General features: G+C 66.7%; 53 protein-coding genes (1 of these 53 cut by a window edge). 16 read left to right on the plus strand and 37 right to left on the minus strand.

Features of this window, described 5'->3' with window-relative positions; genetic code table 11:
- Positions 1 to 67 precede the first annotated feature (67 nt).
- From EV665_RS10045 to EV665_RS10065, 5 genes are all read left to right on the plus strand, one after another.
- Complete coding sequence (locus EV665_RS10045) at positions 68 to 460, plus strand: RidA family protein (protein ID WP_245507678.1); 393 nt, start codon at positions 68 to 70, stop codon at positions 458 to 460.
- Between the two features lie 453 nt (positions 461 to 913).
- Entirely contained in the window at positions 914 to 1,927 is a 1,014-nt protein-coding gene (locus EV665_RS10050) for an ABC transporter substrate-binding protein (RefSeq protein WP_245507679.1), read from the plus strand.
- Position 1,928: 1 nt separating this feature from the next.
- The gene (locus EV665_RS10055) at positions 1,929 to 2,978 is read left to right on the plus strand and encodes a FecCD family ABC transporter permease (protein ID WP_133033998.1); all 1,050 of its coding nucleotides are present in this window, start codon (positions 1,929 to 1,931) and stop codon (positions 2,976 to 2,978) included.
- Positions 2,971 to 3,732 carry an ABC transporter ATP-binding protein gene (locus tag EV665_RS10060; RefSeq protein ID WP_133033999.1) on the plus strand — a complete coding sequence of 254 codons (762 nt, stop codon included), beginning with the start codon at positions 2,971 to 2,973 and terminating at the stop codon, positions 3,730 to 3,732. The genes EV665_RS10055 and EV665_RS10060 overlap by 8 nt, the downstream gene beginning before the upstream one ends.
- On the plus strand, positions 3,722 to 5,020 hold the full coding sequence (locus EV665_RS10065) for a hypothetical protein (RefSeq protein WP_133034000.1): 1,299 nt from the start codon (positions 3,722 to 3,724) through the stop codon (positions 5,018 to 5,020). Before EV665_RS10060 ends, EV665_RS10065 begins: the two co-directional genes overlap by 11 nt.
- Positions 5,021 to 5,178: 158 nt before the next feature.
- Here the strand turns inward: EV665_RS10065 and EV665_RS10070 are convergent, their stop codons facing one another.
- Together EV665_RS10070 and EV665_RS10075 are read right to left on the minus strand one after the other, a co-directional pair.
- Positions 5,179 to 5,430, minus strand: coding sequence for a hypothetical protein (locus EV665_RS10070; protein WP_084438418.1), 252 nt, complete (start codon positions 5,428 to 5,430; stop codon positions 5,179 to 5,181).
- A gap of 358 nt (positions 5,431 to 5,788) precedes the next feature.
- Complete coding sequence (locus EV665_RS10075; protein ID WP_133034001.1) at positions 5,789 to 6,583, minus strand: helix-turn-helix domain-containing protein; 795 nt, start codon at positions 6,581 to 6,583, stop codon at positions 5,789 to 5,791.
- 141 nt (positions 6,584 to 6,724) lie between these two features.
- Here EV665_RS10075 and EV665_RS10080 point away from each other — a divergent pair, with 141 nt between their 5' ends.
- Both EV665_RS10080 and EV665_RS10085 read left to right on the plus strand, forming a co-directional pair.
- A complete protein-coding gene (locus tag EV665_RS10080; RefSeq protein ID WP_133034002.1) occupies positions 6,725 to 8,308 on the plus strand; it encodes an ABC transporter substrate-binding protein in 1,584 nt (527 codons plus the stop codon).
- A gap of 92 nt (positions 8,309 to 8,400) precedes the next feature.
- Positions 8,401 to 10,398, plus strand: a complete 1,998-nt coding sequence (locus EV665_RS10085; protein ID WP_133034003.1) for a CocE/NonD family hydrolase — start codon at positions 8,401 to 8,403, stop codon at positions 10,396 to 10,398.
- A 109-nt stretch (positions 10,399 to 10,507) separates the two neighbouring features.
- Here EV665_RS10085 and EV665_RS10090 read toward each other — a convergent pair whose 3' ends face one another.
- From EV665_RS10090 to EV665_RS10100, 3 genes are read right to left on the minus strand one after another with little or no spacing between them, the layout of a single operon-like run.
- Complete coding sequence (locus EV665_RS10090; RefSeq protein WP_133034004.1) at positions 10,508 to 13,696, minus strand: error-prone DNA polymerase; 3,189 nt, start codon at positions 13,694 to 13,696, stop codon at positions 10,508 to 10,510.
- A complete protein-coding gene (locus EV665_RS10095) occupies positions 13,693 to 15,216 on the minus strand; it encodes a DUF6504 family protein (protein WP_133034005.1) in 1,524 nt (507 codons plus the stop codon). The genes EV665_RS10090 and EV665_RS10095 overlap by 4 nt, the downstream gene beginning before the upstream one ends.
- Positions 15,128 to 15,889, minus strand: coding sequence for an ImuA family protein (locus EV665_RS10100; RefSeq protein WP_133034006.1), 762 nt, complete (start codon positions 15,887 to 15,889; stop codon positions 15,128 to 15,130). The genes EV665_RS10095 and EV665_RS10100 overlap by 89 nt, the downstream gene beginning before the upstream one ends.
- A 174-nt stretch (positions 15,890 to 16,063) precedes the next feature.
- On the opposite strand from EV665_RS10100, the gene EV665_RS10105 reads away from it, so the two are divergent.
- Complete coding sequence (locus tag EV665_RS10105; RefSeq protein ID WP_064333054.1) at positions 16,064 to 16,369, plus strand: hypothetical protein; 306 nt, start codon at positions 16,064 to 16,066, stop codon at positions 16,367 to 16,369.
- 113 nt (positions 16,370 to 16,482) lie between these two features.
- Here EV665_RS10105 and EV665_RS10110 read toward each other — a convergent pair whose 3' ends face one another.
- From EV665_RS10110 to EV665_RS10120, 3 genes are all read right to left on the minus strand, one after another.
- Positions 16,483 to 16,806, minus strand: a complete 324-nt coding sequence (locus EV665_RS10110; RefSeq protein WP_064333053.1) for a hypothetical protein — start codon at positions 16,804 to 16,806, stop codon at positions 16,483 to 16,485.
- A gap of 75 nt (positions 16,807 to 16,881) precedes the next feature.
- On the minus strand, positions 16,882 to 17,901 hold the full coding sequence (locus tag EV665_RS10115; protein WP_064333285.1) for a GlxA family transcriptional regulator: 1,020 nt from the start codon (positions 17,899 to 17,901) through the stop codon (positions 16,882 to 16,884).
- Between the two features lie 189 nt (positions 17,902 to 18,090).
- A complete protein-coding gene (locus tag EV665_RS10120) occupies positions 18,091 to 18,954 on the minus strand; it encodes a DMT family transporter (RefSeq protein ID WP_133034007.1) in 864 nt (287 codons plus the stop codon).
- 339 nt (positions 18,955 to 19,293) lie between these two features.
- Between EV665_RS10120 and EV665_RS10130 the strand changes: the two genes are divergently transcribed.
- On the plus strand, positions 19,294 to 20,688 hold the full coding sequence (locus EV665_RS10130; RefSeq protein WP_245507680.1) for an aminotransferase-like domain-containing protein: 1,395 nt from the start codon (positions 19,294 to 19,296) through the stop codon (positions 20,686 to 20,688).
- On the opposite strand, the gene EV665_RS10135 is transcribed toward EV665_RS10130, so the two are convergent.
- The 6 genes from EV665_RS10135 to EV665_RS10160 all read right to left on the minus strand — a co-directional run bounded on the left by EV665_RS10135 (position 20,685) and on the right by EV665_RS10160 (position 26,696).
- Positions 20,685 to 21,467 carry an ABC transporter permease gene (locus tag EV665_RS10135; RefSeq protein WP_133034008.1) on the minus strand — a complete coding sequence of 261 codons (783 nt, stop codon included), beginning with the start codon at positions 21,465 to 21,467 and terminating at the stop codon, positions 20,685 to 20,687. The two genes, EV665_RS10130 and EV665_RS10135, sit on opposite strands and share 4 nt — an antisense overlap.
- A gap of 3 nt (positions 21,468 to 21,470) precedes the next feature.
- Positions 21,471 to 22,649 carry an ABC transporter permease gene (locus EV665_RS10140; protein ID WP_064333050.1) on the minus strand — a complete coding sequence of 393 codons (1,179 nt, stop codon included), beginning with the start codon at positions 22,647 to 22,649 and terminating at the stop codon, positions 21,471 to 21,473.
- Positions 22,646 to 23,719 carry an ABC transporter ATP-binding protein gene (locus tag EV665_RS10145; protein ID WP_133034009.1) on the minus strand — a complete coding sequence of 358 codons (1,074 nt, stop codon included), beginning with the start codon at positions 23,717 to 23,719 and terminating at the stop codon, positions 22,646 to 22,648. The genes EV665_RS10140 and EV665_RS10145 overlap by 4 nt, the downstream gene beginning before the upstream one ends.
- Positions 23,720 to 23,938: 219 nt before the next feature.
- Positions 23,939 to 24,967 carry an ABC transporter substrate-binding protein gene (locus EV665_RS10150; protein WP_064333048.1) on the minus strand — a complete coding sequence of 343 codons (1,029 nt, stop codon included), beginning with the start codon at positions 24,965 to 24,967 and terminating at the stop codon, positions 23,939 to 23,941.
- A 235-nt stretch (positions 24,968 to 25,202) separates the two neighbouring features.
- Positions 25,203 to 25,943 (minus strand): SDR family NAD(P)-dependent oxidoreductase, encoded by a 741-nt coding sequence (locus EV665_RS10155; RefSeq protein WP_064333047.1) that lies wholly within the window; start codon positions 25,941 to 25,943, stop codon positions 25,203 to 25,205.
- Positions 25,944 to 26,015: 72 nt separating this feature from the next.
- Positions 26,016 to 26,696 carry a GntR family transcriptional regulator gene (locus tag EV665_RS10160; protein ID WP_064333046.1) on the minus strand — a complete coding sequence of 227 codons (681 nt, stop codon included), beginning with the start codon at positions 26,694 to 26,696 and terminating at the stop codon, positions 26,016 to 26,018.
- 282 nt (positions 26,697 to 26,978) lie between these two features.
- Between EV665_RS10160 and EV665_RS10165 the strand changes: the two genes are divergently transcribed.
- Positions 26,979 to 28,028 carry a phosphotransferase gene (locus EV665_RS10165; RefSeq protein ID WP_133034010.1) on the plus strand — a complete coding sequence of 350 codons (1,050 nt, stop codon included), beginning with the start codon at positions 26,979 to 26,981 and terminating at the stop codon, positions 28,026 to 28,028.
- Positions 28,029 to 28,030: 2 nt separating this feature from the next.
- Positions 28,031 to 29,347, plus strand: coding sequence for an aspartate aminotransferase family protein (locus EV665_RS10170; protein WP_133034011.1), 1,317 nt, complete (start codon positions 28,031 to 28,033; stop codon positions 29,345 to 29,347).
- A 54-nt stretch (positions 29,348 to 29,401) separates the two neighbouring features.
- On the opposite strand, the gene EV665_RS10175 is transcribed toward EV665_RS10170, so the two are convergent.
- From EV665_RS10175 to EV665_RS10200, 6 genes are all read right to left on the minus strand, one after another.
- The gene (locus EV665_RS10175; RefSeq protein ID WP_133034012.1) at positions 29,402 to 29,740 is read right to left on the minus strand and encodes a RidA family protein; all 339 of its coding nucleotides are present in this window, start codon (positions 29,738 to 29,740) and stop codon (positions 29,402 to 29,404) included.
- Between the two features lie 197 nt (positions 29,741 to 29,937).
- Positions 29,938 to 30,867: a phosphatidate cytidylyltransferase gene (locus EV665_RS10180; protein WP_133034013.1), complete on the minus strand. Its 930-nt coding sequence runs from the start codon at positions 30,865 to 30,867 to the stop codon at positions 29,938 to 29,940.
- Positions 30,867 to 31,520 (minus strand): lysophospholipid acyltransferase family protein, encoded by a 654-nt coding sequence (locus EV665_RS10185; RefSeq protein WP_133034014.1) that lies wholly within the window; start codon positions 31,518 to 31,520, stop codon positions 30,867 to 30,869. The genes EV665_RS10180 and EV665_RS10185 overlap by 1 nt, the downstream gene beginning before the upstream one ends.
- Entirely contained in the window at positions 31,517 to 31,954 is a 438-nt protein-coding gene (locus EV665_RS10190) for a hypothetical protein (protein WP_133034015.1), read from the minus strand. The genes EV665_RS10185 and EV665_RS10190 overlap by 4 nt, the downstream gene beginning before the upstream one ends.
- Positions 31,951 to 33,285 carry a phosphatase PAP2/dual specificity phosphatase family protein gene (locus tag EV665_RS10195; protein ID WP_133034016.1) on the minus strand — a complete coding sequence of 445 codons (1,335 nt, stop codon included), beginning with the start codon at positions 33,283 to 33,285 and terminating at the stop codon, positions 31,951 to 31,953. The genes EV665_RS10190 and EV665_RS10195 overlap by 4 nt, the downstream gene beginning before the upstream one ends.
- 7 nt (positions 33,286 to 33,292) lie before the next feature.
- On the minus strand, positions 33,293 to 35,029 hold the full coding sequence (locus EV665_RS10200) for a bifunctional alpha/beta hydrolase/class I SAM-dependent methyltransferase (protein ID WP_133034017.1): 1,737 nt from the start codon (positions 35,027 to 35,029) through the stop codon (positions 33,293 to 33,295).
- A gap of 119 nt (positions 35,030 to 35,148) precedes the next feature.
- Between EV665_RS10200 and EV665_RS10205 the strand changes: the two genes are divergently transcribed.
- Positions 35,149 to 35,745: a CDP-alcohol phosphatidyltransferase family protein gene (locus EV665_RS10205; protein WP_133034018.1), complete on the plus strand. Its 597-nt coding sequence runs from the start codon at positions 35,149 to 35,151 to the stop codon at positions 35,743 to 35,745.
- Positions 35,746 to 35,748: 3 nt separating this feature from the next.
- Here EV665_RS10205 and EV665_RS10210 read toward each other — a convergent pair whose 3' ends face one another.
- The 15 genes from EV665_RS10210 to EV665_RS10280 form a co-directional block, all read right to left on the minus strand.
- Positions 35,749 to 37,065: a replication-associated recombination protein A gene (locus EV665_RS10210; protein WP_064333037.1), complete on the minus strand. Its 1,317-nt coding sequence runs from the start codon at positions 37,063 to 37,065 to the stop codon at positions 35,749 to 35,751.
- 129 nt (positions 37,066 to 37,194) lie between these two features.
- Positions 37,195 to 37,965 carry an ABC transporter ATP-binding protein gene (locus EV665_RS10215; protein WP_064333036.1) on the minus strand — a complete coding sequence of 257 codons (771 nt, stop codon included), beginning with the start codon at positions 37,963 to 37,965 and terminating at the stop codon, positions 37,195 to 37,197.
- 8 nt (positions 37,966 to 37,973) lie between these two features.
- Positions 37,974 to 38,948 carry an ABC transporter substrate-binding protein gene (locus EV665_RS10220; RefSeq protein WP_064333035.1) on the minus strand — a complete coding sequence of 325 codons (975 nt, stop codon included), beginning with the start codon at positions 38,946 to 38,948 and terminating at the stop codon, positions 37,974 to 37,976.
- A gap of 32 nt (positions 38,949 to 38,980) precedes the next feature.
- Positions 38,981 to 39,832, minus strand: coding sequence for an ABC transporter permease (locus tag EV665_RS10225; RefSeq protein ID WP_133034019.1), 852 nt, complete (start codon positions 39,830 to 39,832; stop codon positions 38,981 to 38,983).
- Positions 39,833 to 39,841: 9 nt separating this feature from the next.
- Positions 39,842 to 41,194, minus strand: a complete 1,353-nt coding sequence (locus EV665_RS10230; protein WP_133034020.1) for an LLM class flavin-dependent oxidoreductase — start codon at positions 41,192 to 41,194, stop codon at positions 39,842 to 39,844.
- 124 nt (positions 41,195 to 41,318) lie between these two features.
- Positions 41,319 to 41,858, minus strand: a complete 540-nt coding sequence (locus tag EV665_RS10235) for a flavin reductase family protein (RefSeq protein WP_064333032.1) — start codon at positions 41,856 to 41,858, stop codon at positions 41,319 to 41,321.
- 199 nt (positions 41,859 to 42,057) lie between these two features.
- A complete protein-coding gene (locus EV665_RS10240) occupies positions 42,058 to 42,450 on the minus strand; it encodes a RidA family protein (RefSeq protein WP_064333031.1) in 393 nt (130 codons plus the stop codon).
- 74 nt (positions 42,451 to 42,524) lie between these two features.
- Positions 42,525 to 43,613, minus strand: a complete 1,089-nt coding sequence (locus EV665_RS10245) for a D-TA family PLP-dependent enzyme (RefSeq protein WP_133034021.1) — start codon at positions 43,611 to 43,613, stop codon at positions 42,525 to 42,527.
- 109 nt (positions 43,614 to 43,722) lie between these two features.
- On the minus strand, positions 43,723 to 44,472 hold the full coding sequence (locus EV665_RS10250; RefSeq protein ID WP_064333029.1) for an SDR family NAD(P)-dependent oxidoreductase: 750 nt from the start codon (positions 44,470 to 44,472) through the stop codon (positions 43,723 to 43,725).
- Between the two features lie 10 nt (positions 44,473 to 44,482).
- On the minus strand, positions 44,483 to 45,256 hold the full coding sequence (locus tag EV665_RS10255) for an SDR family NAD(P)-dependent oxidoreductase (protein ID WP_133034022.1): 774 nt from the start codon (positions 45,254 to 45,256) through the stop codon (positions 44,483 to 44,485).
- 178 nt (positions 45,257 to 45,434) lie between these two features.
- A complete protein-coding gene (locus EV665_RS10260; RefSeq protein WP_133034023.1) occupies positions 45,435 to 46,193 on the minus strand; it encodes an iron ABC transporter ATP-binding protein in 759 nt (252 codons plus the stop codon).
- Entirely contained in the window at positions 46,190 to 47,131 is a 942-nt protein-coding gene (locus EV665_RS10265; RefSeq protein ID WP_133034024.1) for an iron chelate uptake ABC transporter family permease subunit, read from the minus strand. The genes EV665_RS10260 and EV665_RS10265 overlap by 4 nt, the downstream gene beginning before the upstream one ends.
- On the minus strand, positions 47,124 to 48,101 hold the full coding sequence (locus EV665_RS10270; RefSeq protein WP_133034025.1) for an ABC transporter permease: 978 nt from the start codon (positions 48,099 to 48,101) through the stop codon (positions 47,124 to 47,126). The genes EV665_RS10265 and EV665_RS10270 overlap by 8 nt, the downstream gene beginning before the upstream one ends.
- On the minus strand, positions 48,098 to 49,000 hold the full coding sequence (locus EV665_RS10275) for a siderophore ABC transporter substrate-binding protein (protein WP_133034026.1): 903 nt from the start codon (positions 48,998 to 49,000) through the stop codon (positions 48,098 to 48,100). The genes EV665_RS10270 and EV665_RS10275 overlap by 4 nt, the downstream gene beginning before the upstream one ends.
- Before the next feature lie 33 nt (positions 49,001 to 49,033).
- The gene (locus tag EV665_RS10280) at positions 49,034 to 49,333 is read right to left on the minus strand and encodes a DUF2218 domain-containing protein (RefSeq protein ID WP_064333024.1); all 300 of its coding nucleotides are present in this window, start codon (positions 49,331 to 49,333) and stop codon (positions 49,034 to 49,036) included.
- Positions 49,334 to 49,647: 314 nt separating this feature from the next.
- On the opposite strand from EV665_RS10280, the gene EV665_RS33085 reads away from it, so the two are divergent.
- The 4 genes from EV665_RS33085 (at position 49,648) to EV665_RS10295 (ending at position 53,798) form a co-directional block, all read left to right on the plus strand.
- A complete protein-coding gene (locus EV665_RS33085; protein ID WP_281048231.1) occupies positions 49,648 to 49,773 on the plus strand; it encodes a hypothetical protein in 126 nt (41 codons plus the stop codon).
- Positions 49,770 to 50,282: an RNA polymerase sigma factor gene (locus EV665_RS10285; RefSeq protein ID WP_064333281.1), complete on the plus strand. Its 513-nt coding sequence runs from the start codon at positions 49,770 to 49,772 to the stop codon at positions 50,280 to 50,282. The genes EV665_RS33085 and EV665_RS10285 overlap by 4 nt, the downstream gene beginning before the upstream one ends.
- Positions 50,283 to 50,375: 93 nt before the next feature.
- The gene (locus EV665_RS10290) at positions 50,376 to 51,356 is read left to right on the plus strand and encodes a FecR family protein (RefSeq protein WP_162853022.1); all 981 of its coding nucleotides are present in this window, start codon (positions 50,376 to 50,378) and stop codon (positions 51,354 to 51,356) included.
- Between the two features lie 132 nt (positions 51,357 to 51,488).
- Entirely contained in the window at positions 51,489 to 53,798 is a 2,310-nt protein-coding gene (locus EV665_RS10295; RefSeq protein ID WP_245507681.1) for a TonB-dependent receptor, read from the plus strand.
- 59 nt (positions 53,799 to 53,857) lie between these two features.
- Here the strand turns inward: EV665_RS10295 and EV665_RS10300 are convergent, their stop codons facing one another.
- Positions 53,858 to 54,922 carry an ABC transporter ATP-binding protein gene (locus tag EV665_RS10300; RefSeq protein ID WP_133034029.1) on the minus strand — a complete coding sequence of 355 codons (1,065 nt, stop codon included), beginning with the start codon at positions 54,920 to 54,922 and terminating at the stop codon, positions 53,858 to 53,860.
- Positions 54,919 to 55,834: the 3' portion of a PfkB family carbohydrate kinase gene (locus EV665_RS10305; RefSeq protein ID WP_133034030.1), read on the minus strand. It continues 8 nt past the right edge of the window; 916 of the gene's 924 nt are visible here — the last part of the coding sequence; the start codon falls outside the window, past its right edge; its stop codon occupies positions 54,919 to 54,921. Before EV665_RS10305 ends, EV665_RS10300 begins: the two co-directional genes overlap by 4 nt.

Below are 55,834 nucleotides of genomic sequence, written 5' to 3' on the forward strand. Positions count from 1 at the left end.
CGCTCGGGCTTAAGCCCTCCCGGCGGTCTCAGGCCGGCGCCGCAGTGGCCGACTTTTGCTCCGCCCCGTGGCCGGTTTTTACTCCGCCGTTGACAGCGATCCGACGCCGAACGGCTACAGCACGGCGGTCATCGTGCCTGCCGGTGCCAAAATTGCCTATATTTCGGGACAGGGCGGCCAGGACAGCATGGGAGCATTGTCACCCGACTTCGCGGCCCAGGTGAAACAAGCCTATGTAAATTTGCGCGCCGCCCTCGAAGCGCTCGGCGCCAAGCCGGACCAGGTCGCCAAACTCACCGTTTTCGTGGTCGATCACGATATGTCAAAGCTTGGGGTACTGACCCGGAACGTCACGGAAATGTTCGGTGACAGGCTGCCCGCGCAGACCTTGGTTCCAGTTCCCAAGCTGGCAATAGACCCCATGCTTTTCGAGGTGGAAGCCGTGGTCGTTCTGAACTAGCGGTCCCGCCACAGGGCCGCGCGAGCGGCCCGAACAGCCGCGCTTGCCGTCGCGAAACTTCCAAGACCGCGACGGCTTTCTTCATCGTACAACAGGAATTTTCGCGACGGCTGCATGCGGTAGATGCCGGGCATGTCACCCAAAAGGAAGTCCCTGGGCCGTAGGCACATCTCGTAAACCGCCTCCCGGCCGGGGCGTGACACGATCCCAAAACGACTTGGGCCCTCTACGTGCCAGGGTCCCTTTTTTCAGGGGAGGAACGATACATCGGCGATCCAGGCGTCCAACGCGTCATCGGATGCTGGACATGCATCGATAACTTGAATACGAAGCTCATAATATCGGTTCCAAGGCATGTCGCAACATCTGTCAGCCCTCCGAAGCGCAAGGAAGCAAACCATGTTTAGCCGCCTGATAATCTCATCCGTATTGGCCGGGTCCGCTCTCATCTCAATGCCGGCCGCCTCTCAGGCGGAAAACGCCTTCGTCGATCATCGCGGCAAGACGATCACTTTCGCCAAGCCGCCGGAACGCGTCGTCACGATCGTTCGTTCGGCGCCGATCATCTATCGCGCCATCGATGAGAAGGCGGATCACATCATCGGCATGAACAAGGATTCTCTGGTGCGCTATTTCACCAAGGGGATCTACGCCGAGCTGCTTCCGGAAATGGCGAAGATCGACACCAGCGCCGCCCAGGATGGCTTCGTGCCGAATGTCGAGGCCATTCTTGCGCAGAAGCCCGACGCCGTTATCCAGTGGGCGCATGACGAAAAGATCATCGAGCCGCTGGAGCGTGTCGGCCTCACCGTCGTGGCCTGGAAGTGCTGCACGGAGCAGGATCGTCTCGACTATCTCACCCTGACCGGCCAGATGACCGGTCGCGATGACCGCGCGCAGGCCATTTTGAAGGCCCAGTCCGACACGCTGGCATCGCTCGATGCCAAGGTTGCGCAGCTCGATGCCGCCAAGCTCCCGACGGTGCTGCACATCGACAAGGTGGCCGACCAGATCCAGGTCATCGCGAATGGCTCGCAGAACCTGGCCCTTAGCGGCGTGACCAATCCCGCGGCCGACAATACCGGGGAATGGTGGCGGACGGTGGATTTCGAACAACTGCTCGTCTGGAACCCCGACATCATCGTCATCCCGGCCTATGCAGATGATCTCAACCCGAAGGATTTCTTCGACAATCCGGTTCTGGCCAGCCTCAAGGCGGTCAAGGAAAAGCGCGTCTACAAGCAGCCGGTCTTCGCCCGCACGCCCGACGCGCCGGAAATCTTCCTGACCTCCGAATGGCTCGCCGCCATCGCCCATGGCACCGATTTCGCGCCCGACTTCAAGACGCAGATCGCAAGCGTCTATGAACTGCTCTACGGGGCGAAGTTGACGGACGATCAGGTCAAGGCGATCCTCGAATCCGAACGCAACGCGCCCGCGGACAAGTATGTCGACATATTCGGCTAGAATGCCCCAGCCAGCAACGAAAGGACGGAATCTCGGCGCGGTTTCCGTTCTCTCGATCCTCACCTGTCTGCTCGTCGCGGCGATCCTCTACTCGGTGACGATCGGGCGCTACGACCTCTCCGTGCGCGATGTCGCCTATATCCTGATCGACAACGTTCATCCCCTGGTCGTTCCCTACTGGGATCCGGTGCACGAAGTCGTGGTCGAGCAGGTACGCCTGCCGCGCATCATGGCCGCCGTCATCATCGGCTTCGGCCTTTCCGTGTCAGGCGCCGCCCTGCAGGGCCTCTTCCGCAATCCGCTCGTCGATCCCGGCGTCATCGGCGTGACGTCGGGCGCGGGTTTCGGCGGCACGCTCGCAATTCTCATGGGATTGCAGGGCTACATCCTGCTGGCGATGGCCTTTCTCTTCGGCATCGGCAGCGTGCTTCTGGTCAAGCTGCTCTCGACCGTCCGCGGCCGGACAAGCATGCTGACACTCGTCCTTGCCGGCGTGGTCATCTCGGCCTTCTTCTCGGCGGCGATCTCCATCGCCAAGCTCCTTGCCGATCCTTTCCAGAAACTGCCCGCCATCACCTACTGGCTGATGGGCAGCATCGCCTCGAGCAACTATCTCGACGTTCTGCTTCTGGTCGCGGCAGTCGGGCCATCCGCGGCCGCGATCTACCTCTTGCGCTTCCAGATCAACATCCTTTCGCTCGGCGAGGAGAAGGCCCGGGCGCTCGGAACGAAGGTCGTGCTGGTACAGTGGATCATCCTTGTCGCCTCGGCCCTGATTTCGGCCGGTGTCGTCGCAACATCCGGCATCATCGGCTGGGTGGGCCTGGTCATTCCGCATGTCGGCCGTGCGCTTGTCGGCGCCTCCCACCAGCGCCTGCTGCCGGTCTCCGGCGTTCTGGGCGCCATCTACCTTCTGCTTGTCGACGATCTCGCGCGCACCGTGACGACCGCGGAAATCCCGCTCGGCATCATTACCGCACTGATCGGCGTTCCCGTCTTCGCGGTGATCCTGCGCCGCCTCCATGCCAGGGGAGGCTGGTCCAGTGATTGAGGCAAGCAACCTCACCGTCGAACGTGGCGGCAGGACCATCCTGCAGGACTACAGTATCACGCTCGATCGCGGGCGAACCCTTGCCGTGCTCGGCGCCAACGGCGTCGGCAAGACGACCCTTATCAGCACCCTGATCGGCGTGTTGAAGCCGAGGTCCGGCAGGCTGCGGATCGGCGGGCAGGTCGGTTTCGTGCCGCAGCTCTTCGAGGCACCCTTCTCCTACTCCGCGCTCGACATCGCGCTGATGGGGCGGGCACGCCACCTTGGCCTTTTCGGTGCGCCGGGGCGGCGAGACTACGAGATCACACGTCATTATCTTGGCCTCCTCGGCATTCACCATCTGGAACCGCAGGCCTTCAATTCGCTGAGCGGCGGCCAGCGGCAACTCGTCATGATCGCCCAGGCGCTGGCGTCGGAGTGCGAATTGCTGGTGCTCGACGAGCCCTGCGCGGCGCTCGACTACAAGAACCAGGACAAGGTCCTTGGGCTCCTCGAACATCTCAGGCAAGCCCATGGAATGACGATCGTCTTCTCGACGCACATGCCCCAGCATGCGGTGGAAATCGCAAGCGACGTGCTGCTGATGACGAGCGGAAGCAGCTATATCTGTGGGCCGGCGGCTAACGCGCTCAGCGCCGAGAACCTCACCGTGCTCTACGATCTGCCGATCGCGCGGGCGGATTTTGCCGGCGTCGGCAAACACACCTATGCACCTCTGTTCCGTCATGATGGAGCACACCACGATGCTGGATAAAACCACGACCGGCAAGGGCATTGCCTATGTTCACTGGGGCAATAGCTGGCAGTTGAGAAGCTTCCAGGACTTCAATCACTATATCGACGACCTCGTCTACATCCACGACCTGCCGTCCGTCGACCTTTCGGCCTATGCGGCTGTCATCATGCCGGATGCGATGGACGCGGAGGCGCCGCGGCCCTACGCGCGGCAATTGAACGCCTATCTGCAGGGCGGCGGCTTCCTCATCGTGTGCCTGCAAGGCCATGCCGACTGGCTCGACATTCCGGAACTGACCTGGCAGCCCGGAAACTGCCGCGACTGGCTGTGGTGGACGAAGGGCGAGAAGCTGGAGGTGACGCTTTCCGCCCCGCATCACCCGATCACCGAAAGCATGCCGCTCTCGCATATGAGCTGGCATTGGGGCGGCTCCTACAATGTACCGGACGGCGCAAGATCGATCGTCGAGATCGAGGGCGCCGGACGCAGCCTTTTTCTCGACTTCCCATCGCTTGCCGGCGGCGGTCGGCTGATGCTCGCGACGCTGGACCCGCACTCGCACAACGGCCAGCGCTTCATGCCCGCGACGACGCGCTTTCTGCAATCCTTCTACCCCTGGCTCAATCGCGAGCTTGGCATCGAGCGGCCGGCAAGAAACCGCTTCACCTACCTGCAGTGCTCGCATGTTCCGTCGGAATGGCGTCCGGACTGGATCGAGGACGGCCTAAGCCGCGCAGGCTTCGAACTCACCTTCGCGCCGCTCGACCGGCTCGGTCCGGACCTCTTGGAGACAACCGACACGCTCTATATTCCCAGCAGCCATGACGAGGTCTTCCTCAAGCGCCGATCAGCCGATCTCCTGGCGTTTCTGGCAGGCGGCGGCAACCTCATCATCTGCGCGGAGCCCTGCCAGCCCTGGCTCGACTTCATGGCGCCGTTCCACGCCGTTTCGCCGCGGCCGTTCACCAACATCAAGGTCCGCGTGCGCAACGACCGGTTTGGCATCTTCGGTGATCTCGGGGAGGATTTCGACGGTTGGCAGGGCGTCTTCGGCCAGTATGCCCGCGGTTGGACCGACCCGCCTCCCGGGGCGATCTGGCTGACGGACGTAGGCCCGCCAAACGACCCAAAACCGGCGGACTGGATCTGGCGCTATCCGACGACGGCGGGACGCGGTGGGTTCGTCTTCATGCACAATGGCGACAACATGACCCGCTATCCGGACCACGGACCCAAAAAGGAGGCGCTTGTGGCAAACATCGCTGTCGCGCTTCGGCGGCTTTCACTGGGTGAGTTGCTGTTTTAGAGCATTCCGCGGATGGAATAAGCTGCCGGCCGAACGGAACCGCATCGATCCGGGCTTGGACAAGAGCCAACCGCTTTGATCATCGTCGGATCACGAGGATGGCACAAGGTCGAATGCCGAAGGAAGGTTGCGGCGCCAATCGACGCAGGTCTTAAAGGTCAGCCTCTGACAGGAAACATGTCTTCGCCATAGTGGTGAAGCCTCGTGTGATGCCGACGGCATAACCACCGAACCTTCAAAGGCTCATCATATCGATCGTGATGAGCATCGACCGCTTCCGCCCCGCAAACCTCGCAGGTTTGCTTTGCCAGCTCGCCTGACTTCACCGCTCGCTGCACGGCGAGGTGCGCGTCGTATTTGCCGGGATTGGCACGACGCCAATTTGCTTGGCGGGTATCGGTTTTCAGCATCGCTGCGCTTTCACTCAAGGTTGGCCTGCCGTTCCAGGGTAGCCGATACCATGGCGGCGAGGATGTTGCCTCTCTCCCCACAATAGAGTTGGTCGTCGCGACGTCAACGCTTTGCGTCGTCAAGAGGCAGGCGACAGCACCAAGAGAGGTAAATGCTGCCCTCCTCCTCGTGGATTCGTCGATTCGTGACGTTCGCGCCATCGCGCCGGAACGAGACCGAAGGGATCACCCCTCGGCAGTCTGGCTCAAGTGCAAGGCGCTCTGCTGCGGCACTACTGTCGTGATCAAGCCTGCGGCCACAAGCCGCAGCATTACAAGCGTGTTCCGCCACAGGAAGCGCGCACCCTGCTCAAGCAGTTCATGCCTCATTGAACGGAATGGAAATGGCGGGGTTTTCGCTTGCGTCGAGGAATTCGCGCACCGTCGGGGGAAGCTGCCGCGAGCCCGGCTGCAGCACGCCGCAGCGGGACAGCAATTGGCGCCGGTCGGTATCCGTGCCGAGGTGGCGCCAGATGACGCGCGAGGCATAGGGAAGGTTCTGCTTCCGCCAGGAAACACCCATCGTCATGCCCTTCAGATAGATGCGCTGGTGCGTTTCGAAGGGCGTCAGGATCGTCTGCGCGATCATCGGCTCAGGCCCGGTGCTGCGCTCGACGACGAAGATGCGGTTGCGGAGAAACGAGGCGAGGCCGACATATTTCGAGAACTGGCGGATTTCATGCGGCCGGTCCTGGATGCGTTCGATGGATTTCACGCGCACCGCACCTTCGTGCTCGTCCAGCCGGGCACAGGAGCAGACGATCATGCCCGGCCACGAGAGCGAGACGTGATAGGTCTGGTAGTAGCCGAGATGCCGGCGAAGCGACGGCAGGTTGCCGGGAAAGCAGGTATGCAGCACGTCGGTGCCGAAGGCCCCGCCGGCCGCGCTCACGAGGCGCAGCTCGAACTGGGCCGGGTCGAGCGAAAAGTCGGCCGGCCTGACGCCGAAGAAGGCCGCGATCCGCGCCAGATTGTGCGGCGAGGGAACCGCCTCGCCGTTCACATAGCGGTTGAACTGCTGGCGGTTGACGCCGAGTTGGCGGCAGATTTCCGACACCGACTTGCGGGTGCTGCAGGCATGCCGGAGATTGATCGGGAAAGACGTCGGCTGCATGGTTCACTCCAGGAAACAAGAGCGTAAAGCAGCGTAAAATCGCGTCAAGTCGTGAAATTCTCACCAGCCCCCATCTTCGCTACGATTTCCTCGAAAGCTCCGGTGGATGTCCGGGGCCGCACAAAATGGGGAACCCACGACATGACGCGCATCTGGAAGCCTGATGTAAATTCCACCGGCGGCCTCAAGCGCCGCGAGTTCCTCGGCGGTGCAGCCGCCCTCGGCGTGCTCGCCGCAACAGCGGCGACCCTTGCATCGGGGCGCGCGCTCGCGCAGGAGCCGAAGCGCGGCGGGCATCTGAAGCTCGGCCTGAAGGGCGGCGCTGCGACGGATACGCTTGATCCGGCAGGCTACAGCGCCGGTGTCGCCTTCGTGACGGGCCGTTGCTGGGGAGATACGCTGGTCGAATCCCATCCTGATACCGGCGTCGCCGTCCCGGCCCTTGCCGAATCCTGGGAAGCCTCCGCCGATGCCGCGACCTGGACCTTCAAGATCCGCAAGGGCGTCACGTTCCACGACGGCAGCCCGATGACCATCGCCGACGTGCTCGCCACGCTGAAGCGGCACTCCGATGCCGGCTCCAAGTCGGGCGCGCTCGGGCTTCTCGGCTCGATCAGGTCCTTCGAGGACAAGGCGGGCGACCTGGTGATCACGCTCGCCGAAGGCAATGCCGACCTGCCGCTGATCCTCTCGGACTACCACCTGATCATCCAGCCGGGCGGAGGCGTGGAAAACCCCAATGCGGCGATCGGCACCGGCCCCTACAAGCTGGCCTCCTTCGAGGCGGGCGTGCGTACGACCTTCGAGAAGAACGCGAACGACTGGCGTTCTGACCGCGGCTTCGTCGACAGCGTCGAGATCATCGTCATGAACGACACGACCGCGCGCATCGCGGCGCTGTCGTCCGGTCAGGTCCACTTCATCAGCGCGGTGGAGCCCAAGACCGTCGAACTCCTGAAGCGCGCGCCGATCGTCGAAATCCTCCAGACCGGCGGCAAGGGCTTCTACAGTTTCCTGATGCATTGCGACACGGCACCGTTCGACAACAACGATCTGCGCCTCGCGCTGAAATACGCCATCGACCGCCAGGAGATCCTCGACCGGGCGCTCAGCGGCTACGGCACGCTCGGCAACGATTATCCGGTCAATGCGGCCTATGCCCTCGCCCCTGACGGTATCGAGCAGCGCACCTTCGACCCGGACAAGGCCGCCTTCCACTACAAGAAATCCGGCCATTCCGGCCCGATCCTCCTGCGCACCGCCGAAGCCGCCTTTCCCGGCGCGGTCGATGCCGCCGTGCTCTTCCAGGAGAGCGCCAAGAAGGCCGGCATCGCCATCGACGTCAAGCGCGAGCCGGATGACGGCTACTGGACGAACGTCTGGAACGTCCAGCCCTTCTCCGCGTCCTACTGGGGCGGGCGCCCGACACAGGATTCACGCTATTCCACCTCCTATGTCTCCAATGCCGAATGGAACGACACGCGCTTCAAGCGGCCGGATTTCGACAAGCTGGTCCTCCAGGCAAGGGCCGAGCTCGACGAAACCAAGCGCCGCGCGCTCTACAAGACCATGGCGCTCATCGTGCGCGACGAGGGCGGCCTGATCCTGCCGGTCTTCAACGACTACCTCAACGCCTGCTCCAAACAGGTGAAGGGCTATGTCCACGACATCGGCAACGACGTCTCCAACGGCTATGTCGCAAGCCGGGTCTGGCTCGACGCCTGACCTTATGCCTCTATGTCCATGACCGGGGGATGCAGCGCCCCGCGCTGCATCCCCCGATGAAACCCGCCTCTCCCGCCAAACGGACGCCCGCCATGCCTCGCCCCTTCACCGTCATCGAAAACCAGTGGATCACGCTTGCCGACGGCACGCGGCTTGCCGCCCGCATCTGGATGCCGGACGGGGCCGACGCGGATCCCGTGCCCGCCGTCTTCGAATTTCTGCCCTACCGCAAGCGCGACGGCACGTGCACGCGCGATGAATCGACCTATCCCGTCTTCGCCGCCGCCGGCATTGCCGGCGTGCGCGTCGATATCCGCGGCTCGGGCGAATCCGACGGCGTCATCGACGGCGAATACACGCCGCTGGAGCTGGCGAATGCCTGCGAGCTCATCGGCTGGATCGCGGCACAGCCCTGGTCGAACGGGTCGGTCGGCATGATGGGCATCTCCTGGGGTGGCTTCAACTGCCTGCAGGTCGCCGCGCTGAAGCCACCGGCGCTGAAGGCAGTCATCTCCATCGCCTCAACCGTCGACCGCTACAACGACGACATCCACTACAAGAACGGCACCCACCTTTCCGCCCAGCTCTCCTGGGCCGCCACCATGCTCGCCTACCAGTCCCGCTCGCCCGACCCCGATATCGTCGGCGAACGCTGGAAGGCCATGTGGCTGGAGCGGCTGGAGAGCGAACCCTTCTTCATGGAAGAATGGCTGCAGCACCAGCGCCGCGACGCCTTCTGGAAACACGGTTCCATCTGCGAGGATTTCGCCGGCTTCCCCGTCCCCGCCCTCGTCATCGCCGGCTGGGCGGACGGCTATCGCAGCACGCCGCTCAAGGCCGTCGAGGGTCTTGGCGACAAGGCCAAGGCGCTGATCGGCCCCTGGGTCCACAAATACCCACACTTCGCCTGGCCGAAGCCGCGCATGGATTTCCATGCCGAGGCCATCGCCTGGTGGAACCGCTGGCTGCGCGGCGAAGAGAACGGCGCGGAGGCAACGCCGCAGGTGCGCGCCTATATCCAGGACGCCGCCCGCCCGGCGCTGCGCCGCGAGGCCGATCCCGGCTTCTGGATCGCCAAGGATCGCTGGGAGACGCCCGACATGGCGACCTTCTATGTCGAGCAATATGGCGCGCTGGCGCCCGGCATGCCGATCGCCGGCGCCAGCGGCCACGACCGCTATCTCAAATCGCCGCTCGACACCGGCATCATGGCCGGCGAATGGTTCACGCTGAAGCCGGACGCGGAAATGGCGCTCGACCAGCGCCTCGACGATGCCGGCTCGCTGGTGATCGAGACCGCGCCGCTCGTGGAAGCCCAGGACTTCCTCGGCCAGCCGGTGCTGGAGCTCGACATCGCGACGGACGCCGAGATTGCCAATCTCTGCGCCCGCCTCGTCGATATCCACCCGGACGGCACGGCGACGCGCGTCACCTTCGGCGTGCTCAACCTCGCCCACCGCGGCGGCAACGCCGAACCGAAGGCGATGCCCAGGGGACAGAAGATCCGCATCCGCCTCGTGCTCGACGCCATGGGCTACCGCTTCCGCGCCGGCCACCGCATCCGCCTGTCGCTCTCGACATCCTATTGGCCGATGGTGCTGCCGCCGCCGACGGATGCCGGAGTGACGATCGATCTCGCCTCGCTCGGCCTCGCCTTGCCGAAACTCGGCGCACACCGCGTCATCGCGCTTCCAGAGCCGGCCAATCCCGACCCGCTGCCGAAATACACCGAGCTTGCCCCGGCCGAGACCGCCCGCGGCGTCGAGCGCGACCTCACCAACGGCCTCACCGAATACACGATCTACGAGGACACCGGCCTCACCGAGCATCCCGGCACGGGCCTTGCCACCCGGCAGGTGCGCGACGAACTCTGGTCGATCGCCGGGAACGATCCGCTCTCGATGACCGGCACCGCCGTCTGGACCTGCGATATGCAGCGCCCCGGCTGGTTCGTGCGCACCGTCTCGACCGCGACCATCGCCTGCACCGCGACGGACTGGCTGATCTCGGCCAGCATACGCGCCTTCGAGGACGAGGTGCAGATCTTCGAGAAGACGTTCGAGAAAGCGGTCCCGCGCGACTTCATGTAGAGGGAACGGCCTGTACGACGCGGAAAAATCCCGCGCAATCCAGGAATTTGCGCGACGGTCCTACAAACAGACAGAGCGTTTTCGCGATTCGACGAAAAGCGGAAATGCTCTAATGGAAGTCGCGGGATTTGACGCGGATGGTCTGCACGGCCTCGCGGGTTTCCGGCTGCGCGGCGTCGCCGCGCCGGCCGATGGTGGCGAAGTCGGCGGAGAGATCGGTGAGGTGCTGCACGACGATATGCACCACCTCGCCCTCCCGTTGGATATAGCCTTTGACGCCGATCATCGGCGCGCCCATCACGATGGGACGATAGGCGAGGAAGACCTTGCGCCAGACGACGAGGTTGGCGATGCCCGTCTCGTCCTCGATCGTCACGAAGATGACGCCCTTGGCCGAGCCCGGCTGCTGGCGGACGAGCACGATGCCGGCCGTCTCGACCTTCTGGCGATCGCGAAGCCGCGTCGCGTCGGCGCAGGAAAGCAGGCGGCGGCGGGCGAGGCCCTCCCGCAGGAAGCTCACCGGATGGGCCCGGAGCGTCAGGCCGACGCGGCCATAATCCTCCACCACCTCGCCGCCTGTCGCCATGGGCCGCAATGCCACCACCGGTTCCGTCAATTCCGGCAGGGCCGCTGCCTCCCGCTCGGCCGCCGCGGAAAACAGCGGCAGCGGCTCGTCCCGCAAGCCGCGGATCGCCCATAGCGCCTCGCGGCGGGAGAGCCCGAGCGATGGCCGGAAGGCATCCGCCTCGGCAAGGCGCACCAGCGTGTCGGATGCGAGTTTCGTGCGGCGCCAGAGGTCATCGACCGAGGCAAATGGCGCCTCGCCCCTTGCTGCAAGAAAATCGCCCATCTCCTTGTTGTCGAGGCCCTTGACCATCCGCAGCCCGAGCCGCACGGCAAGCCGTCCCTCCTCGTCCGTCGGCTCCAGCGTGCAATCCCAGCGGCTGGCATTGATGCAGACCGGCCGCACCTCCACCCCGTGCTCGCGCGCATCGCGCACGATCTGTGCCGGGGCGTAGAACCCCATCGGCTGGGAATTGAGCAGGGCGGCGCAGAAGACGTCCGGGTGATGGCATTTCATCCAGGCGGAGGCATAGGCGATGATCGCGAAACTGTAGGCGTGGCTTTCCGGAAAACCGTAGGAGCCGAACCCTTCGAGCTGGCGGCAGATGCGTTCGGCGAAATCGCGGGGGTAGTGATTCTTGACCATGCCTTCGATCAGTTCGTCGCGAAACTTGTCCACACCGCCGGTCTGCTTGAAGGTCGCCATCGCCCGGCGCAACTGGTCGGCTCGTCCTGGCTTGAAACTAGCACAGTCGATGGCGACCTGCATGGCCTGCTCCTGGAACAGCGGCACGCCAAGGGTGCGTTCGAGAACCTTTCGAAAGGCCGGGTTCGGATAATCGACATCCTCTAGTTTTTGCCGACGCTTCAGATAAGGATGCACCATGTCGCCCTGGATCGGCCCCGGCCGCACGATTGCCACCTGGATGACGATATCGTAGAACGTCTGCGGTTTCAGGCGTGGCAACATGGACATCTGCGCCCGGCTCTCGATCTGGAACGTACCGATCGTATCGGCCTTCGAGATCATCTCGAACGTCGCCTTGTCCTTGGCAGGGATGGTGGTGAGGTCGTAGTCGATCCCCTTGTGCTCTCGAAGGAAATCCAGCGCACGGCGCATGCACGACAGCATGCCGAGCGCCAGTACGTCGACCTTCATGAAGTGCAGATATTCGATATCGTCCTTGTCCCATTCGATCACCTGCCGCTTGTCCATCGCCGCCGGTTCGATCGGGACCAGATCGTCCAGCCGGTCACGCGTCAGCACGAAACCGCCCGGATGCTGCGAGAGGTGGCGCGGGGCGTTGATCAACTGACGCGCGAGATCGAACAGCAGCCGGATACGGCGGTCGTCCACATTGAGCCCGGCCGAAACCGCATGGCTCTGCGGCACATCGTTGGACCAGCCCCAGACCTGTGAGGACAACGCTTTCAGCACATCCTCCGGCATGCCGAGCGCCCGACCGACATCGCGCATCGCCGCCCGGGAGCGATAGCGGATGACCGTCGCGCAGAGCGCGGACCGATCCCATCCGTAGGTATCGTAGATCCAGCCGATCACCTCTTCCCGCCGCTCGTGCTCGAAATCCACATCGATATCAGGTGGCTCGTCGCGCTCCTCGGAAACGAAGCGCTCGAAGAGAAGATGGCTCCGCTCCGGATCGATCGCGGTGATCCCGAGAACGAAGCAGACGGCGCTGTTGGCAGCCGAACCACGCCCCTGACAGAGTATGCCGATGGAGCGTGCATGGCGCACGATCGCGTTGACCGTCAGGAAATAGGGCGCGTATTGCTTCTTTTCGATCAACGCCAATTCATGGTCGAGCCTTTCCCGCAACGTCTCCGGCAAACCGGCCGGATAGCGCTCGATAACGGCCTGGCGAACGAAGGCCTCCAAGGTTTCCTGCGAGCTCGTGTCAGGATGGGACGTTTCGTCCGGATACTGGTACATCAGCTTGTCCAGCGAGAACCGGCAGCGCTCGACGATCTCCAGCGTCCGCCGCAGCGCCTCCGGGTAACGCGCGAAGAGACGGTGCATTTCCTCCGGGGGCTTGAGGTAGCGGTCGGCGTGGCGTTCGCGCAGGAAGCCGGCATTGTCGATGGCGACGTTGTGACGGATGCAGGTGACGATGTCCTGCAGCATGCGCCGGGCGGGCGCATGGTAGAGCACGTCGTTGGTGACGACGGTGGGCACGCCATGGCGGGCGGCGAGATTGGAGAGGTCGAACAGCCGCAACTGGTCGTTTGGCCGGCGGCGGAGCGTGAGGGCGAGATAGCAGCGCTCCTTGAAATGCTCGCGCAGGCGGCGCAACTGGAAGGCGGCGGTCTCGTCCGCCTCGTCGGGCACCAGCACGGCGAGAAGGCCCTCGCTCCATTCAACGACGTCGGACCAGTCGAGATGGCACCTGCCCTTGCCGGCCCTCTTCTTGCCGATGGTGAGCAGGCGGCAGAGACGGCCATAGGCGGCGCGGTCGGTCGGATAGACGAGCAGCGACATGCCATCGACAAGGTCGAGCCGGCAGCCGACCACTAGCCGCACCGACGGGGCATCCTCCGGAAGCTCCCGCGACGCCTTGAAGGCCTGGACGACGCCGGCAAGGCTGTTGCGATCGACGACGGCAAGCGCCTCGATGCCAAGGGCGCTCGCCTGCGCGAACAGGTCCGCACAGCTGCTCGCCCCGCGCAGGAACGAGAAGTGGGACGTCACCTGAAGCTCGGCGTAGCGCGGTTTCATGCGAAAATCCCGTGCAGGAACCAGCGGCCGACCCCGCTTGCCGCCTGCTCTTCATTGCCGGAACGGAAGAGCCAGAAGCGTTCCCCCTCGGTGTCCTCGACCTGGAAATAATCCCGCACGGCCGCCAGCTCGGCATCGCGCTTCCACCATTCGCCGAAGATACGCTCCGGCCCATCGGCCCGCTTGACCAGCCGTCGCACGCCGCGCCAGGTGAAGGAGGCGGGCGGATGATCCGGCAGGAGGGCCATGACCTCCACCGGCTCCGGCCGGGCCAGGAGACGGGCGGGACGCGGCCAGCGGCTTGGCCAGGTCGTGCCCGTCTCGGGCGAAAGCGGCGGAATGCGGCGGAAGGAGCGCTCCGGCACGTCGCTTTCGACCGGGGCGATGCGATAGAGGCGCGCGGCACCGATGCGGTTGACGATCACGTCGACGAGACCGGCAAGGTCCGCCTCCTCCGCCTCGATCAGGGAGGAGGCGGCCTGCTGCAGGACGAGCGGTTCGGCCAGCGTCGCGGTCAGGTCCATGATCTCGATGCCGAAGCCGGGATCGATCGTCTCGATGCGGTCCGTCAGGAGCCGGATGAGCTGCCTTTCGTCGCGCGCAGGCCGCGCCGTGCCGATGCGAATCGCCTGCAGGGAATTGTCGACACGATGGAAGAGGAGATCGAGCCGGCGGGCGCCGAGGCCACGTTTTTCCAGCGCCGCGCAGAGATCGTGCACGAGGCCGGCCGTGTAGCGCGCGATGGTCTCTGGGGCCCCGATCGGCTCGCCGAAAACCTTGCGGACCGTGACGAGCTCCGGGTCGCGCAGCGGATCGACGGGTTCGGAAATCCTGCCCTGGAGCTGGTCGAGCCGGCGGCCGAGAAGCGGGCCGAAGCGCAGGACGAGCGGTGCGCGCGGCACGGCCAGCACATCGCCGATCGTGGAGAAGCCGAGCACATGAAGGCCCGTCACGGTTTCCGGCGGTATCCGCAATCCCGCGACCGGCAGGGGCGACACGGCCTCGCCGGCCTTGCCCGGCGGGAGGACGCATACGGGATCGGCGAGGAAGCGGGCGGCGGCATGGGCCGCGCCCCAGCTGTCGGCGACGGCGGCACGGGCAAAGATGCCGGAGGCGGAAAGACGGTTGACGAGGCCGGTCAGCATGCGCGCCTCGCCGCCGTGCAGGTGGTCGGCACCGGTCGTGTCGATGACGAGGCCATCGGGCGGGTCCGGGGCAACGATGGGCGCATAGTGCTGCAGGGCCCAGAGCGCGAGGCGGCCGAGGGCGGCGGCATCGGCCGCGGGGTCGGCGGGCATGGTGAGGACGCCCGGCAGCAGCGCATGGGCCTTGGTGAGCGGCATGCCGACGCGCAGGCCCGCCTGCTCGGCCGGCCGGCTCACCGCCGTCAGGATGCGGCGCGCCCCGTCGCGGCCGACGAGCACGAGCCGGCTATCCGGCGGCGGCGCCGAAACGCCGAGCGCCCGCCGCAGGCGATCGATCGGCCAGCCGGGAAGAAAAAGCGATACGACCCTCGGCATCGGTGGCCTCCACGTCAAAGTCCGCCGCCTCGCCGGCCCGGCAGCGGGCCAGTTCCAGCAGCCATTGCGCCCGGCCGACACCCGGCACGGGAAGGGGAGCGGAGGGCCGCACAGAGACCCGCCAGCGCGTCACCGCGGCAGAGGGCTGCGCAAGGGCATCCGCCTCCTTGCGGTGACGGAAACGGCGCAGGGCAAGGCCGAGCGTGCCGCCGGCCTCCGCGGCGAGCTGCAGGCGGCGCGAGGCGGTCATCGACAGGCGCGCCACCTCGGCAACGACGGCGCCGAGCCCACCATGGCGCAATCCCTCCTCGAAACAGAGCAGCAGGCTCTTCTCGTCGGCCGCCTCCACATAGAGGACGCGGCCGGGCGCAAGCCCCGCCTGCGCCAGCGCCGGCGCGAAAAGATCGGGCCGCGTGAGGCACCAGAGCACCTGTCCCTTCGTGCGCGCGGCGATGCCGGCGGCAAAGAGCATGGCGGCGCTGGCCTCGACGGCATCGTTGCCGCCGCCGCAGATCTCGTGCAGGCTGGCCAGCGCCAGCCCGCCGCCCGGCAGCCGCTCGTCGATCTCCGGCACGCCGAAGGGCAGCACCGCCCGGTCGCGCTGGGCGCGGCCGTCGAACTGCCGGATGCGGTCGCGCAGATCGGCGACAACGGCATGCACGGAGGCGGACATCGGCTTGGCGGGCTCCCCATTGAAAGACAATATGTTCTTTATTTGTTCTCAAATTCCGCAAGAGTCAATCGCCCGGTCGCGTCGGAAAGATCACAGTTTGAATCATCGGCGGGAACCAAGTGGCGCGGCAAAAGTTCTCCTTTCGCCATTCCATCAAATCCAGGAGACATGTCCATGGCTGACGAAAAGAGCACCGGCAAACGCACGCTCGGCGTCGTTGAAGGGCGCGACAGCATTTCGGAAGATGCCAGCGCTGCGGCGGCAGAAGCAACGGTGAGCGAACAGATCGAGGCGCTGAAGGCGGAAATCAGCCGGCTGAAGGAATCCGCGGGGCTGATCGCCGAAGGAACCGGCCAACTGGCGGTCGCCAAGGCGGAATCGCTGCGTGACGAGGTACGCCAGACGATCCAGGCCAACCCGCTCGCCGCGCTGGCCGGCGCCGCCTTCATCGGCTATCTGTTCGGCCTTCGCCACCGGTGACATGCGCATCCCCGGGCCAGGCCCGGGGATGCGGAGAAAATCAAGGAAACCCGCATCCTGCATCCGTTTCCTCACAGCATGAAAAAGCCCGGCAATGCCGGGCTTTCGTTTGCTCAGAACCAGCGCTGGCGGCGGGGCGGTTCGCTTTCGAGCGAGCCGAGCAGGTAGCCGATGACGACGCCGGCAAGGCCTGCGGTCAGGACGACCGTAGAAAGTGCCGCGGGATGCTCGCGCGCGGCCTGCGCGACGGCGGCGCCTTCGTTGCGCACATATTTCGTTGCCGAGCGGACGGCCGGCCCGGCAGCCTCCACGGCATTGCCGGCGCGATCGCGGATGGCCTCGTAGGCCTCGCTGCCGCGTTCGCCAAGATCCTTCTGGAGCTGGGCGATCTCTGCGCGCAGGGCGGAAATCTGGGATTGGACGTCGTTGCTTGCCATTGCGGTCTCCTTGTCAGCAATGGAGACCGAACGGTTTTCGCGCGGCTTGGTTCCCGGGGCCGGGCGATTTGCCCCTCAGCCGGCCTGGCGGCGGCCGTCGCGGCGGATCTGCGAGGGCGTATCGCCGAAAGCGGCACGGAAGCGGCGGGTGAAGTGCGACAGGCTCTCGAAACCGGTCTCCAGCGCGATCTCGATCAGCGGCTTGTTGGTGCGCATCACCATGGTGAGCGCCGCGGCCATGCGGATCTTCATGTAGATCGCGCTCGGCGAGGCGCCCATGTCGCCCTCGAACAGCCGCTCGAGCTGGCGGCGCGAGACGCCCGTCATGGTGGCGATGCTGTCGATCGACAGGAGGTCCTCGGTGTGCTGTTCCATCATCATGATGGCGAGGTGCACGCGACGGTCGCGGGCCTCGAGGCCGAGCGGGTTGCGCGGCTGCACGTCGGTCGCATCGCGCCGGTGGCGGATCTGCAGGATTTCCAGCGCGTTGCGCTCGGCCGCCTCGCCGACATGGTGGCGCACGAGCGTCGCGGCGAGATCGGCGACGCTGCTGCCGCCGGCACAGGTGGCGACCTTGCCGTCGAAGCGGAAGATCTGCTCCGACGTCGCCTCGATATCGGGAAAACGGCCGCGGAAATCGCGGTGGTGCAGCCAGCTGACGCAGGCCGTGTGTCCCTTCAGAAGGCCCGCCTCGGCCAGGATGAAGCTGCCCGTACAGAGGCCGATCAGGCCGACGCCGGCCTGGGCGGCCTTGCGCAGATAGGCCTGGGCATAGCTGTCGATGGGTTCCTCCACCGACAGGAGGCCGCCGACGACGGCGATGTAGTCGAAACAGGCGGGATCGGCAAAGGGAGCGGTCGGGGCGACCTGGATGCCGCTCGACGAGGTGATGAAGTTGCGCGTGCTGCTCAGCACGTCCCAGTCGCAGTGGACGCGGCGCGAACGGTCCTCGCTGTCGCTGGCCAGCCGCAGCGTATCGACGAACAGCGCGAAGGCCGACAGCGTGAAACTTTTCGACAGGATGAAGCCGACGCGCAGCGCCTTCGGCGCAAGGGCCCCGTTCATCTCCTTCGACGTGCGAACATCTGCCGCCATCCAGCTCTCCCAGGCCGTTCCGCCGGACACTATCGTCGAAGGCACGAACCGCTGGCAAGAGCCATAGCAGATTTCGCGCGCCGTCTCCATTCCCCGAACGCCGCCGGCTGCCGGTCCTGCGCAGGTCGGCCGGATTTGCCCTACGCAATTCCGAACGCAAAACCGCTTCACACTTTTGCTGGAATTGCTTTAGCGGGCAAATTTGCGGGCGCCGGCCACGCAAAGCACGATGGCGAGCGTCGTGGCCAGCATCAGCGGGCTCACGCGCTCATGCAGCAGGACGGCGGCGAGCAGGAGGCCGAAGAAGGGCTGGAGCAGTTGCAACTGGCCCACCGCCGCGATGCCGCCGAGCGCGAGGCCCCGATACCAGAAGACGAAGCCGATCAGCATGCTGAAGACCGAGACATAGGCGAGCCCCGCCCAGGCGCCGCCATCGATGCCGGCGAAGGTCTCGGGCAGCGAGACGAGCGCGATGATCGCCATCAGCGGCAGGGAGAGGATCAGCGCCCAGGAAATGACCTGCCAGCCGCCGAGCCTGCGCGAGAGCTTGGCGCCTTCCGCATAACCAAGGCCGCAGGCGACGATGGCCGCGACCATCAGGAGATCGCCGAAGAGCGAGACTTCGCCGCCCGAATTCAGCGCGAAGCCCACCACCGTTGCGCTGCCGATGCCGGAGAACAGCCAGAACAGCGGCTTCGGCCGCTCCCCGCCGCGCAGCACGCCGAAGATGGCGGTCGCCAGCGGCAACAGCCCGACGAAGACGATGGAATGGGCCGAGGTGATGTATTGCAGCGCCAGCGCCGTCAGCAGGGGGAAGCCGACGACGACGCCGAGCGCGACGATCGCCAGCGAAAGAAGCGTATCGCGCGATGGCCTCGGCTGGCGCAGGGCAAGGAGCAGCGCCGCGCCCAGCAGCGCGGCGATGACCGCGCGGGCCGACGTCAGGAAGAGCGGCGAGAAATCCGCCACCGCCACGCGGGTCGCCGGCAGCGAGCCGCTGAAAATGACGACGCCGGCAAGCCCGCTGCCCCAGGCTTCCATGGATGTTTTCATTGGCCCTCGCATTCATCCCCTTTTTACGCCAGGAGGGCTGGCGAAGACAGGGGAGGAGCGATACAATTGAAAAGAACTGTACTGGTTCAATATACAATACAGATTGGGCAATTCTCCATGGGCAAGGCGGCCGCCCCTCACCCTAACCCTCTCCCCGCAAGCGGGGAGAGGGGACGTGCCTCATGAACGGCCATTGTTTGAGGAAAACGGCACGGCATATCCCCTTCGCCCCGCTTGCGGGGAGAAGGTGGCCGGCAGGCCGGATGAGGGGGACAAGCGCTTCATCAGCCCGCCTACCGCCCCTTCCAGGGAAGAATGCCGGATACGAAGAGCGAGGACATGACCGAAAGCACGAGCCGGATTTCCGAGGTCATGGCGGCGATCAGCGGCCGCATCGCCGGCCGGGCTCTCGCGCCCGGCGACCGCCTGCCCTCCATCCGCCGCTTCGCCGCCGCCATGGGCGTTTCGCCCTCCACGGTGGTGGAGGCCTATGACCGGCTTGCGGCGGAGGGGCTGATCCGGGCGCAACGCGGCTCCGGCTTCTATGTCTCTCAAATCGCCCTGCCCCCGCTGAAGCTTACCGAGGCGGAGACGCCGAAGGCGCGGGCGGTCGATCCGTTCTGGGTGTCACGCCAGTCGCTCGACGCCGATGCCGCAATGCTGAAACCCGGCTGCGGCTGGCTGCCGGCGGACTGGATGCCGGACGCGGCGCTGCGCCGCGCGATGCGGAGCCTGGCGAAGAGCGACGGCGACCTCCTGTCCTATTACGGCAGCACGCGCGGCTCCTCGTTCCTGCGGCGGCTGCTGCTCGGGCGCCTCACGGAGGAAGGCATTTCGGCCGCGCCGGAGCACCTGATGCTGACGAGCACGGGCACGCAGGCGCTCGACCTGATCGGCCGCTTCCTGCTGCGCCCCGGCGACACGGTGCTGGTGGACGATCCCTGCTACTTCAATTTCCAGGCGCTGCTGAAGGCGCATCAGGTGACGGTCGTCGGCGTGCCCTATACGCCGTCAGGCCCCGACATCGCAGCCTTCAAGACCGTGCTCGCGGCAGAGCGTCCGAGGCTCTACGTGACCAATTCGGCCATCCACAACCCGACGGGCGCGACCCTGTCGCCGCAGGTGGCGCACCGCCTGCTCAACGCTGCCGCCGGCAACGAGACGATCATCGTCGAGGACGACATCTTTGCCGATTTCGAGCCGGAGCCCTCCACCCGGCTTGCCGCACTCGACGGGCTCGACCGCGTCATCCGCATCGGCAGTTTCTCCAAGACGCTCTCCGCCTCCGCGCGCTGCGGCTATATCGCCGCGCGGCCGGATTGGGTCGAGGGGCTGGTCGACCTGCAGATCGCCACCAATTTCGGCGGGCCGAGCCCGATCTCCAGCGAGATCATCGCCCATATGCTCGCCGGCGGCGGCTACCGCAAGCACATGGAGGAGCTGCGCCGCAAGCTGGTACGTGCCCGGCGCGAGGTGGCGGAGCGGCTTTTTCGGCTCGGCATCACGCCCTGGCTCCAGCCACGCGGCGGCTTCAATCTCTGGTGCCGGCTGCCGGAGGGGCTGGATTCCGGCGAGGTCGCGCAGGCCGCCCTTGCCGAAGGCCTCGTGCTCGCCCCCGGCAACGTCTTCAGCGTGTCGCAGAGTGCGACCGGCTTCATGCGGTTCAACGTGGCGCACATGCTGGAACCGCGCGTCTACCAGGTCCTCGCCGATGCGCTGAAGCGAACAGCCTAGCGCCGCTTCGCCAGCATGGAGCGCGACAGCACCACGATGAGGCCGATCACGACCGTCGCGGCGATGAAGAGGAAGGCGGCGGCGGCGATGGCGGGGCTGATGTTCTCCCGGATGCTGGAAAACATCTGCCGGGCCAGCGTGCGCTGGTTGGGGCCGGCGACGAAGAGCGTCAGCACCACCTCGTCGAGCGACGTGGCGAAGGCGAGCACAGCGCCCGAGAGCACGCCCGGCATGGCGAGCGGCAGCGTCACGCGCCGGAAGACCGTGGCAGGCGGTGCGCCGAGGCTTTGGGCCGCAAGCTCCACCCGCTCGTCGATGCCGGCGAGCGCCCCGGTGACGCTGACCACCACGAAGGGCACGGCGACGACCGTATGGGCGATGATCACGCCAGCATAGCTGTTCGTCAGGCCGAAGCCAGCGAGCAGCACCTGCATGCCGACGCCGAGCACGACCGCCGGCACCACCATCGGCAGCAGGAAGAGCGTGCGCATGGAGCCGCGGAAGAAGAGGAGCCGGTTGCGCAGACCCAGCGAGGCGGCCGTGCCGAGCACCGTGGCAAGCAGCGTCGTGCCGGTGCCGATGATTAGGCTGTTGACGATCGCCCGCCGCCAGGCATCGGCGGTGAACAGCTCCTCGAACCAGCGCAGCGACCAAGAGGGGACCGGATAGGTAAGGATGACGCTCGAGGTGAAGGCGAGCGGCAGGATGGCGATGAGCGGCGCGACGAGGAACAGGATCGTCAGCGCGGCGAAGGCGGTCCTGGCGAGCTTCATCGGCATGGCCTATCGCCTCCCCGGTTCATCGGCGGAGAGCCGCGCATAGACACTGTAGAGCAGCAGCGTCGCGACGAGCAGCACGACGCCGAGCGCGCCGGCCATGCCCCAGTTCGCCGAGCCCGTGGCGTAGAAGGCGATGATGGACGAGATCATCTGGTCGCCCGGCCCGCCGATCAGCGCCGGCGTGATGTAGTAGCCGATCGCCGAGATGAAGACGAGCAGGCTGCCGGAGGCAACGCCGCGCAGGCTGAGCGGCAGAAGCACGCGCAGGAACGCCCGCCAGGGCGGCGCGCCGAGCGAGGCGGCGGCCGGCATCAGGTTCTTCGGAATGGTGATCAGCACGGAGTAGATCGGCAGCACCATGAAGGGCAGCAGCACATGGGTCATGGCGATGATGACGCCGGTGCGGTTGAAGATCAGCGGCAGCGGCGCGTCGATGATGCGCAGCCAGCGCAGGAGATCGTTGATCAGCCCCTGTTCCTGCAGGAGGATGAACCAGGCGGCGGTGCGCACCAGGAGCGAGGTCCACAGCGGCAACAGCACGGCGCCGAGCATCAGGTCGCGCTTCCAGCCGGTCAGCGAGGCGGCGATGATCGCATAGGGAAAGCCGATGCAGGCGCAGGCGAAGGTGACGAGCGCAGCGATCCAGAAGGTCCGCACGAGGATCACCCGGTTGACGGACTGGTCGGCCGGCAGGTGCTCGATGCTGCCCGCGGCATTGCGGCCGAGATCGACGGCGGCGAGCAGGTTGCGGTCGGTATAGGGCGAGAGCGCATCGGCGATCGCCAGCCAGAATTCCGGCCGCTCCCAGCGCTGGTCGATGGAGACGAGGTCGGCGGGCGGATTGGCCGTGTCTGCAAGCGCGCTCGTCGTCTTCGCCATCAGCGTGCGGAAGCCGGAGCGGGCGCTGTTGAGGCGGCGCACCATGTCGCCGAGCGCCTGGTCGTCGTCGACGGCCTTGAGGTCTTCGATCAACGCGGCCTGCATGGGCATGGTCGGCGGCGAGGCGCGATCCCAGTCGGCCAGCACCGCGGCGCTGCGCGGCAGGAGGCGCAGCACGGCCGGATCCGACACGGCCTGCGACATCATGCTGATCAGCGGCCAGACGAAGAAGCCGACGAGGAAGAGAAGCAGCGGCGCCAGCAGGAGGAGCGACCGGCCGGTCCGGGAGGCGCCCGCACTCATGGCGCGATGACCCGGCAGTCGCCGGCCGAAAAGCCCGCATAGACCCGCGTGCCCGGCGGGAATTCACGCGACCGGCGGCCGAGCTTGGCGATCAGCGGATGGGCGGCGTTCTGCAACTGCACGCGCAGGTGGTCGCCCTGATAGACGCTGTCGGTGACCTGCGTCTCCAGGCAGTTGCGCGCATCGCCCCGCGTCTCGCTGAGGTCGACCCGCTCCGGCCGGATGGAAAGGAAGACGGGCTGGCCGGAGGAGACGCTGCCGGAAACCGCCGAGACGATCTGCGCCCCGGACGGCAGGCGCACGGTCGCCTCCTCCCCCTCGACCGCCTCGACCACGCCCTCGACCAGGTTGGTCTCGCCGATGAACTCGGCGACGAAGCGCGTCGCCGGCTCGTCATAGACCTGCCGGGGCGTGCCGATCTGCTCGATCTTGCCCTTGTTGAAGACGGCGACGCGGTCCGACATGGTCAGCGCCTCCGACTGGTCGTGCGTGACGAAGACGATCGTCAGGCCGAGGCGGCGGTGCAGGTCGCGGATATCGAGCTGCATCTGCTCGCGCAATTGTTTGTCGAGCGCGCCGAGCGGCTCGTCCATCAAGACGACGCGCGGCTCGAAGACCAGCGCGCGCGACAGCGCCACGCGCTGCTGCTGGCCGCCGGAAAGCTGCGAGGGGCGCCGGTCGGCGAAGGCCGAAAGCTGCACCATGTCCAGCGCCCGCTTGACGCGCCCCTCGATCTCCGCCCTGCCCATGCCGCGCATCTGCAGCGGAAAGGCGACGTTCTCGCCGACCGACATGTGCGGGAAGAGCGCGTAGCTCTGGAAGACGACGCCCATGTCCCGCCTGTGGGTCGGCACGTCGTTGATCGCGGTGCCGTCGAGCAGGATGTTGCCCGATGTCGGCTGCTCGAAACCGGCGAGCATCATCAGGAGCGTCGTCTTGCCGGAACCGGACGGGCCGAGCAGGCTGACGAACTCGCCCTTGTCGATGCCGAGATCGAGATTTTCGACCACGCAGAGCGGGCCGTAGAATTTGGTGATGCGGTCGAAACGGATGAATTCGGCCAAGGTCATGACTCCATCGGAACGGTCGCTGGCGGGCAAGCGCCCCTCATCCGCCTGCCGGCACCGTCTCCCCGCAGACGGGAAGAAGGGGGTGTTGCACCGTTTTCCTCAACATATGCCTGCAGGCCTGTTTGTGCCCGATCCTTGCCGGGATTGTCTTCTCCCCGCCTGCGGGGAGAAGGTCGCGGCAGCGGGATGAGGGGCCGTTCCGCCCCGCAAGCAGCAGCCTTACTGCGCCAGCCAGGCGTTGAAGCGCTGGGTCAGCGTTTCCGCATTGTCGATCCAGAAATCGACATCGAGGGCGATCGAGTCCGTCAGGTTGGCCGGATCGGTCGGCAGGTCCTTGGCGAACTCGGCCGGAACCTTGGCCGCCGCTTCCTTGACCGGCAGGCCGTAGGCCACGAATTCCGGCAGCTTCGCCTGGTTGTCGGGCTCGCTGGCAAAGGCGATGAAGTCCTGCGCGGCGTCCTTGTTCTCCGCGTCCTTCAGCACTACCCAACTGTCGACAGCGTAGATGCTGCCCGGGAAGACGACCTTGAAGTTCTTGCCTTCCGTGCGGTTGATGCCGGTGATGCGGCCGTTATAGGCCGACGTCATCGCCACTTCGCCGGAGGCGAGGAACTGCAGCGGCTGGGCGCCCGATTCCCACCAGACAATGTTCGCCTTCAATTCGTCGAGCTTCTTGAAGGCGCGTTCGACGCCCTCTTCCGTGCCGAGCACGTCATAGAGCTCGTCCTTGGAGACGCCGTCGGCGAGAAGCGCGAATTCGAGCGTGTATTTCGGCCCCTTGCGCAGCGAGCGCTTGCCCGGGAACTTTTCGACGTTCCAGAAGTCCGCCCAGGACGCCGGGCCTTCCGCCAGCTTGTCGCCGTCATAGGCGATCGCCGTGGACCAGACGATCGCGCCAACGCCACAGTCATTGACCGCGCTGTCGAGGAACCTGTCCTTGCCGCCCATCTTGTCCCAATCGATCTTCTCGTAGAGGCCGTCGGCGCAGCCGAGCGCCAGTTCCTCCGCCTCCACCTGCACGGCATCCCAGTTCGGCGCGCCGGCCTTGACCTTCGACTGGATGACGCCGATGCCGCCGTCCCAGGCTTCGTCGAGCACCGGCTTGCCGGACTTTTCCGCGAAGGGCTTGAAGTAGATGTCGCGCTGCGCGTCCTGGTAGTTGCCGCCCCAGGAGACGATGGTGAGGTCGCGCGCGAGCGACGGCGCGGCAAGGCCTGCCGACAGCACGATGGCCGCGGCCGTGAGCATTCCGGATTGAAAGACAGTCTTCATTGCACTCCCCTTTTCTTCGTTTGTGAAGGAGCCGGATGGCCCGGTCCCCGATGACGATCCTTTGTCGGACTGCCGGCCCGCCCCGGCCTTTGGCCTGTCGGCGCTGCTTGCAGCCTCTCCGGTCGTCGCACCCTTTCCCCTGGGCGTTACGACCGATTGATGCATTCCAGGTCTTCCCGGTCAACGGGATATTTTCCCCGATTGACGGTCGTCAGACGTGCTGCCCTCCGTTGATGTGGATTTCCGCGCCGTTGATGTAGGAGGACGGCTCGGTGCAGAGGAAATAGATGGTTTCCGCGACTTCGCGCGGTTCGCCCAGCCGTCCCATCGGCACTTCCGCCGCAACCAGTTCGTCGGTTCCCGGCGAGAGGATCGAGGTCTCGATCTCCCCCGGCGCAATCGCATTGGCCCGCACGCCGCGGCGGCCGAATTCATGCGCCATCTCGCGCGTCAGCGAGGCCAGCGCCGCCTTGGAGGCGGCATAGGCGACGCCCGCGAAGGGATGCACGCGGGAACCGGCGATCGAGGTGACATTGACGATCGAGCCCTTCGCCGCTTCCAGCTCCGGCATCAGCGCGCGGGCGATCAGCGCCGTCGAGACGAGGTTGACATTGAGCACCTGCGTCCAGACGTCGGCATCCGTATCGAGCACGCCGAGGCGGCTCCTGCCCGGCCCCTTGGGCGAAATGCCGGCATTGTTGACGAGCGCGTGCAGCCGGCCGTTCGGCAGCCGCTCGCGCACCGTCGCGGCCAGCCGGTCGATCTGCGAAAGGTCGGCAAGGTCCGCCTGGATATGGCTTTCACGGGCGGACGGCCAGGCGCATTCCTCGGAAAAGGGCTGGCGGGAGACGGTCAGGATGCGCCAGCCCTTTGCCTGGAAGAGCTTGACCGTCGCATGGCCGATGCCGCGGCTCGCTCCCGTCAGCAGCATGTAGCGGCGTTCTTCGGTCATGCGCGATCTCCATTGATGCTTGATACATCGTAATAGGCCATTTTTGAATTGCAAGCCCTCCCGCGTGAAAGGCTATGCCCGGCGCGCCTCCCGCTCCCCGACCCCTTCGATACGCTCCAAGATCGGCTTGCCGCCCAGCAGGATATCGTCGACGATCGCCATCGAGGCTGCCGCCGGATCGTGGCGCTTCAGCGCTTCCACGACCGGATAGTGATGATCGATCATCGCCCGGCCGCCGGCGATGTAGGCGTCGGAAATGTGCGGCCCCATCTGCAGCCAGAGCCGCCGCAGGATGGTGGTCAGCACCGGAAGCCCGGCGATCTGCGGCAGAAGGAAGTGAAAGGCCTGGTTGAGCTGCGTGCCCTTTAACCGATCCCCGGCCGCGATTGCCTGCTCGTTTTCCCGCAGGATCTGCTCCAGCGCCTGGATATCCGCGCTGGTCGCCACCTGCGCGGCGGTTTCCGCCGCCAGCCCCTCCAGACGGATGCGGATCGCCCGGATCTCCCGGTAGCGGCTTTCGCTGAGGCCTGGAATGCGGATGTCGCGCGGCGAGCGGAAGGTGATCGCCTCGTCATTGGCCAGCCGCAGGATGGCGTCGCGGATCGGCGTGACGCTGGTGCCGAACTGCTCGGCGAGATCGCGGATCTTCAGCCGGTCGCCGGGCTGGAACCGGCCCTGCATCAGCGCGTCGCACAGCGCGCCATAGACGACCCTGTTGAGGTTTTCGTGTTCCAGTGTCGTAAATTCAGCCATGGAACTGATCCACAAAATCGAGTAATAAGATACTTGATGCATCTTTTTTGACGTGTTTCAAGTATCACCTGCCCCGGGCATCATCCGCCAAACGCCGTACGAGGGCAATGTCACCGGCGCGACCATCGGCAGGCGACGCGGAAGGAGCGGCAAAACCAGCGGGAAACCGCGCCCGGAGCAATTCCAGCAAAAGTGCGAAGCGGTTTTGCGTCTGGAGTTGCGTAGAACAAACAGAGCATTTTCGCGATTCGAAGAAAGGCGGAAATGCTCCAGGGAGCAAGCATGACGCAGCCAGCGCCGGCAACCAAGAAGACGGATTCGATGTCGGCGACCTGGAGCGCGACGGCGCTCCCCGATGCCGAGGCCGCCGTCGCCGCGGTCTATGGGCTCTCCGGCGCGGTGAAACGGCTTTCCAGCGAGCGGGACGAGACGTTCCTCTTCACAAGGGCGGACGGCACGGACTTCGTCCTGAAGATCGCCAACCCGGCGGAAGACCCCGCGGCGCTGGAATTCCAGGACGGCGCGCTGCTGCACCTTGCCGCCGCCGCCCCGGCCGTGCCCGTGCCGCGGCTCGTTCCCACGAAGGCGGGCGGGCCGAGCCATACGCTTGCCACCGCCGACGGCCCGCGCATCATGCGCCTCCTCACCTTCCTCGATGGCGAGTTGCAGTACCGCACGCCCGTCTCCGAGGCGCAGAGCCGCAATGTCGGCCGCGCGCTCGCCGAACTCGGTCTCGGCCTCGCGAACTACGACGGCCGCCCGCCGGCCGGAAAGCTGATGTGGGACATTTCCCACACGCTCGACCTTTGCGCGGTCGTCGACCATGTCGCGCCCGAACGGCGGGCGCAGGTGGAAACCGTGCTTGCCGAATTCGAGCGCGCCCTTCCCGCCATCACCGGCCTCACGCGGCGGCAGATCATCCACAACGACTTCAACCCGCACAACATCCTGCTCGATCCGGCGGAGCCGACGCGGGTGGTGGGCATCATCGATTTCGGCGACATGGTGCATGCGCCGCTGGTCAACGACATCGCCGTCGCCCTCTCCTATCACCTGGCGACGGACAACTGGGCGGCGCGCACCGGCGCCTTCCTCGCCGGCTTCCTGTCGGCGCGCGCGCTGGAACCCGGCGAGATCGAGCTGCTGCCGCTCCTGACGCGCAGCCGGCTGGCCATGTCGGTCATCATCGCCGAATGGCGCTCCGCCCGCTTCCCGGAAAACCGGGACTACATCATGCGCAACCACGCCACCGCCTGGCGCGGCCTGCAGAACATAGGCGATCTCACCCCCGCCGGGCTGAAGAGGCTCGTGCCCAACCTTTCCGAGGCCTGATCATGTCGATGGTGAATGCATTTTCGCGCGAGGATTTCGAACGGCTCAGCGAGACCGAACGGGCGCTGATCGCCCGCCGGGAAAAGGTGCTCGGTCCCGCCTATCGCCTGTTCTACGAAAAGCCGCTGCACCTCGTGCTCGGCGAAGGCGTCTTCCTCTATGACGCTGCGGGCGAAAGATACCTCGACGCTTATAACAACGTCGCCTCGGTCGGCCATTGCCATCCGCGCGTCGTGGAGGCGATCACCCGCCAGACCGCCGTGCTCAACACCCATACGCGCTACCTGCACGAAGGCATCGTCGACTATGCCGAGGCGCTGACCGCCACCTTCCCCGGCGACCTCAGCCAGGCCATGTTCACCTGTACGGGCAGCGAGGCGAACGACCTTGCCGTGCGCATCGCCCGCTTCGTCACCGGCGGCACCGGCATCATCGCGACGGAGCTTGCCTATCACGGCCTGACGAGCGCGGTCGCCGAATTCTCGCCCTCGCTCGGCGAGGCCGTGACGCTCGGAGCCCATGTGCGCACCGTGCCGGCGCCGGACAGCTACCGCCATTCGCCGGAAGAAATGATGGAGAAATTCGGCCGCGATGTCAGCGCCGCCATCGCCGACCTGAAGCGCCACGGCATAAAGCCGGCCATGCTGATCACCGACACGATCTTTTCCAGCGACGGTATCTTCGCCGGTCCGAAAGGCTTCCTGAAGCCGGCGGTGGATGCGATCCATGCCGCGGGCGGCCTCTTCGTCGCCGACGAGGTGCAGCCCGGCTTCGGCCGCACCGGCGAGGCCATGTGGGGCTTCGAGCGCCACGGCGTCTCCCCCGACATGGTGACGATCGGCAAGCCGATGGGCAACGGCTACCCGATGGCCGGCATCGTGCTGCGCCCGGACGTGGTCGCCGAGTTCGGCCCCCGCGCCCGCTACTTCAACACCTTCGGCGGCAACCCGGTCGCCGCCGCCGCAGGCAAGGCCGTGCTCGACACGATCCGAACGGAAGGCCTGCAGCAGAACGCCCTGGAGGTCGGCCAGTGCCTGATGGACGGTCTGAAAGGCCTCTCCGACCGCTACCCCGCCCTCGGCGACATCCGCGGCTCCGGCCTCTTCATCGGCGTCGAGATCGTCGCCGACCCCGCGACGAAGCAGCCCGACGCCGCCCTGACAACCCGCATCGTCAACGGCCTGCGCGAGCGCCGCGTCCTGATCAGTGCCTCCGGCCCCAACGCCAACATCCTGAAAATCCGTCCGCCCCTCGTCTTCTCCCGCGAGAATGCCGACATGCTGGTGGCTGCGCTGGGCGACACCCTGAAGACGCTGTAACGAAAAAGCCGGGACTGCGTCGGCAGCCCCGGCTTTCACTTTTCGTCACAAGGCTCAGACGAGCGCGGTGACCTGGATTTCGACCAGCAGTTCCGGCGCGGCGAGGCGGGCCTCGATCGTTGCGCGGACCGGCAGGTTGTCCGGATCGACCCACTGGTCCCAGACGTCGTTCATCTGGGCGAAATGGGCGATGTCGCGCAGCCAGATGTTGGCGCTGATCAGCTTGGCCTTGGAAGTGCCGGCCTCGGCCAGAAGGCCGTCGATCGTGGCCAGGATGTCGCGGGTCTGGGCGACCGTGTCGGCGCCACTGCCGGTGACGCCGGCCGTGGTGACGACGCCGTTGACGACGACGGCCTGGCAGAAGCGCTTGCCGGGCTTGATACGCTGGATCATGAAAAATCTCCCATGGTGTTGATCACAGATTGGTTTTGCCGAAAGCCGACGGGATGAAGCCGGCGCATTCCGCGCCGATCGGCGATGGCAGCGCGGCATCAATGCCCGAAACGCCGGGCGAGCGCAACTTGCCACTGAGCCTCGCCATTTCCAGAGCTGGCAAAGGCTCGCGCCGCCCTGCCACCGGCGGCCAGACACTACGTCCAGGCATAACGCACGATGTGAAAGAAGACGGGGGCGGCGAAGACGAGGCTGTCGGCGCGGTCGAGCATGCCGCCATGGCCCTCGATCATGTGGCCCCAGTCCTTCACCCCGCGGTCGCGCTTGATGGCGGAGGCGACGAGACCGCCGAAGAAGCCCATGATGCAGGCGAGCGCCGCAAGCGCGCCGGCTTCGAGCGGCGAGAACGGCGTCAGCCAGTAGAGCCCGGCACCGAGCAGCGAGGCGCTGGCAATGCCGCCGATCAGCCCTTCCCAGGTCTTCGACGGCGAGATGCTCGGCGCCACCTTGTGCCTGCCGAAGAGCTTTCCGAAAATGTACTGCAGCACGTCGCTGCCCTGCACGGTGGCGATGAGGAAGGCGATGAGCAGCAGGCCCCGCCCCTCGTTGCCGGGAATGGGCAGCGTCACCAGCGCCGGCACATGGCTGATGCAATAGACCGACAGCATGATGCCCCATTGCTGCTCGCTGACCCGTTCGAGGAAGCGGGACGTGTCGCCGCGCATGGCCGTCAGCGCCGGCATGGCGAGGAAACAGTAGACGGGGATGAAGATCGAATAGAGCCCGTACCAGTCGATCCAGATCAGGTAGTACTGCGCCGGAACGATGATCAGGAACATGCCGAGCAGCGTCCAGCGGTCGGCATGGCGCGTGTTGGTGAGGGTGACGTATTCGCGCAGCGCCGCGAAGGAGACGAAGGCGAAGAGCAGGATCACGCCGCCCGTGCCGAACAGGAAGGCGAGGCTGATGCCCGCCACCATGATCCACCAGGCCTTGATGCGGGCATTCAGGTTTTCGAGCGTTGCCGGCAGCGGTTTCTCGCTGCGCCAGGAAAGCACGCCGGCAACGAGGCTCGCGATGACGAGCACCGAGGCGAGGCCGAGGAAAAGACGCGTGTCGTCGCTCATCAGCGGGTTCCATCCTTTCGGGGCGCAAGGGCGAGAAGCGCCGCGCGGGCGCGCTCGAGGAAGGCTTTTCGCTCCTCCCCTTCCTCCAGCACCAGCGGGGCGCCGAAGACGACGCGGCAGAGCAGCGGGACCGGCAACAGCGCACCCTTCGGCAGGACGCGCGACATGTTCTCGATCCAGCAGGGCACCAGCTCGACATCCGGGCGAAGCGCCGCGAGATTGTAGAGGCCGGAGCGGAAGCGCAGGAGCGGCTCCTCCGTCATGTTGCGCGTGCCCTCGGGAAAGAAGATCAGGGACTGGCCTGCATCGAGCGCGGCGAGCATCACCTGCATCGGATCGGCGGTGCGCTCCACCCAGTTGCGCTCGACGAGCACCGTGCGCAGCATCCTGCCGGAAATGAAGCGGCGAATCGGGCCGGCATTCCAGTAGTCCGCCCCGGCGACGGCGGCCGTGCGGCGGCGTTCGGCGAAGGGCAGGCAGGTGGAGACCAGGATGAAATCGCCATGGCTCGCATGGTTGGCGAAATAGATGCGTTGCCGGCCGTAGGGCGCCGAGCCGGCCCAGATCGGCCGCACGCCGGTGACGGCGCGCGAAAGGCCGGCGAGCATCGCGCCGGATACCGTCTGCAACAGGGATGCGTCGTTCGCGCTCATGCCCCGCCTCCCTCCATCCCGTCGAGGAGCAGGATGAGGTAGAGCACGACGGCGACCGCCAATGCGATCCGCTGCAGCCAGAGCAGCCGCCGGCATCCCCGGAGGCGTTCCGGCAGCGTTGCCGAAACGCCGCCCCTGGCGCGAAGTCCCATGCGCGCCAGAACGTCATCGATGGCCGCAAGCCCCGCCGCTTCCCCGTCATGGGAGGCCGCGAGCTGGAAGAGCGCGGCATCGAACAGGAGATGCAGCGAAAGCGCCAGCGGCACGAGGCAGAAGGCGAGCAGCAGCCCCCAGGCGAGCGGCCCGGAAAAACCATGGGCGCCGGCCGTTGGCGGCGCCGCGGCGAGGATCAGCAGCGCCGCCGCCCCGCCGGCAAGGCCGTTGCGCCTCAGGCGCCGGACGGCATCCGCGACGATCGTCCGCCAGTCGGTCATCGCGCCGCCTCCTCGATCGCGGCATAGGTTTCCAGCGCAAGATGCACCGGCCGCCCCTTCGCCCGGATCTGGGCGACGGCTGCGGCGGCACTGGCCGCAAGCCCCTTCCGCATCAGGACGCAGGCGGCGACGAGCGCGCTGCGCTGGAAGCCGAGCGCGCAGCAGACGAGCACCGGCCCATGCCGTCCCGCTTCCTCGGCGGCGAGCGCCGCGTCGCGGATGCGGGCGGCGGAGAGTGGCAGCAGATCGAGCGTCGGGAAGGCGCGCCAGGAAAGGCCGGGAACGGCAAGGCCCGGCAGTTCCGCCGTCATGTCGATGACGGCGGCATAGGTCGAAAGGGCACGCCGCGTCGGCACCCGGCCGAGGAAGACGCCGTCGGCAATCTCGACGGCATCAGGCAGGCGCCGCGTCCACCACCAGGCGTTCACCCGCGCCCCCAGCCTGTAGGGCATCAGCAGCCAGCGGCTTGCGAAGCTGATGCGGCCATCGCCCTGTTTCTGGAACACATCCGGCCCGGCGCCGGCATAGGCGAGCGCGACGATGGCGAGGGCAAGCGCCGGCCAGAGCAGCAGCAACCCCGCCCCGGATCCAAACGTCGCCCACACCGCAAGGAACAGGAAGACCAGCGCACCGGCGGCATAATAGAGGGCGAGCCGCCGCGCCTTCCGATCGACCGTCAGGCGGAACCCTGCCAGCGGCGACGGCCGGCCGGCCGGGAACAGCCAGAGGGCGAAGAGGCCGAGCAGCGCGCCGGTCGGGATATCGATGCCGTGATGCTGCCAGGTGGTGAGGACGGAGACGCCGATCAGGACGCACCAGACATGCCAGACCGCCAGCATCGTTCCCCGTAGCCGCCCGCTCCAGTGATCCCAGATGATCACCAGCAGGGCGACATGCAGCGAAGGGGCCTGGTTGAACGGCTTGTCGAAGCCACCGAGCACGTCGAACAGGAAACCCGGCAGCCCCTGCGTCTCCGGCCGCACGAAGATCGCCTGCAGCGGAAAGGCGATGAAGCAGAGAACGGCGAAGACCTGCGCCGTGAGGTAGCGCCGCGCCAGCCGGCCGACCTCCGCCGGCGTCTCGTTGACGAAGAGCGAGAGCGCATAGAAGGCGTTGATCGACCAGTAGGGCAGGATCGTCCAGGCGAGGAAGGGGATGTGCCGCTCCCAGCCGAAGGCAAGATTGGGCACGTCCGCCCGCTGCGCGGCCAGCCAGTTGGAAAAACCGTAGGTCAGGTAGAAGAACGGCGCCAGGAAGACGAGCCACAGCGCCGCGGCGCGAAAAACCGCGCGGCGATCGACGGCAAGGACAGATGCGACGCCCTCCCCCATGGCCGCCTCAGATGCGCTCGGCCAGCGAGACGGTGAAGATGCCCCATTTGTCGATGCGCTGCTCGACCTTGCGGAAGCCGGCGGCCGCCACGAGCTGGTCCATCTCCTGCTGGGTGCGCCGGCGCATGATCCAGGCCTCGCCGTCGCGATGCGAGGTCAGCGCCCGGGCGATCATTTCGAGCTGCGGATGCCAGGGCTGGCCGGTATAGAGGAGCAGCGCCCCCGGCTCCATCGCCCGCGCGAGGCCGGCCAGCGAGGCCTCGATCAGGGCATTGTCCGGGAAGAGCTCGTAGAGGCCGGAGACGATGGCGAGCGTCGGCCGCGGGGTGATCGCGGCAAGTCCCTCCGTGTCGAAGGCGTCCGCCCGGTGGAATTCCGCCACGGCCGAGAGGCCGCGCCCGGCGATCAGCGCCGTGCCCTTCTCCACGTTGATCGGCGAATAGTCCTGCAGGCGGATGCTCTCCGGCTTCGCCTCGGACGCCGCGACCGCATCGAGCACGTAGCGCCCGTGGCCGGCGGCGATGTCGAGCACGCGCAGCGGCCGTCCCTCGGCCTTCAGGCGTGCCAGCGCCTTGCCGATCAGTTCCTCCAGATGGACCTTGCGCTGGCGGATGCCGCGCCAGCCGATCGCGTCGAGGAACTGCCGGTCGATCAGCCGTCCGCCGGGGCCGAGGCCGCGGGCCTCGTCCTCATAGACATAGTCGAGCGTCGAGCCGGAATCGAAGCCGGTGCGCAAACCCGTCTCGATGCCCCCGGAGAAGAGGCCGCCGAGGCGGATCGAGGCGCGCGTCAGCGCCCAGTAGAGCCCGCGCGGGGAGAGCAGCGACAGCGGCGTCGCCAGCCGGTCGGCCTCGTCGCGGGTATGGCCGGAAAGATGCGCGCGCCGCAGATCCGCCACCACGGGCGGCTCGGCGAAACGCTGGAGGAGGAAGGTCCGCACCTTTTCGAGCGCCTTCGCCCGGTCCCGCTCGCCGAGCGTGTCATGATAGAAGCCGGGCAGCACATGGCGCTCCTTGATCGTGCTGCCGAGATTTTCGAAGAAGCGGTGCTGCGGCGCATGGCGCACGACGAAATCGCTGCCGGAGACGAGAAGCTGCGTCGGCACCGTGATGGCACGCGCATCGGCGACCACCCGGTCCGCCGCCTCGTAGAGTTCCAGGAGGATGTTGGAGGCGATGGGGCGGGTGATCAGCGGATCGGCCTCGAAGGAGGCGATGCGCTCCGGATCATGCGTCAGGAAACGGGCCTTGACGTAGGAATTGACGAAGAACGTGCCCTTGAGCTTCTGCCAGAGCGCAATGCCCTCCCTGGCGAAGGGCACGTAGAGCTTCACGTCGAAGGCGGGCGAGGCCAGCACCAGCGCACGGATATCCGGCGCATAGTCATGCACCCAGGTGGAGGCCAGCACGGCGCCGACGCTCTGGGCGACGACGGCGACCTGGTCCATGGAAAAGCCGCCGGTCTCGCTTATATGGCGGACGAAGCAGTCGAGATCGCGTACCGAATGGGCGAAGGACGGCGAATGGCCGCGCTCGCCGGGCGACCGGCCATGGCCGCGCGCATCCCAGGCGTAGAAGGCGAAGTCGTCGAGCCCGAGCTCCTCGGCGATATGCGCCACCCGGCCGCTGTGCTCATGGCCCCGGTGCAGCAGAACGACCGCGCCTTTCGCCGCGCCGGACCGGGCGGGCCAGGCACGGTAGAAAAGCTCCACGCCGTCATGGCTCGCAAAGGCGGATTCGATCATGCTGTCATCTCTCCTGCGGAAACCTCAGCACCTATACGGATGAGGACGCATGTTTGCAGTTGATTTCATGTCGATTGCATCCTCTTTTGTTGCACGCAATCGAGCGGATTCGAGCTGACATGTCGATCTATAAACTGAAATCGTCCTTCCAGAACCTGCTTCGCCCGCTGGTGGGGCGGCTGGCGGCCATGGGCGTCACGGCCAACCAGGTGACGCTGATCGCCGCGCTCGTCTCGGTGGGGATCGGCGCGCTGCTCCTCGTCAATCCGGCGCCCGCCCTTTTCGCGCTCGTTCCCGTCTGGATGCTGCTGCGCATGGGGCTCAACGCCATCGACGGCATGCTCGCCCGCGAACACGGCCAGAAGAGCCCGCTCGGCGGCTATCTCAACGAGATCACCGATGTCGTCTCCGATGCCGCGCTCTACCTGCCCTTCGCGCTGGTGGCGCCCTTTTCCCTGCCGTGGTTCACCGCCATCGTCTTCCTCGCGGCGCTGACGGAGTTCGCCGGCGTGCTCGGCGTCGCCCATGGCAACGGCCGCAGCTACGAGGGGCCGATGGGCAAGAGCGACCGGGCCCTCCTCTTCGGCGCGCTCGGCGCCCTCGTCGCCGGTTTCGGCACGCTGCCGGCCTGGACATGGCATATCCAGCCGATCGCCTGCGTGCTGCTCGCCTGGACGGTCGCCAACCGGGTGCGGGCCGGCCTCACCGGACCGTAGCCGTCAGCGCTTCTCGCCGAAGCGGCGCGGCGTCGGCCGGCCGGTGACCTGGTCCCAGTGCTCGTCGGCCCGCCGCTCGAAGGTCCCCGCCTCTCGGGCGTCGCTCTGGTAGAAGGCGCCGCGCGGAACATCCGGCGCGTAGACCTGCTCGCTCCAGCCCCGCCCGTCGTCATGAGGGAAGGCATAACCGACATGGCCGAGCGCCGCCGCGCCCTTGTAATGCGCATCGCGCAGATGCATCGGCACCGCCGACGGCGCCTCATTCGCCACATGGGCGAGCGCCAGCGAAATGCCGCGGCAGGCGGAGTTCGACTTCGGCGCCCGGGCGACGTGCAGGGCGGCATGGGCAAGGATGATCTGCGCCTCGGGGTAACCGATCTTCTCCACCGCATGCAGCGCGGCCACCGCCGTCTGCAGCGCTGTGTTGTCGGCAAGGCCGACATCCTCGGAGGCATGGATCATGATGCGGCGCGCGATGTAGCGCGGGTCCTCGCCGCCATGGATCAGCCGGGCAAGCCAGTAGAGCGTCGCATCGGGATCGGAGCCGCGCATCGATTTCACGAAAGCCGAGACCACGTCGTAATGCGCATCGCCCGACCGGTCGTGGTTGACGGGCGCGGCTGCATAGGCCTCCTCGACCATCGCCTCGGTGATGATGACGGGTTTTCCCGGCGCGTGCCCGACGGCAAGGCTTTCGAGAACCGTCAGCGCCCGCCGCGCGTCGCCGCCGGAGCGGCCCGCGATGCGGCGCAACTGGGCGGGCTCCAGTTCCACCGCGATGCCCCGCGCCGCCAGATGGCGAAGCCCCCGCCGCACCACTTCCTCCATCTCTTCCAGCGTCAGCGGCTCCAGCTTCAGGATGGTCGAACGGGAGATGAGCGCGGGCGTCAGCGTGTGGTAGGGATTGCCGGTCGTCGCGCCGATGAAGTCGGCGACGCCTTCCTCGCAGAGCGCAAGGAGATGGTCCTGCTGCGTCGCGCTGAAGCGATGCACCTCGTCCGCGAAGAGCAGGGTCGGCCGCATGCGCGCCTCGTCGGCGATCTTGCGGATGTCGGCCACGTTGTTGTGCGCGGCGTGCAGCGGGCGAAAGTTCTTGCCGAGCATGTTGCCGATGGCGCGCGCGATCGACGTCTTGCCGAGGCCGGGCGGGCCGTAGAGCACGATGCTGCCGAGCCGTCCGGCCGCGATGCGCCGGCGCAGCATGGTGCCCTCGCCGATGATCTTCTCCTGGCCGATCACGTCGTCCAGGCTCGCCGGGCGCAGCTCTGCGGCGAGCGGCATGGCGCCGGGGCGCGGCGCGGCGTCGAAAAGATCGGTCATGGCATCCTCCGGTCTTGAACGGTCCTGTCCAACCCGGCGGCCTGACGCAAAAGCCCGCCTGCCCGGCCGGATGACGTTCGTCTATCGGCCGGAGCAGGCGGGGTCAAAGGCAATCGTGCACGATCGCGGTCAGTGCAGGCCGAAGAGGGTCAGCAGTTCCTCGCGATGGCGCACGAATTCCGGCGCGCTGCGGTCGCGCGGGCGCGGCAGGTCGATCTCGATCAGCCGCGGCGCGGCGTTCTTCTCGCGCGGCAGGATGAGGATGCGGTCGGCAAGGTAGATCGCCTCCTCCAGGTCGTGCGTCACGAGGATGGTCGTCACGTCCTCGTCGCGCCAGATGCGCGTCAGCTCCTGCTGCATGCCGATCTTCGTCATGGCGTCGAGCGCGCCGAGCGGTTCGTCGAGCAGCAGGATCTCCGGCTGGACGGCAAGCGCCCGGGCAATGCCGACGCGCTGCGCCATGCCGCCGGAGAGCTGGCGCGGATAGGCGTTCTCGAAGGATTGCAGGCCGACGAGCTGAACGTAGCGCCGCGCGCGGGCTTTCGCCTCCTCGCGGGAAACACCGCGCGTATCGAGGCCGAAGGCGACGTTTTCGAGCACCGTCAGCCAGGGCAGCAGGCGCGGCTCCTGGAAGATGACCGCCCGTTCCGCGCCGACGCCCGAGACGGCCTTGCCATCGATCAGCACCTCGCCGCCATCGGCATCCTCCAGCCCGGCGAGGATGCGCAGCAGCGTCGTCTTGCCGGAGCCGCTGGCGCCGACGATGGCAAGGCTCTCGCCCGAGCGGATCTTCAGGTTGATGTTGTCGAGAACCGGCAGCGGCCGGCCATCGAGCGTGTAGGATTTCGAGAGGTGACGGATTGTCACCTCTCCACGGATCGTCGCGGGAGCAAGGCTCATTGTGGGCCTCAGTTCGTTGCCGCGTCGGGCGAATAGAGCACGTCCTTGGCCGCGAGCTGGCCTTCCTTCAGCTTGCCTTCGCGCACCAGCACGTCGATCCAGAACTGCACGTCGCGCTCGACCGGAAGACCGCCGGCACGAACGCCATAGCCGCGGAAATACTGTGCGATGTCAGGGTTCTCGCCGCGTTCCTGCAAGGCCTTTGCCAGGATCTTGCGGGTTTCCTCGGGGTGTTCACGGGCATAGTCGAGTGCGCGGGCGGACTGTTCCACGAAGGTCTTCGCCGCCTCGGGATGCGCCTTGACGAAATCGCGGCGCAGCACCACGAAGCCGCCGGCGATCTCGCCGAGCACGTCCGTATCGCCGAAGATCGCGCGCAGGCCGCCGTTCTTGCTGGCCGCGCCCTCGAAGGTCGTCTGCCAGTAGCCGAAGGCCGAGATGTCGACCTGGCCGGAGCGCAGAACCTGCTCGAGCTGCGGGCCGGGCACGACGACCTGGTTGGCCGCATCCGTCGGCAGGCCGGCCGAATGCAGCGCCTCGCGGATCGTGTAGTCGAGATGGGCGCCGAGCGTGTTGACGGCGATGCTCTTGCCGGCAATGTCCTTGATCTCCTTGATCGGGCTGTCCTCCAGCACGTAGAAGATCGACTGGACCTCGGCATTGATGCCGTTCGAGGGATAGGCGGCGACGAAGTCGTTGCCGCTGATGATCGAGTTCAGCACGGCGGAGGTGGCCGCACTGCCGAGCTCCACGTCGCCGGAGGCGAGCGCGATCAGCGAGGCCGGGCCGCCGGCCGCGTAGCCGACATTTTCCAGCGTGATGCCGGTTCCCTCGAAATAGCCGAGTTCGGCGGCAAGCTCATGGGCGGTCAGGCCGCCCTGGCTGGCGAGGTAACGCAGGTTGACGTCTTCCGCGGAAGCCGCGCCGGCAAGGCCGAGCACGAAGGCGGCGGAGAGGAGAAGCTTCTTCGAATGGAAGGTCATGACGGTGTCCTTTGACAAAGAGAATGAGGAATTCAGGCGTTGGGCTGCGACCAGCGGCAGAGTTTCTTCTGGAGGAGGACCAGCACCGCATTGGCGATGAGACCGAGCAGCGCCAAAAGCAGGATGGCGGCGAACATCAGCGGGATCTGGAAATTGTACTGGGCGTTCATCACCTGGAAGCCGATGCCCTTGTTGGCGCCGATCATCTCGGCGGCGATGAGGAGCAGCAGCGCCGTGGTGGCCGAGAGGCGCAGGCCGACGAAGATCGCGGGAACCGAGGCCGGCAGGATGACGCGGCGGAAGATCGTCAGCCGCCCTGCGCCATAGGTCCGCGCCATCTCGACAAGCTTGCCGTCGACCTCCTTCACGCCGCCGATCGTGGCGAGCAGGATCGGGAAGAGCGTCGCCCAGAAGATGACGAAGACCTTCGAGGTTTCGCCGAGCCCGAGCAGCAGGATAAAGACGGGATAGAGCGCGAGCGCCGAGGTCTGGCGGAAGAACTGCAGCAGCGGGTCGAGCGCCTGCTCGACGATCTTGGCCTGCCCCATGACGAGGCCGAGCGGGATGCCGATCACGACGGCGGCGGCAAAGGCGATGCCGGAGCGCTGGAGGCTGATGGCGATGTCATCGAGCAGCGCGCCGCTGGCAAGGCTGTCCCAAAGGGCCACGACGATGGTGTGGAGCGGCGGGAAGACGGCAGGGTTGACCCAGCCCTGCGTGCTCGAAATCTGCCAGAGCGCCAGGAAGGCCAGAACCAGGCCATAGCGGGCGAGGAACGACGGCAGCAGCGCATTCAGCCGCGACGTCACCCTTGGCGCCGCCGGTGGGCGGCTGGCCAGGCGAAAATCCGCGCCGAGGGTGGAGTTGACGTTCTCATAGGACATGGTCGTCTCCTATTCGGCGGCCTGGACGGCGGCGCGTGCGCCGGCCCAGCGGTTGACGGGAAACGGCAGGCCGAGGTTTTCGCGCAATGTCGTGCCCTCGTAGGCGGTGCGGAACAGGCCGCGGCGCTGGAGCTCGGGGATGACCAGGTCGACGAAATCGTCGAGCGCGGTGGGCAGCCACGGCGGCAGGATGTTGAAGCCGTCGGCCGCCTCGTTCTCGAACCATTCCTGCAGCGTGTCGACGATCGTCTCGGGCGTGCCGACGATGGTGTAGTGGCCGCGGGCGGAGGCGATCCACTGGTAGAGCTGGCGGATGGTGAAATTGTTCTCGTCGGCGATCTGGCGGATCAGCGCCTGGCGGCTCTTCATACCCTCGGTCGGCGGGGCGGGCGGCAGCGGGCCGTCGAGGTCGTAGCCCCTGAGGTCCAGCGTGCCTCCGGTGAGCCCGTTGAGGAGACCGACGCCGTCCTCTTCGACGATCAGTGCGGTCAGGCGGTCGTATTTCTCACGCGCCTCCTCCAGCGTGCGGCCGACGAAGGGCGAAACGCCGGGCATGACGAGGATATGGTCCGGATTGCGGCCGAGGCCGCGGGCGCGCGCCTTGATGTCACGGTAGAATTCCTGCGCCGTCCCGATATGCTGGTGGGCGGTGAAGATCACTTCCGCCGTGGCGGCGGCAAGCCCGCGGCCGTCATCCGACTGGCCGGCCTGCACGATGACCGGATGGCCCTGCGGCGAGCGGGAGACGTTGAGCGGTCCGCGCACCTGGAAATGCTCGCCGCGGTGGTCGCTCTCATGCAGCTTTTCCGGATCGTAGAAGACGCCGCGCTCCTTGTCGCGCAGGAAGGCGTCGTCCTCGAAACTGTCCCAGAGCTTCTTGACCACCTCGACATGCTCGGCGGCACGGCGGTAGCGCGCGGCGTGGGGCAGTTGGGTCTCGCGGTTGAAGTTCTGCGCGGTCGGATCGCCCGTCGTGGTGACGACGTTCCAGCCGGCGCGGCCGCCGGAAATGAGGTCGAGCGAAGCGAACTTGCGCGCCGTGTTATAGGGCTCCTCGTAGGTCGTCGAGGCGGTGGCGATGAAGCCGAGATTCTTGGTGAAGGGTGCGAGCGCGGAAAACAGCGTCACCGGCTCGAAACCGGCAACGCGGGCATTGCCCCCTTCCCGGGCGCCACCGAAACCGATGGCGAGGTTATCCGCCAGGAAATAGGCGTCGAACAGGCCGCGTTCGGCGGTCTGGGCAAGCTGCTTGTGGAACTCGAAGCTGGTGGCACCGTCCGCCGGCTGGTCCGGGTGGCGCCAGGAAGCGACGTGCTGGCCGCCGCCGGGAAGGAATGCGCCAAGCCTGATCTTGCGTGTCATCGTGTTTCCTTTCATCGCGTCTGGAAAGGGCCGCGTCGGCCACGGGGTCTCGATCCCGCCCGCGGCGGGGGATGGCAGTGCATGGATGGGGAAGTCGGTGCGGTGGGGCGCCGCTCAGCAGGCGTCAGGACAGGGCATGGTAGCGGCCGTCCTGGTAGAGCAGCGAATGGCCGGCGCCGAGGCGGATCGCCAGAACCTTGCCGATGACGATGACGTGGCTGTGCCGTTCGATGGCTTCCTCCACGACGCAATCAATCGCCGCCACGGCATCGACCAGGAGCGGCGCGCCGCTGACGGCGGTGGTCCACTCCGCGCCGCGATAGCGATCGGCGCCGCGAAGGCCGCCGCGGCCGGCGAACTGGTTGGCGAGCGCCTCATGGGTGCTGCCGACGATGTTGATGCCGAGATGGCCGTAGCGCTCGACGACGGGCCAGGTGGAGGAGGAGCGGTTGAGGGACACCAGCATGCGCGCCGGCTCGACGGAAAGCGCCGTCGCAGAGGTGACGGTGGCGCCGGTGCGGGCCTCGCCCTCGCCGGCCGTGATGATGCTGACGCCGCCGCCGAGGGTGCGCAGCGCCGCCTTCAACGTGTCGGCATCGGCAGGCTGCTCGATCACCGACGTGCCGTGAAGGTTGAAATGCGTGTTTTCGACATGGGCATTCATCGTTCCCGCTCCGCTTGAGACCCTTGATGGTGATAGGGATAACAAGCGAAAGTCGGGGACAGCAGGCACGCCATTTCTTATTTCACTATTTTTATAGAAAATATGAATTTGGATTGCCCGGCGCCTGCAGGAGCATTTGCCGACGGGCGAAAAGGCAGCCGGACGCACCAGGAAGCAGGACGGTGCGTCCGGCATGAGCTCAGGCGCGCCTGCGCCGCGCCGCCATCGCCGTCACCTCGACGCGCATGCCGGGATCGGCGAGCGCGGCGACGCCCACGGCGCAGCGCACCGGATAGGGCTTCTTGAAATAGGCGCAGTAGACCTCGTTGAAGGCCGGGCGCTCGGCCATGTCGGTGAGGTAGATCGTCAGGTGGATCACGTCGGCAAGGCTGCTGCCGGCCTTTTCCAGCGAGGCCTTCAGGCTCTCCAGCGTCGCCACGCTCTGCGTCTTGATATCGCCGGTCTCCAGCGATCCGTCGGCGCGCAGCGGGATATGCGTGGTGACGAGAAGGTTGCCGAGGCCGGCGGTGTCGGAGGAGATCTCCGTCTCGTCGGTGTCCTCGATGAAGAAGGGGGCGTCGTTTTCAGCCATGGCCGATTCTCCTTGAATGCGTTTGCCTTTCAGCACGAGCGGCTTTGCCGCGCGCCGTCAACCGAAATCCCGCCTCACCAGACCGTGCCGCGCGCGGCGACGTCCTCCACGCGGGTGACGACGCCACCGCGGTGGAAGACCATGCGGTCGAACAGGTTGCTGACGACGCAGGTGTGGTTCGGCACGATGCGCACCACGCTGCCGATGGCGGGGAATTCGTCCCGGCAATCCTTGAGGTCGACGACCGCATGCTCCTCCGAGAGCGAGACGATGCGGGCGCCCTCGTGGCCCTCGATCTCGCCATAGTCGCTGAAACCGAGCAGGTCGGAGGTCAGCGCCTTGGAGCCGGCATCCAGCACCGCGCGATCCTCCGCCGGGCGCGAGACGACGGTCGCAAGGATGTGCATGGCAAGATCCTGCCGCGTGCAATGGCCCGCGCGCACCATGCTGCGGTCGTTGTAGACATAGGTTCCCGCGCGGTGCTCGGTGGCGGAGGGCACGAGATGGGCCTTCCACAGGTCCGGCGAACCGCCACTGGAGCGCACCGGGCAATCGAGGCAACGGGCCGAAAGCAGGGCCATGGTCCCGGCCATGAAGGCCTCAACCGCGCTCGACCCGCCGGTTGCCGGATAGGTGAGGATGCCGCCGAAGCGGAGGGCGGGCGCAGCGGCGATCCGGGCCGCCAGTTCCGCCGCCGCCTCCGGCGTCTGCACGCCGCAGCGGCGCCCGCCCGTATCGCATTCCACGAGCACGGTCAGCGGACGGGCGGCGTCGAAGGCGCCGGCAAGGCCGTCCACGGTCGCGGCGCTGTCGGCGACCACGGCAAGGCGCGGCACCCGCTCGTGCAGCGCGCGCAGGCGCTTGAGCTTTACCGCGCCGAGAATGTTGTAGGTGATCAGGATGTCCTCGAAACCGGCATCGGCGAAAACCTCGGCCTCGCTGATCTTCTGGCAGTTGAGGCCGGCGGCGCCGGCCACCCGCTGCGCCTCGGCGACCGCGACGATCTTGTGGGTCTTGATGTGCGGACGGAAGGCCTTGCCGTGCCCGTCGAAATAGGCCTGCGCGCGGGCGATGTTGGCGGCCAGCCGGTCCTCATCGATCACAGGCATGAGGGTGAGGATGTCTTCGAGCGGCGTGCCGGCGTCGGGCCAGGGATATGTCATGGAAAACCTTCCAGTCTTGGCGCCTGCAGCGCCCGTTGGGGGTGCGGTCACTATGGTCAAAATGGCGGCGCGGTGAAACCGAAAATCCCGCGCCCGTCCTCGGCAGGGTTCAGGCCTTGCGCTCCTGGAGGATGTTGCCGCCGTCGACCACCAGCACCGCGCCGTTGATATAGCTCGCCTTCTGCGAGGCGAGGAAGGCGACGGCCGCGGCGACCTCGTCCGGCCGGCCCGCGCGGCCGCAGGGCGTCGCCCTGGCGGCGCGGCGCTCTTCCTCCGTGGAGGCGCCGGTGTCGATCCAGCCAGGCGCCACGGCATTGATGGTAACGCCATGCGGACCGGCTTCGAGGGCGAGCGCATGCGTCAGGCCCACCATGCCGGCCTTGGCGGCGGAATAGGCCGTCTCGCCGGGATTGGCGACATAGGGTCCCGTCACCGACGCCACATTGACGATGCGGCCGTAACCGTCCGCCAGCATGTCCGGCAGGTAGAGGCGGGTCGAAAGGAACGTCGTCTTGAGCGTGACGGAGATGCCGCGGTCCCAATCCGCCTCCTCCAGCATCGCGAAATCCCGCTGCAGCGCCGGCTGCGCGAGGCTGCCCATGCCGGCATTGTTGACGAGCACCGCGGCCGGCCCCGTCGCCTGCCGCAAGCGCTCGACCTCGGCCTTGACGGTAAGGTCGCAGACATGGCCGGTCGCGGAAAACCCGGCACGCCTCAATTCCTCCGCGCGGGCAAAGATCCGTTCGCTCGTCGCCACGAGGTGGACGGCATGACCTTCCTCCGCCAGGCTCCGCGCGCAGGCAAAGCCGATGCCGTCCTCGGCCCCTGCTCCGGTGATGATCGCCGTCTTGCGCTGCATCCGTCCCTCCTCAATAACCGGCCGTCACGCCGAAATCGATGGAGAGCGCGGCCCCGGTGATGGCCGCGGCATCCGGCTCGCAGAGATAGGCGACCATGCGGGCGATCTCCTCCGGCCGGATGAAGCGCGCCGCCGCCTGCTGGGGATAGTTGGACAGGAGTTTCGCCTTGTAACCGTCCGGGTCTCCGCCGCCATAGCGCTCGGCCTGGAACTCGATCATCGGCGTCGCGACATCGCCGGGGCACACGGCGTTGACGCGGATCCGGCGCGGAGCGAGTTCCAGCGCCAGCGCCTTGGTCAGCAGCACCAGTCCACCCTTCGAGGCACAGTAGATCGAAGCGCCGTTGTTGCCGACGAGGCCGGCGTCCGAGGCGATGTTGACGATGGAGGCACCGTTTTCCAGATGCGGAATGGCCGCCTGGATCAGAAAGAACGCCCCCTTGAGATTGACGTCGAGGACGATGTCCCAGTCCTCTTCCGTCATCGCCTCGGCCGCGCCCTCGCGCCAGACGCCTGCGGCATTGACGACCACGTCGAGGCGCCCATGCCAGGCAAGCGCCTCCTTCACCGCAAAAGCACAGGAAGCGACCTTGCGCATGTCGAGCGGCACCGCAAGCGCCGCGCCGCCCCTGGCCCGCACCGCCTCCACCGCTGCCGTCAGACGTTCGGATTCGAGGTCCGCAAGGACGACGGCATAGCCATCGGCGGAAAGCCGTACGGCGATCGCCGCGCCCATGCCGCCGGCCCCGCCGGCAATGAGCGCTACTCGGGTCTGGTCGGTCATGGTTGCCTCTGCCTCGATGCGATGTCCTCTTCGAAGAGGAGGGGCCGCGGCGACGATAGTCAACACCGCAGTTCAGACAACCCACCGCTCAATGGTGACTGCCGCCGCCAGCCACACGCGCTTCGGGTCCACGCATGTCGCTATCGCAAAACCGCCGCACATTCTTGCGTGACAAGCGTCAGAGCTGATGCAGCACGAAGGGTTTGTCCGCGATCGTCTCCACCCGCATGCGGAAGCCGAAGACGGCCTCCAATGTTTCCGGCGTCAGGATCTCCGCCGGCGTGCCATCAGCGACGACACGGCCGCCCTTCATCGCGACGATGCGGTCTGCATGGGCGCTTGCCTGGTTGATGTCGTGCAGCACGATGACGACCGTCTTGCCCTTGCCGTCGGCGACGCTGCGCAGCGAGCGCATCAGTTCGCGGGCGTAATACATGTCGAGATTGTTCAGCGGTTCGTCGAGCAGCAGGTAATCCGTGCCCTGCGCGAAGGCCATGGCGACCAGCGCGCGCTGGCGCTGGCCGCCGGACAGCGTCTCGATGAAGCGGTCGGCAAGGTCGGCAAGGTCGAACTGGGCGATGGCCGCGTCGATGATGGCGTGGTCGGCCTCGATGAGGCGGCCGCGGCCATGGGGAAAACGGCCGAAGCCGACGAGCTCGCGCACCTTGAGGCGGCTTGCCACCGTCGTGTCCTGCCGCAGGATGGCGACGACGCGGGCAAGCTCCCGGCCGGGCGTGGTATCCACCGGCAGGCCGTCGATGTCGATGGCGCCTGCCTGGAGCGGCTGCAGCCGTGCGACGAGCGAAAGAAGCGAGGACTTGCCCGCGCCGTTCGGCCCGATCAGCGCCACGACGCCGCCCTTCGGGATCGTCAGGCTGACATCCGTGAGGATCGGCGTCGTTCGGTGCTTGAAGGAGACGTTTTCTATCCGGATCATTTGCGGCTCCCGAGGACCAGCAGCAGGAGGAAGACGAGCCCGCCGACGAATTCGATGACGACACCGAGCGCCGTCGCGTTTCCGAGCGCGTGCTGGAACAGCGTCTGCCCGCCGACGAGCACGACGATGCCGGCAAGGGCGGCCGCCGGCAGCAGCACGCCGTGGCGGCGGGTATCGACGATGCGCTCGGCCAGCGCCGCCACGAGAAGCCCGAAGAAGGCGACCGGCCCGACGAGCGCCGTGGAGACGGCGACCAGCGCGGAGACGAGCAGCAGCAGGCCCGTCACCGTGCCCGCCCAGCCGACGCCGAGGCCCGTTGCCGTATCCGGCCCGAGCGAGACGACGTCGAGCACGTGGCGCGCCCGCCAGGCGATGACGGCGGCGATGACCGTGACGATGGCGGCGAAGACCAGGAGGTCGGTGCGCACGGCATTGAAATTGGCGAAGCTCGCCGATTGCACGACGGAGAATTCGTTGGGGTCGATGAGGCGGGCGAGCAGCGAATGCAGGCTGCGGAACAGGACGCCGAAGACGACGCCGGCCAGCAGCATCAGCCCCATGTCGAGGCGGCTCTTCAGCATGGGCAGCAGCAGCGCAGAGGCGAGCGCCATCAGCACCAGCACCTCCAGGCCGAACTTCAGCTGCGGATCGAGCGCCACGTAACCGACCCCGCCGAGCAGGAAGACCATCAGCATCTGGCCGAAGAGATAAAGCGCATCGAGCCCCATGATCGACGGCGTCAGGATGCGGTTGCCGGTGACGGTCTGGAAGATCACGGTGGAAATGGCGATCGCCACGCCCACCTGCACCAGCGCCGCAAGCTTCAGCAGCCGCAGTTCCAGCACGAAGGCGATGTTGCCCTTGAGGCCGATCGCCAGGAACGCGACGGCGGCGGCCAGGGCCGCGGCGGCAAGGCCGAGAAGACGACGGTCACGCATGGGCGCCACGCCGGAAGAGCAGCCAGAGGAAGATCGCCCCGCCGACCACGCCCATCACCGTGCCAACGGGGATTTCGTAAGGATAGCGGATGAGGCGCCCGACGATGTCGCAGGCAAGAACCAGCCCCGCCCCGCCGGCGGCGACCCAGCCCAGCGTGCCGCGCACATTGTCGCCCATCAGGCGCGAGACGATGTTGGGCACGGCAAGGCCGACGAAGGGGATCATGCCGACGACCGCGACGGCCAGCGCCGTGATGACGGAGACGAGGACGAGGCCGATCTGCATCATGCGGGCATAGTCGATGCCGAGCCCGATGCTCGCCTCGCGCCCGAGCGCCATGATGGTCAGCCGGTCGGCGACGAACCAGGCGATGGCGACCATCAGGGCCGAGATCCACAGCAGTTCGTAGCGCCCGCGCAGCACGCCGGAGAAGTCGCCATTGGTCCAGACGGCGAGGAACTGCAGGAGATCCGCCTGCCAGGCCGCATAGGTCGCCGCCGCACCGATGACCCCGCCATAGACGATGCCGAAGAGCGGCACGAGGAAGGGCTGGGCGGGCGGCAGGCGATGGGCGGTCGCCAGGAAAATCGAGGTGCCGAGCAGGGCCGCGCCGCCGGCAACGAGCGTCTTCACCGGCAGGGCGGCGGCGGGAAAGAGCAGCGTGACGAGGAGGATGCCGAGTTCGGCGCTCTGCGCCGTGCCGGCGGTCGCGGGCTCGACGAAGCGGTTGCGCGCCAGCGTCTGCATGATGAGGCCGGCGATTGCCAGTCCGGCGCCGCTGAGGATCGCTGCAAGCGTGCGCGGCAGGCGGCTGACGAGGAGAAGCTGGAGTGCTTCGGGATCGCTCAGCACCCGGCCGAGCGGCAGCGGGCTGACGCCGACGGCAAGGCTCAGCACGAAAAGGACCGCGAGCCCGAGGCCCGCGATCGTTCCGGTCCGCAAGGAGGGGTGCAGGACGCTGGCGCTCATTTCGCTGCGGAGAAGGCCTCCGTGATCGTCGCCAGCACGCGTTCGAGCGACTGCACGCCGCCGGCCGCGATGTAGAAATCCGGAGCCGGCAGGTAGACGACCTGGCCCTTCTTCCATGCCGTCGTTGCCGCGACGAGCTCGTTGTCGAGCGTCACCTTCGCGGCCTGCTCGCTGGAGCCGATGGCGGCGGCGCGGTCGAGGACCAGCAGCCAGTCCGGATTCGCCTCGCGGATGAACTCGAAGGACACCGCCTCGCCATGGGTCGCCGTCTCGATCTCGGCGATCGCCGGCGGCAGGCCGAGCGCCGCATGCACCCAGCCGAAGCGCGAGCCGGGACCGTAGGAGGAGACCTTCGGCCCGTTGGTCATGACGATCAGCGCCGTGCCCTTGCCGGCGACCGCGGCCTTGGCGGCCGCAAGCTTCGCGTCGAGCTCGCCGGCAATCGCCTTTGCCTCTTCCACCTCGCCGAACAGGTCGCCATAGGTCTCAAGACGCAGCTTCGCCTGCCCGAACAGGTCGTCGCCGTCGATCGTCATGTCGATGGTCGGCGCGACCTTGGCCGTGACGTCCGCCTTGGCGGCGGACCGGCCGCCGACGATGACAAGATCGGGACCGAGCGCGCTCAGCGCCTCGAGGTCAGGCTCGAACAACGTGCCGACCACCGTCGCGCCCGCCTTGATCGGCTCCAGCTCGGGAACGTAGAGCTTGTCCGGCACACCCGCCGGACGGATGCCGAGCCGGTCGAGCGTGTCGAGCGCGGCCATGTCGTAGACGGCGATGGTCTTCGGCACGCCGTCGACCGCGACCGTTCCCTGCGCCGTCGCCACGTCCATGGCGCTGGCGGGCAGGATGGAAAGGGCAAGGGCGGCGAAGGCCGCGAGCGGATGGAACTGTTTCATGGTCTACCTGTCATGCTGATGGGATGCGAAAGCTCAGACGGCCTTGTTCTGCCACTGCCAGTCGAGCGGCTGAAGCGCCTCGCGGAAGGCGAAGCGTGCAAGATGCGATTCGATGACCGACTGGGTCTGGGCAAGGTCCTCGCCGTTCCCGGCCCGGGCGGTCATGCGCAGGCCATCGTCATCGGCATCCAGAATGCCGAGGCCGCAGGCGAACCGGCACTCGCCGTGGTTTTCCGACGCGGTGACTTCGATCTTGTGCGCGAAATGCTTGCACAGTTGGGCCAGGTATTTCCGGCCGTGAGCGGTCTCCAGATAGGCGACGGATTCGAGCATGGCCTTCCCTTTCATCCTTGTTCGACGACCGGCCTGCCTGCCGGCAGCACCGAAAACATAACGTCCTTACTCATGTTTTCCTGACAAGGGAAGCCGGCTGTCACAGCCGGTCCCCGGCGAAAAGCGCAATCAACCCGTCCGGAATGGCGCCTCGCCGGACCAGATCGTCGCGGCCGCCGGCAAGACCGCGACAGGGAACCGGCGTGGCAGACGGTCACGTTTCGCCGTTAAACTTGACCCGATAAATCATGTTAAGCTATGTCTCATGAATACACGGCCGCCGCCTGGGGCACGGCGATTCTGAAGGGTTGGAAATGGCGGCGACGCGCGGCGATGCCGAAAAGTGGACGGGAGAGGTTCTGGCATGCGGCCTGATGCGCCGGGGCAACGTTCCGCCCACCGCCTCCCGCTGGAGCCGCATCGAAGAGGCCGCGCCGTGAAGGAGGGAGATGCCACCTCGCTGCTCTACGCCGCCCACCGCCCTGCCCTCGTCCGCTATGCGACGCGGATCCTCGGCTCGCGCGAGGCGGCGGAGGACATCGTGCAGGATGCCTTCCTGCGCTTTTCGCCGGCCAACACCTATGGCGCCTCCGCCAGCCAGACGCTCGCCTATCTCTACCGCATCGTGCGCAATCTCTGCCTCGACCTCATCAAGCGGCGCAGGATCGAGATGAGGGAACAGGACGGCGAGCCGCCGTTCTGGTCGATGCCCCGCGCCGTCGAGACGCCGGAGGAGACCGTGCTCGTCTCCGACGAGGTGCGGGCGATCACCGAAGTGCTCGACCGGTTTCCACTGGATGTGCGCGTGGCGGTGGAGATGCACCGCTTCGGCGGCTACACTCTGGAGGAGGTCGCGACCCATCTCGGCATTTCCGTCGCCACCGCCCACCGCCATGTGCGCGCCGCGCTGGTGGAGATCGCGCTTCGGCTCGGCAATGACGCCCCGTGAAAAAAATCCGCGCGCAAATCGTCCCTACGCAGCACTTTGATATTCGGCTAGAACGCCATGCGCGGCATGGGGAGCCGGGGCACGGGTAAGAACTTGATCCAGGACGACAACGAAAAGCGCCGCACGCTCGAAGAGGCGATGGACTGGCTGTTGCGGCTGAAGGCCGACCCCGATTGTCCGCAGGTCGCGCGGGACATCGAGCACTGGCTCGCACGCGCAGAAAGCAACCGCACCGCCTGGCGCGACGCGCTCAAGGCATGGGAGGCTCTCGGCGAAGTTCCCCCGCGCCACGCGGACCTGTGGCCGCCCCGCCCGGTCGCGGTGGCCGCCCCGCCCCGCCGCCGTGGCCGCCGGGCCTTTGCGACGGGCGCCGCGCTTGCCCTCGCCGCCGTGCTCCTCCTCGTGCTCGCCGCCCCTGCCCTGATGATCTGGCTCCAGGCCGATTTCCGCACCGGCACCGGCGAAAGCCGGGTGGTGACGCTCGTCGATGGCAGCACCGTCAACCTTTCCGCCGACAGCGCCATCGATGTCGAGCTGACGCCCGAGGGCCGCCATGTGCGCCTCCTCTCCGGCCAGGCCTTCTTCGACGTGGCGCATGACGGCCGGCGCCCCTTCACCGTGGGGGCCGGCAATGCCCGCGTGGTCGTGCTCGGCACGGCCTTCGACGTGGCGCTCGACGATGCCGCGACGACGGTGCAGCTCGCCCGCGGCGTGGTTGGCATTTCCGGCGAGGGTGACGGGCAATCCGTCGCCGAAATGGCGCCCGGCGACATGGCGACGGTCGATGGCGCGACCGGCGCGATCACCCGCGCGACGGTTCCGCTGGAGGAGATCGGTGCCTGGCGGAGCGGCCTGCTCTTCGTCAACGACGTCACCGTCGACAGCGTCGTCGCGCGCCTGCAACGCTACCATTCCGCCTGGATCGGCGTGCCGGACCGCACGCTCGGCCGCCAGCGCGTGACCGGCCTCTACGACCTCCGCGATCCCGACCGGGCGCTGAAGGCGCTCGTCAAACCCCATGGCGGCAAGGTGCGCTCGGTCTCCCCCTACGCGCGGATCGTCTCCCGTTATTGAGCCTTTCGAAAAGTTTTCCGAAAAATTCAGGAAATTTGCCGGGAGCGTGAAAAAGATTCCCGAGGCGATCGTCTCTGCACCGGGAATGCGCGCTTCAGGGGCGGCGCATCCCGAGGATATACCGGGGGTAAAATGCGTTTGCATATCGATCGATCGACCACGTCGCGCGCCGGGGCGCGCACGCGCACCGTCTTCATGGCCAGGCTGATGGTCTCCACCGCGGCCGCGCTCGTCTTCAGCCTGCCGCAGGCGGTCCTGCAGCCGGCAGCCGCCCAGGCGAAATCCGCCCGCGTCGGCACCATGGTATTCGATATTCCCGCGCAGCCGCTGGCGGGCGCGCTCAACGCCTTCGGCCGGCAATCCGGCCTGCAGGTCTCGCTTGCCGCCGCCACCTCGCGCGGGCTGACCTCCCGGCCGGTCAAGGGCACGTTCACGCCGCAGGAGGCGCTCTCCCGCCTTCTCGAAGGCACCGACACGCGCCATTCGGTCACCACCGACGGCACGGCGATCGTCACCGCCGCGCATCTCTCCCCGCTCGTCACCGGTTCCGTGGAAGACGGATCGACGACGCTCGACCGGATCACGGTCGAGGGCGAAAAGGTCGGCGATGGCGACGTCAGCGAGCTGAACATTTCCGCCAGGGACCTGGAACGCAAGAACCCCGCCACCATCCAGGACGTCTTCCGCGAGGAGCCGAGCGTCAAGGTGGGCTCCTCTCTGCCCATGTCGCAGAAGGTCTATGTCAACGGCATCGAGGAGACCAACCTTGCGATCTCCATCGATGGCAGCCGCCAGAACAACAAGGTCTTCCACCACAATGCGACGACGCTGATCGACCCGACGTTGCTGAAGGCCGTCAGCGTCGACGAGGGCGTGGCGCCGGCCGATGCCGGCCCGGGCGCGCTTGCGGGCTCCATCGTCTACGAAACCAAGGATGTCGGCGATTTCCTCGACGGCAACGGTTACGGCGGTTTCGTCAATTCCGGCTTCAACACCAACGGCAACATCTTCACCACGGGCCTTTCGACCTTCGGCAAGCAGGACGGTTTCGAATATCTCGGCTATTTCAACATCGGCCGCGGCCAGGAGTTTTCCGCCGGCAATGGCGACCAGGTGCTCGGCACGCGCACGCATTTCCAGAGCGGCCTCGGCAAAATCGCCTATGAATTCGAGAGCGGCGACCGCATCGAGCTGAGCCACGAGGCGATCAAGGACAATGCGCCGCGCCCGTTCCGTGCCAATATGGGCACCACCACCGGGGCAAAACCCTGGGAGCCGCTGGTGCGCGACTATGAGCTCAACCGCACCAACACGGTCTTCACCTACACGGACGCGACGCCCGAGGGCTGGTGGGATCCGAAGCTGGTGCTCGCCTATGGCCAGACGGAGGTCGGCACGACCGTCTATCTCAAGCCCGGCAGCACGCCGGAAACCTATCCGGTCACCGGCATCACCGGCACGTTCAACGGCAAGTTCGAGAACCGCTTCCATTTCGACCTCGGCACGGTGACGGCCGGCGTCGACTTCTACAGCGACAAGGCGGAAGTGGAAGACCTCTACGAACCCGCCACCGAGAAGGCGCGCAATGTCGGCGCCTATCTGCAGGCGCGGCTGGAGCCCTTCGAGCGGGCGCGCCTCTCCTTCGGCGGCCGTGCGGACCGGCAATGGTTCACCGGCACCACGGGCGAGGAATGGGACAATTCCGGTCTCAGCGGCAACATTTCCGGCGAATACGACCTCATCGCGGATTTCCTGACCGCCAAGGCCGGCTACTCCCATGTCTGGGCCGGCATCCCGCTCGCCGAGAACTTCATCATGAACCCCGCCTGGGTCTATTCGCCCGAGCCGAAGCCGACGACGTCCGACAACTACACGGTCGGCCTCGTCGCGAAATATGCCGGCTTCTCGCTGGAGGGCTCCGTGTTCCGCACGGAAATGGAGAATGCCCGCGCGGCGCGCTACAAATATGCCTTCGAGGGGCGGCATGTGGAATCGGAGGGTTTTTCGATCGGCGCCGGCTATGACTGGACCGACGGCTACATCCGCGTGAAATACGCCAATATCGACACGCTGATCGACGGCAAACCGGCCGATTCCGATACCGGCACCTACCTCACGACGCCGGTCGGCGAGATCATCACGGTCTCCGCCGCCCATACCTTCGCCGACTGGGGCCTCACCGTCGGCGGCGATATCGAGATCGCGCCGAAATACGACAAGGTCCCGGAGGGCAGCCCCGCCTTCAAGGCCTACCAGGTCGTCAACAGCTTCGTCGAATACAAGCCGCCGAGCCATCAGAACCTGACGCTGCGCGCCGAGGTGAAGAACATCTTCAACGAGACCTATGCCGACCGCGCCACCTACGGCCAGGAATTCGGCGAGGTGAAGCCGCTCTACCAGCCGGGACGCGCGTTCCTGCTGAGCGTACGCGCCACGTTCTGACGACACGGCGCGGGCGGCACCTGGAGCATTCCACACTCGGGCGATTCCGCCCGAGTGTGTCAGTTCAGGCGCTGCTCCGTCTCCGCATCGAAGACGTGGAAGGCGGCGGGCGCGACGGCAAGGGCAATCTCGTCGCCGGCCGCGATGCGGGTGGTCGCCGGCAGGGCGGCGACGAGGCGCTGGCTGCCCATCGCCGCCGTGACGACCAGCTCCGGCCCGGTCAGCTCCGCGACCTCGCAGCGCGCCGTGAGCGGCACGCCCGCACCCGACCGTTCGATCGCCTCCGGCCGGATGCCGAGGACGAGCCGGCGGCCCGGCGCGATACCGTCCAGATCAGGCACGGGCACGATGATGTCAGTGCCGTCGATCCGCAAGCCGCCCTCGCCCGCCGTCGCGGCCAAAAGGTTCATCGGCGGCGCGCCGACGAAGGTGGCGACGTAGAGCGTCGCCGGCCGGTTATAGATGTTCTCCGGCGTGTCGAGCTGTTCGATCCGGCCGCCACGCATGACGGCGATGCGGGTGGCGAGCGTCATCGCCTCGATCTGGTCATGCGTGACATAGACGACGGTCGTCCTCGTCATCTGGTGCAGCCGCTTCAGCTCGGTGCGCATTTCCATGCGCAGCTTCGCATCGAGATTGGACAGCGGCTCGTCGAACAGGAAGATCTTCGGGTTGCGCACCAGCGCCCGGCCGATCGCCACGCGCTGGCGCTGGCCGCCGGAAAGCTGGCCGGGCTTGCGCTCCAGCAGGTTTTCGATCTGCAGCAGCTTCGCCGTCTCGCGCACGGCCCGGTCGCGTTCCGCCCTGTCCACCTTGCGCATTTCGAGGCCGAAACCGATGTTCCGGTGCACGGTGAGATTGGGATAGAGCGCGTAGGACTGGAACACCATGGCGATGTCCCTGTCCTTTGGATGCACGCCGACAATGGATCGGTCGTCGATGCGGATGTCGCCGCTCGTCGGCTCGGCAAGGCCGGCGATGATGTTGAGCAGCGTGGACTTGCCGCAGCCGGAGGCGCCGAGCAGCACGAGGAATTCCCCGCTTTCGAGCGCGATGTCGATGCCCTTCAGCGTCTCGACGGCGCCGTAGCTCTTGCGGATGGCGTCAATGGTCAGCGTGCTCATGCCGGAACGTCCTGCGCGGTCGGTGCGTAGCTTCGGGGATGGGTGGAAATGGCGCGCGAGGCCACCGCCGTGCCGGCGGCGAGGCTCGCCTGCAGCGCTTCCCCCGCCGCATGGGCAGCGAGGAAGGCGGCGTTGAAGACGTCGCCAGCGCCGATCGTATCGACGACCCGCACGACAGGCGCTGCAGCGTGGACAACCCGGTTGTCGGCATCCACGGCGATCGCCCCCTTCGGGCCGCACTTGACGACGACGATGCTTCCGTCCGGCATGCCCTGCCGCAGGATGCGCCCCGCCTCGGCGGGATCGGCAACGCCGGCCAGGCTGGTCGTCTCCACCTCGTTGAACAGCGCGATCCGGCAGCGCGACAGCCAGCCTTTCGCCGCCCGCCTGTTCGCTTCCGTCCAGCCGTCCAGCGGCCAGCCGGTATCGAGGGCGACGGCAATGTCGTGGCGATCCGCCCAGTCGAAGAACCGGTCGTAATCCTCCACCAGCTTCTCCGTCAGGAAGGAGCCGCACAGGAGCACGATGCCGCCGGCAAGCCGCGGCCCGTCGAGCACCGCGAAGACATCCTCCAGGCTGAACAGCGGCAGGTGCCCGCGCGTCGTGAAGAAGGTGCGCTCGCCGTCCGGATGGGTGATGCCGACGGAGAGCGTCGTACTGTCGCTGTGCACCGGCCAGGTGCTTGCGCGCGCGCCGAAACTTTCCGCGAGCCAGCGGCCGAACTGGTCGCGGCCGATGCTGGCGGCGATCTCGAAGGGCGTGCCGAGCGCCATCCAGGCGAGCGCGGCATTGCCCGCCGAACCGCCGACGCGCAGCTCGTCATGGTCGACGATGCTTTCCGTGCCCGGCTGCGGCCAGGGCGCGGCCGGGCCCATGATCAGGTCGATATTGACGTTTCCGACGACGGCAAGC

Origin of the sequence: Shinella granuli (assembly GCF_004341885.1) — a bacterium.
In the GTDB taxonomy this organism is placed as follows: Bacteria; Pseudomonadota; Alphaproteobacteria; order Rhizobiales; family Rhizobiaceae; genus Shinella; species Shinella granuli.

Excerpts from the sequence above, each read along its gene's own strand:
- EV665_RS10050 (WP_245507679.1), top strand. The coding sequence starts at position 914 with ATGCCGGCCGCCTCTCAGGCGGAAAACGCCTTCGTCGATCATCGCGGC.
- EV665_RS10270 (WP_133034025.1), bottom strand. The coding sequence starts at position 48,101 with ATGAGCGCCAGCGTCCTGCACCCCTCCTTGCGGACCGGAACGATCGCG.
- EV665_RS10260 (WP_133034023.1), bottom strand. The coding sequence starts at position 46,193 with ATGATCCGGATAGAAAACGTCTCCTTCAAGCACCGAACGACGCCGATC.
- EV665_RS10100 (WP_133034006.1), bottom strand. The coding sequence starts at position 15,889 with ATGTCCGCCTCCGTGCATGCCGTTGTCGCCGATCTGCGCGACCGCATC.
- EV665_RS10105 (WP_064333054.1), top strand. The coding sequence starts at position 16,064 with ATGGCTGACGAAAAGAGCACCGGCAAACGCACGCTCGGCGTCGTTGAA.
- EV665_RS10215 (WP_064333036.1), bottom strand. The coding sequence starts at position 37,965 with ATGAGCCTTGCTCCCGCGACGATCCGTGGAGAGGTGACAATCCGTCAC.
- EV665_RS10130 (WP_245507680.1), top strand. The coding sequence starts at position 19,294 with ATGACCGAAAGCACGAGCCGGATTTCCGAGGTCATGGCGGCGATCAGC.
- EV665_RS10180 (WP_133034013.1), bottom strand. The coding sequence starts at position 30,867 with ATGAGCGACGACACGCGTCTTTTCCTCGGCCTCGCCTCGGTGCTCGTC.
- EV665_RS10090 (WP_133034004.1), bottom strand. The coding sequence starts at position 13,696 with ATGAAACCGCGCTACGCCGAGCTTCAGGTGACGTCCCACTTCTCGTTC.
- EV665_RS10160 (WP_064333046.1), bottom strand. The coding sequence starts at position 26,696 with ATGGCTGAATTTACGACACTGGAACACGAAAACCTCAACAGGGTCGTC.
- EV665_RS10200 (WP_133034017.1), bottom strand. The coding sequence starts at position 35,029 with ATGATCGAATCCGCCTTTGCGAGCCATGACGGCGTGGAGCTTTTCTAC.
- EV665_RS10255 (WP_133034022.1), bottom strand. The coding sequence starts at position 45,256 with ATGACCGACCAGACCCGAGTAGCGCTCATTGCCGGCGGGGCCGGCGGC.
- EV665_RS10075 (WP_133034001.1), bottom strand. The coding sequence starts at position 6,583 with ATGCAGCCGACGTCTTTCCCGATCAATCTCCGGCATGCCTGCAGCACC.
- EV665_RS10275 (WP_133034026.1), bottom strand. The coding sequence starts at position 49,000 with ATGAAACAGTTCCATCCGCTCGCGGCCTTCGCCGCCCTTGCCCTTTCC.
- EV665_RS10085 (WP_133034003.1), top strand. The coding sequence starts at position 8,401 with ATGCCTCGCCCCTTCACCGTCATCGAAAACCAGTGGATCACGCTTGCC.
- EV665_RS10110 (WP_064333053.1), bottom strand. The coding sequence starts at position 16,806 with ATGGCAAGCAACGACGTCCAATCCCAGATTTCCGCCCTGCGCGCAGAG.
- EV665_RS10135 (WP_133034008.1), bottom strand. The coding sequence starts at position 21,467 with ATGCCGATGAAGCTCGCCAGGACCGCCTTCGCCGCGCTGACGATCCTG.
- EV665_RS33085 (WP_281048231.1), top strand. The coding sequence starts at position 49,648 with ATGGCGGCGACGCGCGGCGATGCCGAAAAGTGGACGGGAGAGGTTCTG.
- EV665_RS10230 (WP_133034020.1), bottom strand. The coding sequence starts at position 41,194 with ATGACACGCAAGATCAGGCTTGGCGCATTCCTTCCCGGCGGCGGCCAG.
- EV665_RS10185 (WP_133034014.1), bottom strand. The coding sequence starts at position 31,520 with ATGAGCGCGAACGACGCATCCCTGTTGCAGACGGTATCCGGCGCGATG.
- EV665_RS10265 (WP_133034024.1), bottom strand. The coding sequence starts at position 47,131 with ATGCGTGACCGTCGTCTTCTCGGCCTTGCCGCCGCGGCCCTGGCCGCC.
- EV665_RS10155 (WP_064333047.1), bottom strand. The coding sequence starts at position 25,943 with ATGACCGAAGAACGCCGCTACATGCTGCTGACGGGAGCGAGCCGCGGC.
- EV665_RS10170 (WP_133034011.1), top strand. The coding sequence starts at position 28,031 with ATGTCGATGGTGAATGCATTTTCGCGCGAGGATTTCGAACGGCTCAGC.
- EV665_RS10115 (WP_064333285.1), bottom strand. The coding sequence starts at position 17,901 with ATGGCGGCAGATGTTCGCACGTCGAAGGAGATGAACGGGGCCCTTGCG.
- EV665_RS10165 (WP_133034010.1), top strand. The coding sequence starts at position 26,979 with ATGACGCAGCCAGCGCCGGCAACCAAGAAGACGGATTCGATGTCGGCG.
- EV665_RS10140 (WP_064333050.1), bottom strand. The coding sequence starts at position 22,649 with ATGAGTGCGGGCGCCTCCCGGACCGGCCGGTCGCTCCTCCTGCTGGCG.
- EV665_RS10150 (WP_064333048.1), bottom strand. The coding sequence starts at position 24,967 with ATGCTCACGGCCGCGGCCATCGTGCTGTCGGCAGGCCTTGCCGCGCCG.
- EV665_RS10225 (WP_133034019.1), bottom strand. The coding sequence starts at position 39,832 with ATGTCCTATGAGAACGTCAACTCCACCCTCGGCGCGGATTTTCGCCTG.
- EV665_RS10065 (WP_133034000.1), top strand. The coding sequence starts at position 3,722 with ATGCTGGATAAAACCACGACCGGCAAGGGCATTGCCTATGTTCACTGG.
- EV665_RS10235 (WP_064333032.1), bottom strand. The coding sequence starts at position 41,858 with ATGAATGCCCATGTCGAAAACACGCATTTCAACCTTCACGGCACGTCG.
- EV665_RS10250 (WP_064333029.1), bottom strand. The coding sequence starts at position 44,472 with ATGCAGCGCAAGACGGCGATCATCACCGGAGCAGGGGCCGAGGACGGC.
- EV665_RS10195 (WP_133034016.1), bottom strand. The coding sequence starts at position 33,285 with ATGGGGGAGGGCGTCGCATCTGTCCTTGCCGTCGATCGCCGCGCGGTT.
- EV665_RS10220 (WP_064333035.1), bottom strand. The coding sequence starts at position 38,948 with ATGACCTTCCATTCGAAGAAGCTTCTCCTCTCCGCCGCCTTCGTGCTC.
- EV665_RS10300 (WP_133034029.1), bottom strand. The coding sequence starts at position 54,922 with ATGAGCACGCTGACCATTGACGCCATCCGCAAGAGCTACGGCGCCGTC.
- EV665_RS10240 (WP_064333031.1), bottom strand. The coding sequence starts at position 42,450 with ATGGCTGAAAACGACGCCCCCTTCTTCATCGAGGACACCGACGAGACG.
- EV665_RS10095 (WP_133034005.1), bottom strand. The coding sequence starts at position 15,216 with ATGCCGAGGGTCGTATCGCTTTTTCTTCCCGGCTGGCCGATCGATCGC.
- EV665_RS10210 (WP_064333037.1), bottom strand. The coding sequence starts at position 37,065 with ATGACCGATCTTTTCGACGCCGCGCCGCGCCCCGGCGCCATGCCGCTC.
- EV665_RS10070 (WP_084438418.1), bottom strand. The coding sequence starts at position 5,430 with ATGCTGAAAACCGATACCCGCCAAGCAAATTGGCGTCGTGCCAATCCC.
- EV665_RS10190 (WP_133034015.1), bottom strand. The coding sequence starts at position 31,954 with ATGACCGACTGGCGGACGATCGTCGCGGATGCCGTCCGGCGCCTGAGG.
- EV665_RS10295 (WP_245507681.1), top strand. The coding sequence starts at position 51,489 with ATGCGTTTGCATATCGATCGATCGACCACGTCGCGCGCCGGGGCGCGC.
- EV665_RS10205 (WP_133034018.1), top strand. The coding sequence starts at position 35,149 with ATGTCGATCTATAAACTGAAATCGTCCTTCCAGAACCTGCTTCGCCCG.
- EV665_RS10055 (WP_133033998.1), top strand. The coding sequence starts at position 1,929 with ATGCCCCAGCCAGCAACGAAAGGACGGAATCTCGGCGCGGTTTCCGTT.
- EV665_RS10080 (WP_133034002.1), top strand. The coding sequence starts at position 6,725 with ATGACGCGCATCTGGAAGCCTGATGTAAATTCCACCGGCGGCCTCAAG.
- EV665_RS10245 (WP_133034021.1), bottom strand. The coding sequence starts at position 43,613 with ATGACATATCCCTGGCCCGACGCCGGCACGCCGCTCGAAGACATCCTC.
- EV665_RS10175 (WP_133034012.1), bottom strand. The coding sequence starts at position 29,740 with ATGATCCAGCGTATCAAGCCCGGCAAGCGCTTCTGCCAGGCCGTCGTC.
- EV665_RS10145 (WP_133034009.1), bottom strand. The coding sequence starts at position 23,719 with ATGACCTTGGCCGAATTCATCCGTTTCGACCGCATCACCAAATTCTAC.
- EV665_RS10280 (WP_064333024.1), bottom strand. The coding sequence starts at position 49,333 with ATGCTCGAATCCGTCGCCTATCTGGAGACCGCTCACGGCCGGAAATAC.
- EV665_RS10120 (WP_133034007.1), bottom strand. The coding sequence starts at position 18,954 with ATGAAAACATCCATGGAAGCCTGGGGCAGCGGGCTTGCCGGCGTCGTC.